Origin of the sequence: Pedobacter insulae (genome assembly GCF_900113525.1) — a bacterium.
GTDB classification, from domain to species: domain Bacteria; phylum Bacteroidota; class Bacteroidia; order Sphingobacteriales; family Sphingobacteriaceae; genus Pedobacter; species Pedobacter insulae.
In genome coordinates, this window is the sequence record NZ_FOPP01000007.1 from 115344 (window position 1) to 173014 (window position 57671).

Annotated in this window: 50 protein-coding genes and 2 tRNA genes (2 of these 52 cut by a window edge); 32 read left to right on the forward strand and 20 right to left on the reverse strand. The window is 40.1% G+C overall.

Translation table 11 applies throughout. The annotated features are described in order from the left end of the window. From BM207_RS12775 to BM207_RS12825, 11 genes are all read left to right on the forward strand, one after another. Nucleotides 1-1031, forward strand: the 3' portion of a protein-coding gene (locus BM207_RS12775) for a CaiB/BaiF CoA transferase family protein (RefSeq protein WP_090994653.1). It extends 121 nt beyond the left edge of the window; only the last 1031 of its 1152 coding nucleotides appear in the window; the start codon falls outside the window, past its left edge; it ends in the stop codon at nucleotides 1029-1031. A 4-nt stretch (nucleotides 1032-1035) separates the two neighbouring features. Beyond that, on the forward strand, nucleotides 1036-2199 hold the full coding sequence (locus BM207_RS12780) for a CaiB/BaiF CoA transferase family protein (protein WP_090994658.1): 1164 nt from the start codon (nucleotides 1036-1038) through the stop codon (nucleotides 2197-2199). Then, nucleotides 2192-3412 carry an extracellular solute-binding protein gene (locus BM207_RS12785; RefSeq protein ID WP_090994662.1) on the forward strand — a complete coding sequence of 407 codons (1221 nt, stop codon included), beginning with the start codon at nucleotides 2192-2194 and terminating at the stop codon, nucleotides 3410-3412. Before BM207_RS12780 ends, BM207_RS12785 begins: the two co-directional genes overlap by 8 nt. Then, nucleotides 3409-4479 carry a Gfo/Idh/MocA family protein gene (locus tag BM207_RS12790; protein ID WP_090994665.1) on the forward strand — a complete coding sequence of 357 codons (1071 nt, stop codon included), beginning with the start codon at nucleotides 3409-3411 and terminating at the stop codon, nucleotides 4477-4479. The genes BM207_RS12785 and BM207_RS12790 overlap by 4 nt, the downstream gene beginning before the upstream one ends. Nucleotides 4480-4631: 152 nt before the next feature. Further along, nucleotides 4632-5072, forward strand: a complete 441-nt coding sequence (locus tag BM207_RS12795; RefSeq protein WP_090994670.1) for a MaoC/PaaZ C-terminal domain-containing protein — start codon at nucleotides 4632-4634, stop codon at nucleotides 5070-5072. Between the two features lie 42 nt (nucleotides 5073-5114). Then, a complete protein-coding gene (fucP, locus tag BM207_RS12800) occupies nucleotides 5115-6410 on the forward strand; it encodes an L-fucose:H+ symporter permease (RefSeq protein WP_090994674.1) in 1296 nt (431 codons plus the stop codon). Then, nucleotides 6397-9795 (forward strand): glycosyl hydrolase, encoded by a 3399-nt coding sequence (locus BM207_RS12805; protein ID WP_090994677.1) that lies wholly within the window; start codon nucleotides 6397-6399, stop codon nucleotides 9793-9795. The genes fucP and BM207_RS12805 overlap by 14 nt, the downstream gene beginning before the upstream one ends. After that, nucleotides 9785-11824 carry an aceric acid hydrolase gene (locus BM207_RS12810; protein WP_090994680.1) on the forward strand — a complete coding sequence of 680 codons (2040 nt, stop codon included), beginning with the start codon at nucleotides 9785-9787 and terminating at the stop codon, nucleotides 11822-11824. Before BM207_RS12805 ends, BM207_RS12810 begins: the two co-directional genes overlap by 11 nt. Nucleotides 11825-11857: 33 nt before the next feature. Further along, nucleotides 11858-13282, forward strand: coding sequence for a sialate O-acetylesterase (locus BM207_RS12815; RefSeq protein WP_090994682.1), 1425 nt, complete (start codon nucleotides 11858-11860; stop codon nucleotides 13280-13282). Continuing rightward, on the forward strand, nucleotides 13242-15572 hold the full coding sequence (locus tag BM207_RS12820; RefSeq protein WP_245768107.1) for a DUF5703 domain-containing protein: 2331 nt from the start codon (nucleotides 13242-13244) through the stop codon (nucleotides 15570-15572). The genes BM207_RS12815 and BM207_RS12820 overlap by 41 nt, the downstream gene beginning before the upstream one ends. Nucleotides 15573-15604: 32 nt before the next feature. After that, entirely contained in the window at nucleotides 15605-16621 is a 1017-nt protein-coding gene (locus BM207_RS12825) for a zinc-binding alcohol dehydrogenase family protein (protein ID WP_090994689.1), read from the forward strand. 42 nt (nucleotides 16622-16663) lie between these two features. Here BM207_RS12825 and BM207_RS12830 read toward each other — a convergent pair whose 3' ends face one another. From BM207_RS12830 to BM207_RS12845, 4 genes are read right to left on the reverse strand one after another with little or no spacing between them, the layout of a single operon-like run. Next, nucleotides 16664-18364: a sodium/sugar symporter gene (locus tag BM207_RS12830; RefSeq protein WP_090995051.1), complete on the reverse strand. Its 1701-nt coding sequence runs from the start codon at nucleotides 18362-18364 to the stop codon at nucleotides 16664-16666. 28 nt (nucleotides 18365-18392) lie between these two features. Next, nucleotides 18393-19883: an L-arabinose isomerase gene (araA, locus tag BM207_RS12835; RefSeq protein ID WP_090994692.1), complete on the reverse strand. Its 1491-nt coding sequence runs from the start codon at nucleotides 19881-19883 to the stop codon at nucleotides 18393-18395. A gap of 51 nt (nucleotides 19884-19934) precedes the next feature. Beyond that, nucleotides 19935-20633, reverse strand: coding sequence for an L-ribulose-5-phosphate 4-epimerase (locus BM207_RS12840; RefSeq protein ID WP_090994695.1), 699 nt, complete (start codon nucleotides 20631-20633; stop codon nucleotides 19935-19937). Then, nucleotides 20630-22324 carry a ribulokinase gene (locus BM207_RS12845; protein WP_090994697.1) on the reverse strand — a complete coding sequence of 565 codons (1695 nt, stop codon included), beginning with the start codon at nucleotides 22322-22324 and terminating at the stop codon, nucleotides 20630-20632. The genes BM207_RS12840 and BM207_RS12845 overlap by 4 nt, the downstream gene beginning before the upstream one ends. Before the next feature lie 114 nt (nucleotides 22325-22438). On the opposite strand from BM207_RS12845, the gene BM207_RS12850 reads away from it, so the two are divergent. After that, complete coding sequence (locus tag BM207_RS12850) at nucleotides 22439-23236, forward strand: endonuclease/exonuclease/phosphatase family protein (RefSeq protein WP_090994702.1); 798 nt, start codon at nucleotides 22439-22441, stop codon at nucleotides 23234-23236. Here BM207_RS12850 and BM207_RS12855 read toward each other — a convergent pair. After that, nucleotides 23229-24215 carry a D-alanine--D-alanine ligase gene (locus BM207_RS12855; protein WP_090994705.1) on the reverse strand — a complete coding sequence of 329 codons (987 nt, stop codon included), beginning with the start codon at nucleotides 24213-24215 and terminating at the stop codon, nucleotides 23229-23231. The genes BM207_RS12850 and BM207_RS12855 overlap by 8 nt on opposite strands. Nucleotides 24216-24334: 119 nt before the next feature. Between BM207_RS12855 and BM207_RS12860 the strand changes: the two genes are divergently transcribed. The 10 genes from BM207_RS12860 (at nucleotide 24335) to BM207_RS12905 (ending at nucleotide 31036) form a co-directional block, all read left to right on the forward strand. Continuing rightward, a complete protein-coding gene (locus tag BM207_RS12860; protein ID WP_090994708.1) occupies nucleotides 24335-25105 on the forward strand; it encodes a PASTA domain-containing protein in 771 nt (256 codons plus the stop codon). 16 nt (nucleotides 25106-25121) lie between these two features. Further along, nucleotides 25122-26174, forward strand: a complete 1053-nt coding sequence (gene mltG, locus BM207_RS12865; RefSeq protein ID WP_090994712.1) for an endolytic transglycosylase MltG — start codon at nucleotides 25122-25124, stop codon at nucleotides 26172-26174. Beyond that, nucleotides 26174-26584, forward strand: coding sequence for an acyl-CoA thioesterase (locus tag BM207_RS12870; protein ID WP_090994714.1), 411 nt, complete (start codon nucleotides 26174-26176; stop codon nucleotides 26582-26584). The genes mltG and BM207_RS12870 overlap by 1 nt, the downstream gene beginning before the upstream one ends. Before the next feature lie 3 nt (nucleotides 26585-26587). After that, entirely contained in the window at nucleotides 26588-27580 is a 993-nt protein-coding gene (locus tag BM207_RS12875) for a YihY/virulence factor BrkB family protein (protein ID WP_090994718.1), read from the forward strand. Between the two features lie 94 nt (nucleotides 27581-27674). Then, a tRNA-Ser gene (locus tag BM207_RS12880) sits at nucleotides 27675-27761 on the forward strand. A 375-nt stretch (nucleotides 27762-28136) separates the two neighbouring features. Beyond that, a complete protein-coding gene (locus BM207_RS12885) occupies nucleotides 28137-28352 on the forward strand; it encodes a type II toxin-antitoxin system HicA family toxin (protein WP_218155057.1) in 216 nt (71 codons plus the stop codon). A gap of 57 nt (nucleotides 28353-28409) precedes the next feature. Further along, nucleotides 28410-28796 carry a hypothetical protein gene (locus BM207_RS12890; protein WP_090994724.1) on the forward strand — a complete coding sequence of 129 codons (387 nt, stop codon included), beginning with the start codon at nucleotides 28410-28412 and terminating at the stop codon, nucleotides 28794-28796. A gap of 195 nt (nucleotides 28797-28991) precedes the next feature. Continuing rightward, nucleotides 28992-29570, forward strand: a complete 579-nt coding sequence (locus BM207_RS12895) for a uracil-DNA glycosylase family protein (RefSeq protein WP_090994727.1) — start codon at nucleotides 28992-28994, stop codon at nucleotides 29568-29570. A gap of 36 nt (nucleotides 29571-29606) precedes the next feature. Continuing rightward, entirely contained in the window at nucleotides 29607-30659 is a 1053-nt protein-coding gene (locus BM207_RS12900; RefSeq protein WP_090994731.1) for a DUF5694 domain-containing protein, read from the forward strand. Between the two features lie 14 nt (nucleotides 30660-30673). Beyond that, the gene (locus BM207_RS12905; RefSeq protein WP_090994734.1) at nucleotides 30674-31036 is read left to right on the forward strand and encodes a VOC family protein; all 363 of its coding nucleotides are present in this window, start codon (nucleotides 30674-30676) and stop codon (nucleotides 31034-31036) included. On the opposite strand, the gene BM207_RS12910 is transcribed toward BM207_RS12905, so the two are convergent. Together BM207_RS12910 and BM207_RS12915 are read right to left on the reverse strand one after the other, a co-directional pair. Next, complete coding sequence (locus tag BM207_RS12910) at nucleotides 31029-31811, reverse strand: hypothetical protein (protein WP_090994736.1); 783 nt, start codon at nucleotides 31809-31811, stop codon at nucleotides 31029-31031. The two genes, BM207_RS12905 and BM207_RS12910, sit on opposite strands and share 8 nt — an antisense overlap. 223 nt (nucleotides 31812-32034) lie before the next feature. Then, nucleotides 32035-33459 carry an MATE family efflux transporter gene (locus BM207_RS12915; protein WP_090994738.1) on the reverse strand — a complete coding sequence of 475 codons (1425 nt, stop codon included), beginning with the start codon at nucleotides 33457-33459 and terminating at the stop codon, nucleotides 32035-32037. Nucleotides 33460-33570: 111 nt separating this feature from the next. Here BM207_RS12915 and BM207_RS12920 point away from each other — a divergent pair, with 111 nt between their 5' ends. The 7 genes from BM207_RS12920 to BM207_RS12950 all read left to right on the forward strand — a co-directional run bounded on the left by BM207_RS12920 (nucleotide 33571) and on the right by BM207_RS12950 (nucleotide 41242). Continuing rightward, nucleotides 33571-34449 (forward strand): AraC family transcriptional regulator, encoded by an 879-nt coding sequence (locus BM207_RS12920; protein ID WP_090994740.1) that lies wholly within the window; start codon nucleotides 33571-33573, stop codon nucleotides 34447-34449. Nucleotides 34450-34454: 5 nt separating this feature from the next. Next, nucleotides 34455-35924: an aldehyde dehydrogenase (NADP(+)) gene (locus BM207_RS12925; RefSeq protein WP_090994742.1), complete on the forward strand. Its 1470-nt coding sequence runs from the start codon at nucleotides 34455-34457 to the stop codon at nucleotides 35922-35924. A 72-nt stretch (nucleotides 35925-35996) separates the two neighbouring features. Continuing rightward, nucleotides 35997-37370 (forward strand): magnesium transporter, encoded by a 1374-nt coding sequence (gene mgtE / locus BM207_RS12930; protein ID WP_090994744.1) that lies wholly within the window; start codon nucleotides 35997-35999, stop codon nucleotides 37368-37370. 26 nt (nucleotides 37371-37396) lie between these two features. After that, nucleotides 37397-39085, forward strand: coding sequence for a DNA polymerase/3'-5' exonuclease PolX (locus BM207_RS12935; protein ID WP_090994746.1), 1689 nt, complete (start codon nucleotides 37397-37399; stop codon nucleotides 39083-39085). A gap of 12 nt (nucleotides 39086-39097) precedes the next feature. Further along, entirely contained in the window at nucleotides 39098-39700 is a 603-nt protein-coding gene (locus BM207_RS12940) for a DUF4254 domain-containing protein (protein ID WP_090994749.1), read from the forward strand. A 23-nt stretch (nucleotides 39701-39723) separates the two neighbouring features. Further along, nucleotides 39724-40755 (forward strand): glycosyltransferase family 9 protein, encoded by a 1032-nt coding sequence (locus BM207_RS12945; RefSeq protein WP_090994751.1) that lies wholly within the window; start codon nucleotides 39724-39726, stop codon nucleotides 40753-40755. Then, nucleotides 40748-41242 (forward strand): SixA phosphatase family protein, encoded by a 495-nt coding sequence (locus BM207_RS12950; RefSeq protein WP_090994755.1) that lies wholly within the window; start codon nucleotides 40748-40750, stop codon nucleotides 41240-41242. The genes BM207_RS12945 and BM207_RS12950 overlap by 8 nt, the downstream gene beginning before the upstream one ends. 2 nt (nucleotides 41243-41244) lie before the next feature. Here the strand turns inward: BM207_RS12950 and BM207_RS12955 are convergent, their stop codons facing one another. From BM207_RS12955 to BM207_RS12985, 7 genes are all read right to left on the reverse strand, one after another. Next, nucleotides 41245-42108, reverse strand: coding sequence for an AMP nucleosidase (locus tag BM207_RS12955; protein WP_177217118.1), 864 nt, complete (start codon nucleotides 42106-42108; stop codon nucleotides 41245-41247). An 84-nt stretch (nucleotides 42109-42192) separates the two neighbouring features. Beyond that, nucleotides 42193-43431 (reverse strand): ATP-dependent Clp protease ATP-binding subunit ClpX, encoded by a 1239-nt coding sequence (gene clpX / locus BM207_RS12960; RefSeq protein ID WP_090994757.1) that lies wholly within the window; start codon nucleotides 43429-43431, stop codon nucleotides 42193-42195. A 6-nt stretch (nucleotides 43432-43437) separates the two neighbouring features. After that, nucleotides 43438-44124 (reverse strand): ATP-dependent Clp endopeptidase proteolytic subunit ClpP, encoded by a 687-nt coding sequence (gene clpP, locus BM207_RS12965; RefSeq protein ID WP_090994761.1) that lies wholly within the window; start codon nucleotides 44122-44124, stop codon nucleotides 43438-43440. Between the two features lie 293 nt (nucleotides 44125-44417). Further along, entirely contained in the window at nucleotides 44418-45764 is a 1347-nt protein-coding gene (tig, locus tag BM207_RS12970; RefSeq protein ID WP_090994765.1) for a trigger factor, read from the reverse strand. Nucleotides 45765-45835: 71 nt separating this feature from the next. After that, a tRNA-Leu gene (locus BM207_RS12975) sits at nucleotides 45836-45917 on the reverse strand. 98 nt (nucleotides 45918-46015) lie between these two features. Continuing rightward, nucleotides 46016-46819 (reverse strand): ABC transporter substrate-binding protein, encoded by an 804-nt coding sequence (locus tag BM207_RS12980; protein WP_090994768.1) that lies wholly within the window; start codon nucleotides 46817-46819, stop codon nucleotides 46016-46018. Next, nucleotides 46819-47664 carry a CvfB family protein gene (locus tag BM207_RS12985; protein ID WP_090995060.1) on the reverse strand — a complete coding sequence of 282 codons (846 nt, stop codon included), beginning with the start codon at nucleotides 47662-47664 and terminating at the stop codon, nucleotides 46819-46821. The genes BM207_RS12980 and BM207_RS12985 overlap by 1 nt, the downstream gene beginning before the upstream one ends. A gap of 113 nt (nucleotides 47665-47777) precedes the next feature. On the opposite strand from BM207_RS12985, the gene BM207_RS12990 reads away from it, so the two are divergent. Then, nucleotides 47778-47993, forward strand: a complete 216-nt coding sequence (locus BM207_RS12990) for a hypothetical protein (protein WP_090994772.1) — start codon at nucleotides 47778-47780, stop codon at nucleotides 47991-47993. A 1-nt stretch (nucleotide 47994) separates the two neighbouring features. Here BM207_RS12990 and BM207_RS12995 read toward each other — a convergent pair whose 3' ends face one another. The 6 genes from BM207_RS12995 to BM207_RS13020 form a co-directional block, all read right to left on the reverse strand. Continuing rightward, nucleotides 47995-48291, reverse strand: coding sequence for a DUF983 domain-containing protein (locus BM207_RS12995; protein ID WP_317040306.1), 297 nt, complete (start codon nucleotides 48289-48291; stop codon nucleotides 47995-47997). Between the two features lie 106 nt (nucleotides 48292-48397). Beyond that, the gene (locus BM207_RS13000) at nucleotides 48398-49276 is read right to left on the reverse strand and encodes an AraC family transcriptional regulator (protein WP_090994782.1); all 879 of its coding nucleotides are present in this window, start codon (nucleotides 49274-49276) and stop codon (nucleotides 48398-48400) included. A gap of 107 nt (nucleotides 49277-49383) precedes the next feature. Beyond that, nucleotides 49384-50760 (reverse strand): exonuclease domain-containing protein, encoded by a 1377-nt coding sequence (locus tag BM207_RS13005; protein WP_090994786.1) that lies wholly within the window; start codon nucleotides 50758-50760, stop codon nucleotides 49384-49386. Nucleotides 50761-50906: 146 nt separating this feature from the next. Beyond that, the gene (locus tag BM207_RS13010; protein WP_177217119.1) at nucleotides 50907-51548 is read right to left on the reverse strand and encodes a phosphatase PAP2 family protein; all 642 of its coding nucleotides are present in this window, start codon (nucleotides 51546-51548) and stop codon (nucleotides 50907-50909) included. Continuing rightward, complete coding sequence (locus BM207_RS13015; RefSeq protein WP_090994793.1) at nucleotides 51538-52842, reverse strand: MFS transporter; 1305 nt, start codon at nucleotides 52840-52842, stop codon at nucleotides 51538-51540. The genes BM207_RS13010 and BM207_RS13015 overlap by 11 nt, the downstream gene beginning before the upstream one ends. 76 nt (nucleotides 52843-52918) lie before the next feature. Further along, entirely contained in the window at nucleotides 52919-54445 is a 1527-nt protein-coding gene (locus BM207_RS13020) for a hypothetical protein (protein WP_090994797.1), read from the reverse strand. Between the two features lie 429 nt (nucleotides 54446-54874). On the opposite strand from BM207_RS13020, the gene BM207_RS13025 reads away from it, so the two are divergent. Together BM207_RS13025 and BM207_RS13030 are read left to right on the forward strand one after the other, a co-directional pair. Beyond that, a complete protein-coding gene (locus BM207_RS13025) occupies nucleotides 54875-57202 on the forward strand; it encodes a PSD1 and planctomycete cytochrome C domain-containing protein (protein WP_090994800.1) in 2328 nt (775 codons plus the stop codon). Between the two features lie 162 nt (nucleotides 57203-57364). Then, nucleotides 57365-57671, forward strand: the start of a protein-coding gene (locus BM207_RS13030; RefSeq protein WP_090994803.1) for a DUF1501 domain-containing protein. The gene runs 1142 nt beyond the window's last position; the window shows 307 of its 1449 coding nt (coding positions 1-307); it begins with the start codon at nucleotides 57365-57367; its stop codon lies beyond the right edge, outside the window.

A 57671-nucleotide genomic window follows, 5' to 3' on the forward strand; every position in this document is an offset into this window, starting at 1 on the left:
ATGGTGATGCCTGCCGGCAACTTGCCATTAAAAACCTGTTCATCGACAACGATAGCTTACTTTTCCATACCATTAATCGTCATAAAGAATCGTATGCCGCAGACTTAAAAGATCCGGAAGATTTAAAGCGCTTGAACGTACTGATCAGTAAGGCAGATATCATGGTCCATAACTTCAGACCAGGGGTGATGGAGAAAATCGGTTTATCTTATCAAGCTGTCCAGTTAATTAACCCTAAGATAATTTATGGAGTTGTTACGGGTTATGGAAACGAAGGCCCATGGGCTAAAAAACCCGGACAAGATTTATTGATCCAATCAATTTCAGGCCTAACTTATTTATCAGGCACCAGCAATGATGGGCCAGTCCCTTTTGGCCTTTCCGTTTCTGATATTATGTGTGGTAACCATTTGGCGCAGGGATTAATGGCTGCCTTGATTAAAAGAGCAAAAACAGGCAAAAGTGTGCTGGTAGAGGTTAGTCTGCTAGAATCTATCTTAGATGTACAATTTGAAGTAATTACAACCTATTTAAATGATGGGGGGAAATTGCCAGAACGAAGTGCGATGGATGGGAGTGCCCATGCTTATCTGAGTGCGCCATACGGTATCTATGCAACAGCCAATGGCTATCTGGCATTGGCAATGGCCGATTTGGCATTAGTTAGTCAATTGATTAACTGTGATATTAGCGATCTGTATGGAGATAAGCACTCGGCATTTGAAAACAGAGATGCTTTGATTTCGCGATTGGGAGAAAAGTTCAAAACTGCTCATACGGGTAATTGGCTAACAATTTTAGAAGACGAAGGTGTTTGGTGTGCGGAAGTATTAGACTACAAAAGTGCGGTGAAGTTAAAGGCCTATCAAGATCTGGCAATTGAGCAGGAGCTGGTATTAAACGATGGTAGGATTTTAAAAACAACAGCAAGCCCTATCCGCCTAAACCGAGAAAAGCTTTTTTCTACCAAAGCCGCACCCGGATTAGGGCACAATAACAACGAAATTAATGAAGAATTTAAGTTAAACTGAACATATGCGTCCACTTGAAGATTATTTAGTCGTAGATTTTAGTCAATTCCTATCGGGGCCCTCGGCGAGTTTACGTCTGGCTGATATGGGTGCAAGAGTAATTAAGATAGAAAGAGTGGGAATGGGCGATATTTGTCGTTCACTATATACTTCGGATTTGATTATGAATGGCGAATCTTCCGTTTTCCATGCCATCAACAGAAACAAAGAAAGCTTTGAAGTAGACCTTAAAAAAGCAGAAGATTGCGAAATGGTTCGTGAACTATTGAAAAAGGCAGATGTAATGATCCATAATTTCCGCCCAGGGGTAATGGACAGACTTGGCTTCGATTATGATACAGTAGCAGCTCTTAATCCAATCATCGTGTATGGCGAAATCTCTGGATATGGTACAGAGGGAACCTGGAAAGGTAAACCAGGGCAAGATTTATTGTTGCAATCGTTAACAGGTTTAACTTCGCTGACGGGAAATGCAACAAAGGGGCCAGTAGCGATGGGCCTTTCTATTGTTGATATGTTGGCTGGTGCGCATTTGGCTCAAGGTATTTTAGCAAGTCTTTATCAAAAGGCAATTCATAACGAGGGTAGCTTAGTGCAGGTTAGCATGATGGAATCTGCCTATGATTTCCAATTTGAAACGATCACCACTTTTTTAAATGATGGAGGCCAGCTTCCGGAGCGATCGGTAAACAATAATGCAAATGCGTATTTAGGAGCTCCATATGGTATTTATAGAACCCAAAATGGTTATATTTCAATTGCCATGGCTGCTATCCCGGTGCTAGGCAATTTATTAAACTGTCCGGCATTATTAAAATACGAAACGCCTACAATAGCTTTTGAACAAAGGGATGAAATAAAGGCAATCTTAGCGGGGCACCTAATAACGGGAAGCACAGCCTATTGGCTTTCAAAACTGGAGCCTGCTGATATATGGTGTGCCGACGTGCTTAACTGGTCCGACTTAATGGAACATGATGGTTTTAAAGTATTAAACATGATCCAGAATGTCGCCATGATCGATGGTTATCAATATAAAACTACACGTTGCCCCATACGTATTGATGGAGAATTACTAACTTCATCAAAAGGCTCCCCAAAATTGGGCCAGGATAATGAAGCTATCATCAGAGAATTTGTTCAGTTAAAAAGTGTAATTAATGAATAATAGAACTGAAACATTTAAGATTGCCGTACGTAAGTTTGGTCCTTTTGAAACTGCAATGCAAAAGTTTTGGGACGACTATTGCCTTCTGTCGGGCTGTACACTAAAACTTGAATTGGTGATCATGGATTTGCATGAGCTACACGATCGCACCTTAACTCAGCATGGATTAGCAAATGGAGAATTTGATGTAGCACATATCAATACCGACTGGATCTATGAAGGATATGCCAACAACGCATTTGAAGTGCTAAATTCTTATATTAATCAGAGCCCGCCAATCGATTTTCCAGATGGTTGGAGTGCTTCTTTATTGGAACTGCAAAATTTTGGAGATGAAATCGTCGGCCTTCCCTTTCATGATGGGCCAGAATGTTTAATTTATCGTAAAGATTTATTTGAAAATGAGCGGGAGCAGACAAGGTACTTTGAACTATATAAACAACATTTAGGCGTTCCTAAAACCTGGCAGGAATTTCAGCAGGTTTCTCAGTTCTTTAACCGGCCAGACGAGGGCTTATTTGGCGCCATTTTAGCCTGCTACCCAGACGGGCATAATACGGTATTCGATTTCTGCCTCCAGTTATGGTCGCGCGGCGGAAATTTAATTGACCCACAAGGAAAAATTAATGTCAATACACCAGCTTCTTTAGAGAGTTTAGATTTTTACCGAAAACTAGTGAATGATCAATCGGCAGTCCACCAGGCCATTAGGGAGTTTGATTCAGTTGCAGCAGGAATGGCTTTTAGCCAAGGTCAAGCTGCCATGATGATCAATTGGTTTGGCTTTGCTGCCATGGCCGAAGTGGATGAGCACTCGAAAGTTAAAGGTAAAGTAAATGTCGATCTTATCATGTCCGCCTCTTTAAACGTATATTGGCTCTATACCATCGGAAAAGGAAGTATGCATAAAAACATAGCCTATGATTTTATCCGCTTTGCAACTAATACGGCTAATGATAGAGCGCTCACTTTGGGAGGTGGAATAGGATGTAGGAAATCTACCTGGAATGATGTGTCAATCAATCAGATAATTCCTTATTACCATAAACTAGAAGCATTACATACCGCGGCTAAAATGCTTCCCCAACATCAAAATTGGGCTAAAATTGCTGCCGTTATCGATCAAATGGTGCTAGCTGCGATAAATACAAATCAGCCTGCTGAAGAAATCTTAACCCATGCACAGCAACAAATAGCAGAAATAGAAAAATGAGTATCGACCTAAAATATAAACCCGAACTGCCACAAACCAAACAGCCCATTATAATTATTGGAGCCGGAGGAATTGTGACTGATGCACATTTACCTGCGTATAAATTAGCCAAATTTAATGTGCACGGAATTGTAAACAGAACCAGAGAAAGAGCCGAAAAATTAGCCAATGCCTTCGATATTCCAAATGTTTACCATACTGTGGAAGAGGCGGTTAGTTTGGCTCCGGAAAATGTTGTATACGATTTAACCATCATGCCCGAGCAATATTTGGAAACCCTGACAAAACTACCTGATGGTAGCACCGTGCTGATCCAAAAACCTATGGGCGATCATTTTGAACAAGCAAAAGAGATACTGCAGTTATGCAGGGATAAGAAGTTGAAAGCGGCCATTAATTTTCAATTGCGTTTTGCCCCGTTTGTGAGTGCTGCAAGAGATTTAATTGATCAGGGGTTAATTGGCGAATTGTACGATATGGAGGTGCGCGTAACACTTAAAACGCCTTGGGAATTGTTTCCTCACGTCATGATCCATCCTCGATTGGAGATCCAATATCATAGCATTCATTATGTTGATTTAATACGGTCTTTTTTAGGAGAACCGAACAGCATATTGGCAAAAACTTTAAAACATCCTGAGAAAAGTTTATCGTCGTCTAGATCTACAATTTTATTTGATTATGGCGATACTTTACACGCGGTGATTAATACCAATCATGATCATGATTTTGGCCCGCATAACCAGGAGAGTTTCATTAAATGGGAAGGGACTAACGGGGCTATCAAAGCGAAAATGGGTTTATTGATGGATTACCCGCATGGTGTGCCCGATCATTTTGAATATTGTATAGTAAAGGAAGGTGAATTTCCGCAATGGGAATCAGTTGCTTTGGAAGGTTCGTGGTTTCCCGAAGCATTTATTGGAACAATGGCTAACTTAATGCGCTATGCAGAAGGGTCTGATAAAGTTTTACATACCAGTGTAGAAGATGTTATAAAAACAATGGCTGTAGTGGAAGCTGCTTACCATTCGAGCGATAAAGGAGGAGAGAAAGTAACGAAATAAGCGTACCGGGTCCTAATGAAGAACGCTCGTCATTGCGAGGCAAATACGTCATAGCGAGGCACGAAGCAATCTCTAGCGAGGTCTTTAAGATTGCTTCGTGCCTCGCAATGACGGGAAATAAAAATAATGACAGGAAGTAAAAAATAAATTATATGTATTTTAAATCCACATTTTTTGAAGATTACCAGTTAAATGTTAAGCGTGTAACCTTAGGCAGAACCATTACGGAGACAGATTTTGTCGTGCATGCCGGTCACACAGGTGATTTCTTCCCGCATCACATGGATGCAGAATGGTGCAAAACACAACCGTTTAAGCAACGAATTGCGCATGGAACCATGATCTTTAGCATCGGCATAGGTTTAACAGCCTCAGAAATTAATCCAGAGGCTATGTCTAAAGGCTATGATCGATTGCGTTTTATTAAACCTGTTTTTATCGGCGATACCATTCACTCAGAAGTTACAATTTCTGAAAAAGCCGACGGTAAGAGACCAGAAATGGGTAATATTACCGAGCATGTAGAAATGATTAATCAACATGGCGAAATCGTACTAGCATGCGATCATTTACTTGTTGTGAAAAGAAGATGATAGTAATATTAACCATTGACTACTAACTATTAACCAAAACGTATGAACCACACCGAAAAAGCTGAATTAATTATTGAAGGAGATTCTTCCTCCCGCACAAAATACCTCCTGCCATTTATCTTAGTTGTAAGCTTATTTTTCCTTTGGGGAATGGCACACAACTTAGATTCAGTGCTTATACCACACTTAAAGAAAGCCTGTAATCTTAACAATGCGCAATCAACACTAATCGATACTTCTGTATTTTTTGCGTATTTCTTAATGGCTATCCCAGCAGGAATGATTTTAAAACGTTGGGGTTATAAAGCAAGTATGATAACAGGTTTATTGACCTTTGCAATCGGTGCATTCTTATTCGTTCCAGCAGCAAATGCACTTTCTTACAATACTTTTCTGCTCGCGCTATTTATTATCGGTTGTGGTTTAACCATCTTAGAAACTTCTGCCAATCCTTATGCAGCTGTACTGGGTGATCCCGAAAAAGCAACATTTAGATTAAACTTAGCAGCTACATTTAATGGATTAGCTGCTCCAGTAGCTGCATTGGTAGGTGGTTTTATCCTTTCTGGCAAATCACATACCCAAGATGAACTAGCTGCAATGACAGACATCGCACGTAATAATTACTTTTTGGCAGAAGCTTCGACGGTAAAAATGCCTTATATTATTTTAGGCTCAGTATTAGTGCTGGTAGCATTGCTATTTTATTTCATGAAGCTTCCAGAGATTAAAACGAAAAGTACTGATGGAGTGGAAGCGACTGGTAGCTTCTTCGGAGCTTTAAAACATAAGCACCTTAGATGGGCCGTATGTGCTCAGTTCTTTTATGTGGGGGCACAGGTGTGTGTAACCAGCTTCTTTATCAGAGCGGCCCAGCAGGGTGGTGGCTTTGATGAGCTAACCGCACTTAAATTCTTGGGAATGTACGGTACCTTATTCCTGGTTGGCCGATTTGTTGGAACATTTTTATTAAGGTATATCTCGTCTCATAAGTTGCTTACTATTTATGCGGTAATTTCTATCATACTTTGCCTGATAGCCATTTTTGGTCAGGGTTCATTTGTGGTTTACGCTTTAGGCGGATTAGGCTTTTTTATGTCAATCATGTTCCCTACTATATTTGGATTGGGTATTGAAGGTATCGGTAATGACACGAAACCAGGTTCTTCGTGGTTGATTATGTCGATTGTAGGTGGGGCTATTTTGCCTTACTCGATGGGCACACTGATCGATAAGTATGGAGATCAGATCCAAATTGGATACAGCATTCCTTTGGTATGCTTTCTGGTGATTTTATATTTTGGATTAGTAGGGCATAAGGTTAATGAAACTAAATAAAACCATATTATTCATTCTTTTAATTGCTGCTTGCATTAACTCCCGTGCCCAGGAAAAGGATTCGGCCAAGCCCTGGGTTTTTTGGTATTGGGTGCAAGCTGGAGTTTCTAAGGCAGGCATTACGGCCGACTTAGAAGCGATGAAGCATAACGGAATTGGGGGCGCTTACCTGATGTCTATTAAAGGCGAAAATTCATCCAGTCCACCTTTATACCTGCCCGCAAGTCAGCAACTTACCCCGCAATGGTGGGAGATGGTAAAATTTGCATTCAACGAAGCCAAACGCTTAGATTTAAAATTGGGAATGCATATTAGCGACGGATTTGCACTTGCCGGTGGACCTTGGATTACGCCCGAACTTTCTATGCAAAAAGTAGTTTGGTCTAAAATAACGATAAAAGGTGGGAGTAAAGCGAATAGGAAGTTGCCTAAACCAGCTGGAAACGAGGGTTATTATAAAGATATTGCTGTATACGCCTACCCATCTCCAGCAGGAAGTAATATCTCCACGCAAACGGTAATTCCAAAGGTTACTACCAGTAACGGAATGGATGCCAGTGGGTTGATCAAGGCTGATAATAAACAGAATTTTAGTGCTGGTGATTCATGTTGGATCCAATACGAATTTAAACAGCCTTTTACCTGCCGCAGTATCAATATCAAAACTAGTGGCAACAATTACCAGAGCAACCGCTTGAAGATAGAAATAAGTACTGATGGGAAGAACTTTAAAAACTTAACCCGTTTGGAAGCCCCTCGGCATGGCTGGCAAGATACAAATGAGGATTTTACCCACGCCATTGTACCTACCACAGCCAAGTATTTCCGTTTTGTCTATAGCAAAGCTGGCTCTGAGCCTGGATCTGAAGATTTAGACGCCGCTAAATGGAAACAATCTCTTAAGATTTTAAAATTAGAACTATCTGCAGAGGCTAGCATAGGACAGTATGAAGGTAAGAATGGGTCGATTTGGAGGGTAAGTAAGCGAACAACATCTGCTGAGGTGAAAAGTAACTTAGCGATACCCTTGAGTAAAATGCTAAACTTAACTAGTAAATTAAAGGCTGATGGAAGCCTAGATTGGTCAGCTCCCCCAGGAAATTGGACCATCTTAAGGATAGGTCATACTTCTACAGGACAAAAAAATGCTACTGGCGGTGGCGGAATAGGCTTAGAATGCGACAAGTTTAACCCACAAGCAATTAGCTTACAATTTAATAGCTGGTATGGAGAGGCGCTAAAACACGCCGGACCAGATATTGCCGCCAAAGTACTTAATACCTTTCATGTAGATAGCTGGGAATGCGGCAGTCAAAATTGGTCGCCCGTATTTAAAGCAGAATTTTTAAAGCGAAGAGGTTACGATTTAACACCTTACTTGCCTATTTTCACTGGGCTTCCTGTTCAAAGTATCGAAGTCTCAGAAAATTTCTTGTACGATGTTCGAAAAACGATAGCCGAGCTCGTAGTAGATCAGTTCTATGGAACTTTAGCCAATCTGGCTAGAGAAAAAGGAGTTGAATTTACCGCAGAAAGCGTAGCGCCAACCATGCTGAGTGACGGTCTCATGCATTACAAAAAGGTCAACATCCCAATGGGAGAATTTTGGCTGAATAGCCCGACGCACGATAAACCAAATGATATGTTAGATGCCATATCAGGTGCACATATTTATGGCAAGAACATTATTCAAGCCGAGGCTTTTACCACCGTGAGGATGGATTGGAATGAAAGTCCCGGTAATATGAAAACTTTACAGGATCGAAATTATGCTTTAGGTATCAATAAGCTATCGTATCACGTCTTTACGCATAATCCGTGGACAGACAGAAAACCAGGTATGACACTCGATGGGGTAGGTTTATACTTTCAACGTGATCAAACTTGGTGGAAACAGGGAAAAGCATGGGTTGATTATGCTACACGCACGCAAAGCCTGTTGCAAGAAGGTAAGCCAGTGATAGATATCGCTGTGTTTACGGGCGAGGAACTGCCAAGAAGAGCGGTATTGCCAGATCGGTTGGTGAATACCTTACCCGGGCTCTTTGGAGAGGAGGTTGTGGAAGCAGAACGCAAAAGACTTGCCAATATCGGCCAGCCCTTGCGCCAAATTCCAGCTGGGGTATCGCATGCTGCAAACATGGCCGATCCAGAAGATTGGGTAAATCCACTAAGAGGCTATACTTACGATTCTTTTAATCCAGATGTATTGCGCACAGCAACCGTTAAAAATAAGGAGGTTGTTTTTGCGAGTGGTGCCAGTTATAAATTGCTGGTCATTACCGGCAAGCTTACTTTAAATCCAAATTACCAGTACATGAGCTATGCAACAGTAAAAAAGTTGGTAGACTTGGTGAAAGCTGGAGCAAATATTATTGTTGGTGATAAGCCATTGTATCAAGCTGGTTTAAAACAACAAAGCAAAACAGCATTCGATCAGCTCGTTGCACAGCTCTGGGGTTTTGGAAATAGTAAAAGTAAGAAGCTTGGCTTAGGGAAGATTTATAAAGCCCCATTTACACAAAGTGATTTTAGTGAAATTGGTATTGAGCGCGATTTGAATATTGAGGAGAAATTGCCGCAAGTAACAAATTTAGCTTATGCGAAAGGAGTAGGCTATGCCCATAGAAAGGCGATCGATAAAGATATTTACTTTTTGTCAAATCAGCAGGATAAGGAACGTTTCCTAGATTTTGAATTTCGAGTAAAAGATAAAATACCAATCTTATATAATGCTGTAAGTGATGAATTTACAAATGTTATCTCTCATAAAACTAGTAATGGAACAAGCGTTAGTTTAAAATTTGCACCGAATGAAGCCGTGTTTATCATCTTTCAGGACAAGGCAAAGGTTACCGAAAAAGCAAGCGGACAAAATTGGCTTAAATTTAAGTCTATAACCGATCTTTCAACAGATTGGAAAGTGAAATTTGATCCGGCTTTTGGCGGCCCAGCAGAAGCTCAAGTATTTAAATCACTTGTTGATTGGACGGAACATCCTGATACCAACATTAACTATTATTCGGGTACAGCAAGCTATACGAAAACCATTACCCTTGACAAAGCGCCAACAACCAAAACTTGGATCAACCTTGGTGGTTTTGCTAACATAGCCGAAGTCACCATAAATGGGGTTGCCTGTGGTGTTGTATGGACAGCCCCTTATCAGCTAGAAATTAGCAAAGCCTTAAAAAGTGGGGAAAATAATATCGCAATCACAGTAACCAATACCTGGGCTAATCGTTTAATTGGCGATAATAAACTACCTGAAAATAAGCGATTAACAAAAACAACTGCGCCGTTTAGATTGGTTGGAAAACCTTTAAACCCTGCTGGTTTGTTTGGCCCTGTAACCCTTGAAATAGAAGATCATAATGAAAAGTAAAACACTTCCGTCTTTCTCGATATCGGTATTCGGCATATTGCTCGTTTTAAGCTTTTTTGTAAAAGCGCAAGAAAAAGCCTTAACGAATAATTCAAAAAGCCCCTATGCTAAACTACATGGGGTAGATATGGGTAGTGTTAGCTGGACAAATGGGTTTTGGGCAGATCGCTTTAAAGTAGCTACGGAGACTATTGTTCCCAATATGTGGGATATTTATAATGATCCAAACATCAGTCATGCTTTCAAGAACTTTGAAATCGCCGCCGGACTGGACACCGGCACACACAAAGGCCCATCCTTTCATGATGGCGATTATTATAAAACTTTAGAAGCCATGGCAAGCTTATACGCCTCCACTCGCAACCCGAAGTTAATTGAACAGATGGACAAAGCGATTGCTGTAATTGCTAAATCTCAACGTGCTGATGGCTACATCTATACGAAAGCGATGATAGAGCAGCGCAAAACAGGCTCAAATAATCAATTTCAAGATCGCTTAAGCTTTGAAGCGTATAACATCGGACATTTAATGACGGCTGGTTGCATTCATTATCGGGCCACAGGGAAAACCAATTTATTAACCATTGCAAAAAAGGCAACAGATTATCTCTATGGATTTTATAAAACCGCATCCCCAACACTTGCCCGAAACGCTATTTGCCCTTCCCATTACATGGGCGTGGTAGAAATGTATCGCACCACAAGGGATCCAAGGTATTTAGCATTGGCCAAGCACCTCATTGCCATAAAAGGCAAAATCACAGACGGAACGGATGATAACCAGGATAGAGTGCCTTTCCTAACACAGACAAAAGCTATTGGACATGCCGTGCGGGCAAACTACCTCTATGCAGGTGTGGCAGATCTATATGCCGAAACAGGGAATGACTCGCTTATAAAGACGTTAAACTTAATGTGGAAAGACATCAATAGCCATAAAATGTATATTACAGGGGGCAATGGTTCGCTCTACGATGGTACTTCACCTGATGGCACATCCTACAATCCCGCCGACGTTCAGAAAATACACCAGGCTTTCGGAAGAGATTTTCAACTGCCTAACTTTACGGCGCACAACGAAACTTGCGCAAATATTGGTCATGTACTATTTAACTGGCGGATGCTGCAGCTTACCGGAGATGCAAAATATGCCGACGTGATGGAACTTGGTTTGCATAATAGTGTATTATCAGGGATTAGCCTGGATGGCAAAAATTTTTTATACACCAATCCTTTAGCGCAAGCAGATAATTTACCTTTTAAGCAACGATGGTCTAAAGATCGGGTGCCATATATTGCTTTGTCCAATTGTTGCCCGCCCAATCTGGTTCGTACCATAGCGGAAGTAAGCGATTATGTTTACAGTACCTCAGCTAAAGGAATATGGTTTAACCTTTATGGTGGCAATAATGCGACTGTTAAACTCGCTGATGGCACTACAGTTGGGCTGAAACAGGAAACTAATTATCCATGGGACGGGAATATCAAGGTAACAATTACCGAAACAAATGCTAAAGCTTATGCTTTATTTTTCCGCATCCCGGGGTGGACAAAAAACGCAACAATTAGCGTCAATGGAAAACCCGAACAGCTACAGCTAGAGAGTGGTACTTACGCAGCGTTGAACAGAACATGGAAAAAAGGCGATCAAATCGAACTTATTTTACCCATGGAAGCCACTTTGATGGAAGCCAACCCTTTAGTAGAAGAAAATAGAAACCAGGTAGCCATAAAGCGAGGTCCAATTGTTTATTGCCTTGAGTCTGTCGACTTCCCCGGGAAAAGCATCTTCAATGCATTTATCCCGGCCTCCATTCGTTTGGCCGCGAAACCGATCACGATTGATGGGGTAAACATGATGAGTTTAGAAGGCGATGCAAAAATGCTTGAACCGAACACATGGGCCAATACCCTTTATAGGCCAGTTTCAACCAGCACAACTACAACACCTATTAAATTAATTCCTTATTTTGCTTGGGGTAACAGAGGACATACAGAAATGTCGGTTTGGTTGCCAGTAAGCCGTTAGGTAATTTGTATCGTTAAAAAGAATAGAAACTACATGAAAAAATTTAAGATCGTCATCACAGTCCTGTTTGTGTGCTTGTTTTGTGAAGCAAGTGCCAAAGTTAAGTTGGTTTCCATATTTACCGACCACATGGTTTTACAACAACAAAGTAACATCGCTTTATGGGGTTGGGCTAAATCCGGTTCTACAGTAAAAATTGTCACCTCCTGGAACAAAGCTGGCTATACCGCAAAAGCGGATAAGTTGGGAAAATGGAAAGTTAAGGTGATAACACCTAAAGCTGGTGGACCTTACCAAATTACGTTTGACGACGGAGAGCTATTCACCTTAAAAGACGTGCTGATTGGTGAGGTTTGGTTTTGTGGAGGGCAGTCGAACATGGAGATGCCTATGAAAGGTTTTAAAGGTCAACCCATTTTGGGTTCGAATGAGGCGATATTAAAATCGGCAAATAAGCATATCAGATTGTATACAGTTCCGAGGTCTTCTGTTACAGAACGTCAAGAAAATAGCAAGCCCTCTGAATGGAAAGTGGCAGGACCAGAATCCGTTGCTAATTTCAGTGCAACGGGTTATTACTTTGGATCGCTTTTAGCTGAAATGCTCAATGTTCCAATCGGATTAATCAACGACAGCTATGGCGGCTCGAGTGTGGAGGCGTGGATGTCGCCAGAAATCTTGACCTCCTTTCCCGAGGTTAAAGTTCCGGCAAAAACAGACAGCATCAAATCGGTTAATCAAACACCTACTACTTTATATAACGGGATGGCCTATCCGGTAATCGGCTACGGCATTCGTGGTGCAATATGGTATCAGGGGGAATCCAATTATAGCCGGGCAGATCGCTATTTAGATTTATTTCCGGCAATGGTAAGCAGTTGGCGACAAGAATGGGGATTAGGGGAATTTCCTTTTTACTACGCCCAGATTGCGCCTTTTGTCTATAATTTTGGGGGCGATGCAAATGATCCCAAGTTAAATTCTGCCTATCTCAGAGATGCGCAGCGTAAAGCATTAGCGAAGATACCGAATTCGGGCATGGCAGTGCTGATGGATATTGGCGACGAAAAGAACATTCACCCTGCCAACAAGAAAGATGTTGGGATGAGGTTAGCGTTCTTAGCACTCGCAAAAACATACGGAATTAAAGGATTTGGCGCAGAGAGCCCGTCCTATGAATCGACTACCTTCGAAGGTGGAAATGCCATCGTGAAATTTGACAATGCACCCAATGGTTTAACTTCCTTTGGAAAGGATTTAAGCCTTTTTGAGATAGCAGGTGCCGATCGTAAATTTTATCCTGCAAAAGCAGCCATTAAAGGAAGTAGTATTACTGTTTCCTCAATAGAGGTAAAAGAGCCGGTAGCAGTTCGTTACGCTTTTAGGAATTTTGTAGTCGGAGATTTATTTGGCAACGATGGATTGCCTGTGTCCTCATTTAGAAGCGATGAATGGTAAGAAAATAACAACCCTAACGATAGTGCTCGTCTTGTTCTTGTTTTCAGGTACGGAAGCCCGGGCACAAGAGGGTAAGGTAGTGTGGACCAGCCAGAGTAAGAACTCAAGCGAATCGATGCCTTGTGGTGGGGGCGATATAGGCCTAAATGTATGGGTAGAAAAAGGAGTAATTTATGCCTACCTATCGCGAAGTGGTACTTTCGATGAGCATAATACCTTGTTAAAATTAGGGAGGGTAAAACTAAAGTTGAGCCCCAATCCATTTGAAGGGGGAGAATTTAAGCAAGAACTGATTTTGAAAGATGGTTATGTACTTATTTCAGGTACTAAAGGAAGATTGCAAACCCAAGTAAAGGTTTGGGTAGATGTATTTAAACCTATTGTAAACTTTGAAGTTAAATCAAACTTGCCGTTACTTACCGAGGCGAGTTATGAAAGCTGGCGTTTCGAAGACCGCATTACAAAAGGAAAGGAAAATAACCAGAACTCTTACAAGTGGGCTCCCCAGGGCGAGATCAAAACCCTAAAGGATGAGGTTCGTTTCAATGGTGCGAGCGTCGAATTTTATCATCAAAATAAAGCAAAAACTGTATTCGATGTTGTTGTAAAGCAACAAGGCTTAGCTGATTATGCAAACCAGTTCTACCAGCCGCTTAAAAATTTAATTTTTGGAGGTATGATGCAAGGTGAAGGGATGGTACCGGCCGGCAATTATGCAGGAAAATACTTGAGTACTCCTTTTAAAGGCTGGACGCTGAAAAGTAAAAATCCGAAGAAGTCGCAAACCGTTACCGTTAGTTTTAATACCGCCCATACGGAGTCAGTTACCAATTATCTGGACGATTTAAAAAGGGTACCTTACAGCTCCAAAGCCCATTATTTAAGAGCACAGCAGACCACCAAACAATGGTGGAATGCCTATTGGAATAGAAGCTTTATTGAGATTACTTCAAAAGATTCATTGGCTAACCAGGTAGGGAAGAATTATCAACTGTTTAGGTATATGTTGGGTTGTAACGCTTTTGGAACATCGCCGACAAAATTTAACGGTGGTTTATTTACTTTCGATCCGCAGTTAACAGATACCACTTTAAAGTATACGCCTGATTTTAGAAATTGGGGAGGGGGAACCCATACGGCCCAAAACCAGCGATTGGTTTATTGGCCCATGCTAAAAAGTGGTGATTTTGAAATGATGGAACCCCAGTTCGATTTTTACCAAAAGATTTTAAAAACAGCAGAGCTAAGAACAGAAGAAGCCTGGGGACATAAAGGCGCTAGCTTTACAGAACAAATGGAGAACTTTGGTTTGCCAAACCCGGCCGAATATGGTTGGAAACGTCCAGAGGGCTTTAACAAAGGAATGGAATATAATGCTTGGCTAGAGTATCAATGGGATACGGTACTGGAATTCTGTTTCATGATTCTTGAAAGAGAAAGATATACCGGAAAGAAAAACGATACATATATGCCGTTGATAGAAAGCTGTTTAACCTTTTTTAAAGAACATTACCTTTATTTGGCAAAACAAAGGGGGAGCAAGGCTTTAGACGCCAATGGACACTTGGTTTTGTATCCGGGCTCTGCCGCAGAAACTTATAAAATGGCTAACAATGCAACCTCTACCATAGCAGGTTTGCAGGTTATATTAACAAGACTGTTGGAACGTGAGGGAATTACGGAAGCTCAGAGAAACGATTGGAAAAACATGTTGAAAATGATTCCTCCCTTAAGCTTTCGCACTTTTAATGGCCATCCTACTATTTCTCCAGCTAAAACATGGGAACGGATCAACAATGTAGAAAGTCCTCAGCTTTACCCCGTGTTTCCATGGGGAATCTATGGCATTGGTAAAGCTGGGCTGGATACAGCATTGAATACTTTCAAATACGATACCGACGTTTTGAAATTTAGAAGTCACATAGGCTGGAAACAGGATAATATTTTTGCCGCTAGATTAGGTTTAACGGAAGCGGCAGCCGCACTCACATTGCAAAAGATGAAGAATGCTGGACGCAGATTTCCCGCATTCTGGGGGCCAGGATTTGATTGGACACCCGACCACAATTGGGGAGGGGCTGGCATGATCGGATTACAGGAAATGTTGGTACAATATGATGACAGGAAAATTTATCTGTTACCAGCTTGGCCTAAAGAATGGGACGTACATTTTAAACTTCACGCACCTTATCAAACTACGATTGAAGGCGTTGTTAAAGACGGAAAAATGGAAGTATTGAAAGTGCTACCGCAAGAAAGAGCCAAGGATATTATTGATTGGAAAAAATAGCCTTAGGTACAAAATTTAAAAGAAAATAACTAATGAAAACATTAACCTGTACCACACCAGGGCAATTACAATATGCTGAAGCCGAAAAACCGGTCTTAGCAAAAAATCATGCACTCCTTAAAATTAAACGAATAGGGATTTGTGGAACAGATCTGCATGCTTTTGAAAGTACACAACCTTTTTTTAGCTATCCACGTATTTTAGGACACGAACTTGCAGCTAAAATAGTGGAAATTGATGGAAGTACGGAATTTGCATTAGGGGAGGCGGTAACATTTATTCCTTATTTTAATTGTGGAGAATGCATTGCATGTCGCTCCAACAAGCCAAACTGCTGTGTTAAAATGCAAGTGTGTGGGGTACATGTTGATGGAGGGATGCGGGAATTTCTACAAGTCCCTGTCAGCACCCTGCTTCATGGCGAAGGATTGAGTTATGATGAGCTGGCGCTCGTGGAGCCATTGGCCATTGGTGCGCATGGGGTGCGAAGGGCAGCTGTGCAAAAGGACGAGTTTGTATTGGTTATTGGCGCAGGCCCCATTGGTTTAGGAACAATGGAATTTGCACGTATTGCAGGAGCCAATGTAATAGCATTAGATATAAACGATTCGAGGTTGGAGTTTTGTAAGGATAGGTTAAACGTAGCGCATGCGGTTAATGCGCTTGATGGCGACGTTAGCGCTCAGTTGGCTGCAATAACTGATGGAAATATGCCAACAGTGGTGATCGACGCTACAGGAAGCCAGAAAGCCATCAATAATGCCTTTCAATACATGGCCCACGGAGCGAGGTTTGTTTTAATTGGACTGCAAAAAGGGGATATTTCTTTTAGTCACCCCGAATTCCATAAAAGAGAGGCAACCTTAATGAGTAGTCGTAACGCTACAACCGAAGATTTTGAGCATGTTATCCGCTCGATGAAGCAAGGCTTGGTGAAGCCAACAACTTATATTACACATCAGGTAGCGTTTGATCAGGTAGCAGGAGAATTTGCAAATTGGCTAGATCCAAAGAATGGCGTGATCAAAGCGATGGTAAGCATGGATTAAACAAACGCGGGTTAATTTTTAACCCGCGTTTGTAAAAAATTATTACCAGAATTTCACATAAAGCATAGCTAAAATCATTAAAGTCACTACGATCATCACCATGGTAGAAGGAGTTACTCTAAACATTTTGCTATCAATTTCAAAGGCTTTAGGATTAACTTTCGGTCCGGCCAAACTTAATACAATCATCACCAGCATGGTAAATGCGAATGAAAGACCCATACAAATTAAGAACGGAATTTCATAAGCCCCTTTGCCGTTAGGATAAGCTGTATAAAGCAGCGTTTCATTACCAAACCATGCTGGAGCATAGTTGTTAAACACAACAGATAAGGCAAAACCGGTTAATAAACCTGCAATCGCTGCCGTACCGGTGGTCCGTTTCCAGAACATACCCAAAATGAACATGGCAAATACTCCCGGACTAATAAAACCGGTATATTTCTGAATAAAAGTGAAACCACCTTCACCGCCAATACCCAATAAATCATTCCAGGTAAGTAAAACTGATAAAACAATCGCCATCAAAATGGTAATTCTTCCAACGCTTACTAGTTTTTTGTCTTCCGCATTTCTGTTGATGTATTTTTTATAGATATCCAAAGTAAAAATGGTAGAAATACTATTTGCTTTACCTGCTAAAGATGCCACAATAGCAGCCGTTAAAGCAGCAACAGATAAACCCTTTAGTCCAGTAGGTAAGAAACCTAGGATAGCCGAATAAGCGTTATCTGCGTTAAAATGCCCTCCTGGAGCCATTTCTGCTTGTAAGGCACCATTTTTATGCAATACATAAGCTGCAATACCTGGTAGCATTACAATAATCGGCATTCCAAGCTTTAAAAATCCGGCAAATAAAATACCTGTTCTCGCCGTCTTTAAATCAGCACCCAAAGCACGTTGGGTGATATATTGGTTACAGCCCCAGTAATTTAGGTTTACAATCCATTGCCCCGCAAAATACATGGCAATACCTGGTAACATTAAATACTTGTTTATATCTGCTTGAGAACTATTTGGCCCTGGTTTATCCAAAATCATATGGAAGTGATCAGGAGCATCTTTTAAGAGCATTTTAAATCCGGCAATGGCATCTTTGCCCAAGCCAAACTGCTCACTTACAAGTGTTAATGCGATATAAGTGGTAGCTAATCCGCCAATAATCAAAACAACTACCTGAATTACATCAGTAAAGCCAATTACCTTCATTCCGCCAAGGGTAATGACCAATGCGAAAACAGCCAATCCAATCATTACTATACCAAAGTAATCGGGACTAATCATACTGCTGATGGCAATCGCACCCAAGTATAAAATAGAGGTCAGGTTAACGAAGATATACAGGAACAGCCAAAAAATAGCCATAATTAAGCTTACCGTTTCGTTATACCGGGTTTGCAAAAATTGCGGCATCGTAAAGATCTTATTCTTTAGGTAGATTGGAATAAACCAAACTGCCACAATAATTAAGGCAATTGCAGCAACCCATTCATAGGCAGCTACCGCAATCCCTACCACAAATCCGTTTCCACTCATTCCAATAAACTGCTCGGCCGAAATATTGGAAGCAATTAGCGAAGCGCCAATAGCCCACCAGGTTAAAGATCCTTCGGCCAGGAAAAAATCGTGGCTTCCCGAAACTTCCTTGCTCTTTTTACGGCTATAAATCCAATAGCCATATCCAGAGATAAGGATAAAATAAAAGATAAAGACGGCAATATCTACCGCTGAAAAATTGTTCATCATAATGGTTTAATATTTGGTTTAGGTTTTATTTATAGTAAACTTCGTTCCAGTGTAGCTCATTTCTAAGCTGATCCAATTTAGTGTCTGCACCTATATTAATATATTCTAGACCCGCAATATTAGCAAAATCTAATAAATGTTGCGTGGTTAAATTTTGGCTATAGGCAGTATGGTGTGCGCCACCAGCATAAATCCAAGCTGCGCAACCTGTTTTCATATCCGGTAAGGGTTTCCAAAGTACCCGTGCAACAGGTAAATTAGGTAGATCATTTTCCACCTCAACCGCTTTCACTTCGTTAACCAATAAACGGAAACGATTCCCCATGTCTATTAAGGAAGCATTCAATGCATCACCACCTGCAACGTTAAATACCAAGCGGGCAGGATCGGCTTTTCCGCCTATTCCTAAGGGATGAACCTCTAAATTAGCTTTTCCGCTAGCCAAAGAGGCATCTATCTCCAGCATATGGGAACCTAATACCATAGAGTTGGTAGGGTCAAAATGGTAGGTATAATCTTCCATAAAAGCATTTCCACCCGGTAAACCTGCACCCATTACCTTACACGCACGAACCAAAGCCGCTGTTTTCCAATCTCCTTCTCCTGCAAAACCAAAGCCATCGGCCATTAAGCGTTGAGCAGCGATACCAGGCAATTGTACCATCCCATGTAAGTCTTCAAAGGTATCAGAAAAACCTTTAAAACCTCCTTCGGTTAAAAATTTCCTTAACCCAATCTCAATTTTTGCGGCTTCATATACTGATGCATGTCTCGCACCACCCGTTCTCAAATCGGCACTCATTTGATAGCTGTCTTCATATTCAGTGAGTAATGCTTTGATCGACTGCTCACTGCTGCTATTAATGATCTCCACTAAATCGCCAATTCCATAAGTGTTTACCGAGAAGCCAAACTTCAGCTCGGCTTCCACTTTATCACCGTCTGTTACCGCAACATAGCGCATGTTATCACCGAAGCGGGCAAATTTTGCGCCTTGCCAGTCATTCCAGCCAGCTGCAGCTCTGCACCACATATCAATCTCACCAACTACCTCTTCATCTTGCCAGTGTCCAACAACTACTTTACGATCTTTGCGCATTCTGGAAACCATAAAGCCAAATTCACGATCGCCGTGTGCACTTTGGTTCAGGTTCATAAAATCCATGTCAATCGAATTCCATGGAATATCTCGGTTAAATTGCGTGTGTAAATGCAATAAAGGCTTTTGCAGGATATTTAAACCCCTGATCCACATTTTGGCAGGAGAGAAGGTGTGCATCCAGGTAATTACACCGATACAGTTTGCTTCAATATTTGCTTGCTGTAAAGTTTCAAATATCTCTTCAGGTGTTTTAACAATGGGTTTATAAACAACGCGCACAGGTATTTTGCTTTGTTTGTTTAATGAATCTGCAACTTGTTGTGCATGTTCAGCAACTTGCTTAAGTGTTTCTTCTCCGTACAAATGTTGTGTGCCTGTAATGAACCAGACTTCGAATTTTTTTAAATCAATCATATTTATGCGTTTAGCGATAAGCGTTCTGAGTGCTTACCATTTAGTTTTTGGTTATTCCTGTCCATAGTAAGCTCCGGTTCCGTGCTTCCTATCAAAGTGTTTTTTTATCAGTGAATCTTTAAGTTTTGGTGCCTGTGGGTTAATTTGCTCAGTAAATAATGCCATTTGCGCAACACTTTCCAATACTGCACTATTGTAAACTGCCTTTTGGGCTGTTTTTGCCCAAGTAAAGGGCGCATGGTTACCAACCAAAATCATTTCCACTTCCTCATAACTCAATCCCAATGCTTCAAAGTGCTTAATGATCTGAAATCCCGTTTCATATTCATAGTTTCCTTTGATCATTTCATCACTCATGGGTGGGGCACAAGGAACATCAACCGTAAGGTGGTCTGCGTGGGTTGTACCGTAAATAGGGATGGCGCGCTGTGCCTGAGCCCATGCAGTTGCATAGGTAGAGTGCGTATGGACAATCCCTTCTATGGCCGACCAGTTTTTATAGAGGACAGCATGCGTTTGGGTGTCGGATGATGGGCGTAGATTACCTTCAATGGTTTTCCCATCAAAATCTACTACAACCATCTTTTCAACCGTTAACGCTTCATACGGAACCCCGCTTGGTTTAATAGCAAATACACCTTGTTGTTGGTCGGCCGCACTTACATTACCGAAGGTAAATAACACTAAATTTAGTGCAGGCAATTGCATATTTGCCTCGTAAGCTTGTTCTTTTATGCTTTTGTAACTCATGACAAGTAAGGTTTGATATCTTTCTTATGATATTTTTCTAAGTATCGGCCCAAAGTCTGATATCGTTGATAATGTTCACGATACATTTTTTGTTTACGCTTGTTTGGTTTATATTCTTTTTCAAAACCTGTTCCCATGGCATCCATAGCTGCTTCTACCGTAGGGTAAATACCAGCTGCCGTTGCTGCGAACATGGCAGCCCCTAAAGCACAGGTGTGCTCAAAACGGTGAATGCGTATCGGCATCTCTAAAATATCAGCCATCATCTGCATAATATAAGGAGATTTTTTAGCTACTCCACCAATTCCAATAATTCCCTTTACAGGTACTTGCTGATCTTTAAAACATTCTACAATGCTTTTTGCGCCAAAACAGGTTGCTTCGGCTAGCGACCTGAAAACCCTAGGTGCATCCGTGCCTAAGCTTAAGCCTGTAATCGCACCCTTTAATTCCTGATTTGCATTAGGCGTTCTGCGTCCGTTTAGCCAATCTATTGCTAGTTCTTCGTAATCATCGTCGCCCAATGCCTCAGCTTGCGCACTTAAAGTGGCTATCATTTTTCCTTCCAGCTCTATTCGTAACGCTTCCGCTGTCGCCGGCTCAATAACGGTCGATTCTGCTAAAAGGCTATTCAAAGGCCAGCTTATCAGGTTTTTAAACCAGGCGTATACATCCCCAAAAGCCGATTGCCCCGCTTCTAAACCAGCCATATTAGGAATTACTGAGCCATTTACCTGTCCACATATCCCTTTTATTAAGTTGCCGTCCATGTCCTGGTTGGGTGCAACCAAAATATCACAAGTGCTCGTGCCCATTACCTTGCTTAAAAAATAAGGTTCAATTTGTCCACCTACAGCACCCATATGGGCATCGAAAGCGCCAACTCCAACGATCACATCCGTGCTTAAACCTAATTTATCAGCCCATGCTGTACTTAACTTACCTGCAGGAACGTCTGATGTGTAGGTGTCGGTAAATAAGCGATCTCTAAATCCTTTAAGCAATGGATCGAGGCTTGCCAGAAAATCCTCGCTCGGAAGTCCGCCAAATTCTTCGGCCCATAATGCTTTATGTCCGGCAGCGCAGCGACTTCTCTTCATCTTTTTGATATCAGTTTCACCACATAATAGAAAAGGAATCCAGTCGCAATGCTCTACCCATGAAACCATCTGTGACCTAACTTTTTTATCAGCTCTTAAAATGTGCAGTAATTTAGACCAAAACCATTCCGATGAGTAAATACCACCCGCATATTTGAGGTAGTTTACAGCAAATTTTTGTGCGTGCTCATTAATTTCGTTAGCTTCTTTAATAGCAGTATGGTCTTTCCAAAGCACAAACATCGCATTTGGATTCTCCTCAAAACCACTTGTCAGACATAACGGAATGCCCTGCTCGTTCACCGCAATAGGGGTCGACCCGGTTGTATCAACTGCAATTCCTTTCACTTGCGCGGCAATTTGGTCGCCACCTGCTTTAGCGATACATTCTTTGATGGTATGCGTTAAACCCTCAATATAATCTAAGGGGTGTTGCCTGAATTGATTTAATGTTGGATTGCAGTATAACCCCTTTTGCCATCGTGGATAAAGGAATACAGCTGATGAAATTTCACTGCCATTGCTGGCATCTACTAAAACAGATCGGACCGAGTCGGTACCGTAATCTACACCAATTACATAGTTCTTCACTTCGTCTTTAAAATTAATAAGTGTCTAATTAACGTTTATTTTTTTGAAATGCAAAATATTCATAAGAATATTGCTGATTAATTTAATTAAAATTGGAATTTATATATTCGCATCATGAGAATATTAGGACTAGCAACACTGTTTACCTTGTTTTGGGCATGTTCCCCTAAAATAAATACGAATGCCAAAGAGCAAGAAGGAAATTCATTAAAAGTAATGAGCTACAATATTCATCATGCAAATCCACCTTCGAAAGCGGGAATAATTGATCTTGACGCAGTTGCTGCAGTCATTAACAAAGAAAATCCAGATATCGTTGGTTTACAGGAAGTCGACAAGTTGACCAAGCGTTGCGGTAATGTTGACCAAGCAAAAGTGCTGGCAGAAAAAACTGGTTTACATTACCAGTTTTTTAAAGCGATTGATCATGACGGTGGCGAATATGGTGTAGCCATTTTAAGTAGGTACCCAATCATAAGTTCATCAAAAGTGGCTTTACCTCAGGTAATGGAAGGGGAGGCCAGGGTGATGGCGGTTGCAGAGATTATTTTGCCTAATAAAATGAAGGTTACTTTCGTAAACACCCATTTGGATGCGCAAAGACCCGATAGTAACCGTGTTGTGCAGATGAAAGCAATATTAACCAATCTAGCAAGGGTAAAAGGTGCCATACTATTGGTGGGTGACTTAAATTGTGAAGCCAGCAAAGAACCAATTGCCTTATTAGATAAGACTTTTAAACGAAGCTGTGTGCTTAATTGTGCACCAACAATTCCCCAGGATAAACCTGTTAAAACAATAGATTATATTGCATTAAGTAAGGCAAATTGGCAGTTAAAGTCACATCACGTTATCCCAGAGACTTATGCTTCAGACCACCGTCCGGTTATGGCGGTTTATCAGCTTAAGTAAAGGCTTCCTCAATTACTTGCGTGTAAAATTCTTTAAGCCCCATGTTCATGGCCGCCACTTGCTGTGGAATAAAACTGGTAGCTGTTTGCCCCGGAATAGTATTGATTTCGATGAAATAAAAGTCGCTCGTTCCGTGTTCGAGGAAATAGTCTATCCGAACAATTCCTTTACAACTAAGTTTTTGGTAAATAGCAGTAACTACGCGCTCCACTTTGTTTTTTTCTTCTTCTGTCATGCGGCCTGGCGTAATTTCTTCGGTAGCGCCCGGTGTATATTTTGCTTCGAAATCGAAAAACTCATTAGCGGGAATAACCTCTGTTGCCGGTAAAACAACAATATTTCCTTTTGTTTTAAAAACGCCCACAGAAAATTCTCTTCCTTCAACAAATTCTTCTACCAAAACCTGGTTATCTTCCTTAAATGCTTTGTCCAGTGCTTCTTTTAAGTCGTTATGCTCTTTCACCTTCGACATGCCGATGCTACTGCCACCATTATTGGGTTTTACGAAGTAAGGAAGCTTTAGGGTATTTATTATTTCATTTAAATTGCTTTCGTCATTATTAAAAAGCTGAATTGACTTAGCGATCTTTAAATCTTTTATTCCGTCTACAATGGCTTTGGTATAGCCTTTGTTCATAGTAATTGCGGAAGTTAACGCATTACAAGTAGTGTATGGCATACCAATCATATCAAAATAACCCTGAAGTTTTCCATCTTCACCGGGCGAACCATGAATGGCAATAAAAACACCATCAAACTTGATTTTTCTCCCATTTAAGTTTAAGGAAAAATCGTTGCGGTCCACTTCTATTTTAACTGAATCAGCAGGCTCATAGAACCAATGCTGATCAGTAAGCATAATTTTATATACATCATATTTATCAGTGTCGATATGCTGTGCAATGGTTGCTGCGCTTTTTACTGATACCACCCACTCTCCGGTGGTTCCGCCAGTTAATAATGCAATTGTTTTCTTCATGTACTTTTTGCTTAGATTAATCAAAAATATAAATTAGTTCATGCAGATTTGATTTTAATTGAGATAAAATATTTTTTTAAGCTAAATTTGAACAACATTTACACCCAAATGAAACTTAAATGAGCAACTTTTTTGCCTACCTTAAAACCAGATCGTTCCGAAATAATTTAATTGCTGCCCTTTGTACCGTGGCAGCCATCTTATTGATTGCATTTTTTAGTCTACGTTATTATACCAAACATGGTGAGGGGATGGACGTGCCAACTGTTAAAGGATTAACGATAAGTCAGGCCATTAGCAAACTAGAGGAAATGGGCCTACGTTACGAAATTGATTCGGTTTACATTATGGATAAGCCACCAGGTGTAGTAACCGATCAAGATCCTGATGCTGGAACTTTCGTGAAACAAAACCGGACTATTTACCTAACCATCAACGCTACACAGGCTCCAAATGTAAAGTTCCCCGATATAGAGTTTAAATCATTACGTGAGGCACAGGCCATGCTGGAAAGTTATCGACTCAAAGTGGGAGATACTACCTACAAACCAGATGTGAGTAGGGATGTAGTGTTGGAAGCGTTTTTTGGAGGACAACCTATCAAAGCCGGGGAGGTTTTGCCGACTGGTTCGAGAATTAACCTTACCTTGGGTGATGGGAGAGGGAATGAAGAGGTAGAACTTCCGAATTTAATTGGTATAACGCTTGATGAGGCAAGGTTCTCTTTAAAAGGATCGATGCTAAATTTAGGGGCCATATCATCAGATGGCATAATTACAGACACGGCAACAGCAGTCATCATCGCTCAATTCCCTTCAACTGCCGATTCTTTAATCAAAGTAAAAATAGGCTCGCCTGTAAGTGTGACGATATCCAACAAAAAACAATAATTCTGAATAATATAAAATGAGCACTGAGAAAAAAGAAATAAAAAATAGTACTAAGCTTATCATAGGTGTGGCCCTGGCTATCTTGCTGGTAGGAGGCTTTTATGGACTGAACTTGTATAAGACCTATTTCGCTCCGAATGTGAATGCCGATGAAACCTATTTATATATTAAAACCGGATCGGGTTATGAAGATTTATTAACCACACTCCAAAGCAAGAATATCGTTAAAGATGTGGCTACGTTTAAGAAAGCGGCCGACAAAATGAATCTCCAGGCAAGCTTAAAATCTGGACGTTATCGCTTAAAAGAAGGTTTAAATAATAGAACTTTAATCAACACAATTAAAGCAGGTAATCAGGAACCTGTAAAGCTTAAGTTTCAGAATATCCGTAAAAAGGAGAATTTCGCTGCTTACATGGCTAAAAACATGGAGGCAGACTCAATGGCTTTTATCCGTGTACTCGATTCAGTGCCATTATTAGAAAAATATGGCTTCAATAAAGAAAACAGCTATACCATGTTTATTCCAAACACCTACGAACTGTATTGGAACATTAAGCCTATTGAATTTTTTGAAAGAATGCAAAAGGAGTATGATAAGTTTTGGAATGCTGAACGCAAGCAAAAGGCAGCAAAACTAAAGCTTACACCGATAGAAGTGGGTGTTTTAGCTTCCATCGTTGATTATGAAGCCCTATATGATAAGGAAATGCCCACTATTGCGGGTTTGTATCTAAACCGCTTAAATAGAGGTATCCTATTGCAGGCAGATCCGACGGTTATATTTGCAAATAACGATTTCACCGTTAAACGTGTTACCAGCTCATTGTTAGCGGTTGATTCCAAGTACAATACCTATAAGTATAAAGGCTTACCTCCAGGACCAATTATGATGCCGAGTATTAAGGCCATTGATGCGGTTCTAAATAGGGAAGCAAATAATTATATTTATATGTGCGCTAAAGAGGATTTTTCGGGATACCATAATTTTGCCGAAACCCGGGAGCAACATGAAGTGAATGCCCGAAAGTACAGAGCAGCGCTAAACAAACGCAAAATTTTTAGATAATGTTTGAATACGAAAGCAAAGTAAGGGTTCGCTATATCGAAACAGACCAGATGGGTATTGTACACCATGCCAACTATGCACAATATTATGAGTTGGCCAGGACAGAATGTTTCGAGGCCTGCTCTGGAATGAGCTATGCAACTATGGAGGAAGAAGGGGTGATGTTACCTATTTTAGAACTTCAGTCCAAATATTTGAAACCAGCTTATTACAATCAGGTGCTAACTATTAAATCTATCGTTAAAACGTTACCCTCGGTTCGGTTAAACGTGGAATATGAGATTTATAATGAGGCTAACGAGTTAATTAATACAGGCAAAACAACCTTGGTATTTGTAAATAAGGAAACCCGTCGTCCTTGTCAGCCCCCAGAAAGCTTCATGAAAAACGTAAGACAGTATTTTGAATAGCAAATGAATTGGATACACAAGCAGTTACTAAGATTGAAACTTTACTCCATGTTTATTGCGTGGACAAAAGTTTGTGTATTGCCTGGGTTTAGTCCGCTGCCAATTTATACGGTGGCCACCTTCTTTTTTAAAGAGATAGGAAAGGAAACCTTGGTGAACAAGGCTTCTTCACTTGCCTATAATTTTATGTTGGCTATATTTCCTGCGATTATATTTCTTTTTACCTTAATTCCTTACATACCAGCAAGCCTGGGGTTTCAAGAGCAATTGATGTCGTTGCTTGCCTTAATATTGCCTACCGACGCTTATATTGCGTTTGAGGGAACGATTAATGAGATTGTGAATATTCAAAATGGTAACCTGCTTTCCATAGGTTTTATTTTGTCATTGTTTTTTGCCACCAATGGGGTGCATAAATTAATGGCGGCTTTTAACAAATCATCTTTAATTGTCGAAACACGTACCTGGCTAAAGCAGCGTTTGGTAGCGATTATCCTCACCGTCATCATTTCATTTTCTGTCATTATTTGTATAGTAGCGATGGCTATAAGTGAGATTTTACTAAAGTATCTTAAAAATGAGTTGCATTATGAGGGTAATCTAACATCCTATGCTATTCAATTAACAAGTTGGGCTTTGCTAGGCGCACTGTACTTTATTACCGTCTCAATTTTATACCGTTATGGTCCCGCCCATGCCAAGAAATGGAAATTTTTTAGTGCAGGTTCTTGGTTGGCCACAATTCTGGCTTTTCTAACCATTTGGGGATTTTCTTATTACATCAATAACTTTAATTCCTACAATAAACTGTATGGTTCAATCGGAACACTGATTGTGATGATGATCTGGTTGTATTTAAATTCTTTGATCCTATTAGTTGGGTTTGAACTTAACGCAAGTGTAGATTTATCGAAAAGAAGTGTGAAAATTATACGTCCAAACTTTAACATCTTCAAAAAACCTTTGCCAGTCGAGAATAAACTAGAGAAATCTTAATTTTTTCTGCCTCTGTTTGAAGCGTTTAAGCATTTTCTGAAAAAAATATCATTCCATTGTTTGCAGATTTAACAAGAGTTTGTACTTTTGCGGCGGAGAGTTGGCAGAGTGGTCGATTGCGGCAGTCTTGAAAACTGTTGACTTGTCAAAGGGTCCGCGGGTTCGAATCCCCCACTCTCCGCAGTAAGTGCAAAAGCGCGTGGTTTTAGAACACGCGCTTTTATTTTTATATAGCACCAATAAACAGCTATTTAGGGATCAATGCCAAAATTTGGGATCAACCAACTGTGATAGGTATTAACGATTTAAATTGAAAATCACTTTATTCTTCTAAAAATTGATCATAAAACTTCAAGAACTTTAGGGGATTCGAACACCCTCGATTTACATCCTCCGCGGCCAAAAGATACTACACCTAGGTTATTTTTGAAAAGTTTATTTGGTATAATCACTTGAGATTAGAATCTCGCAGGACGTAATGAAAAGATTATCCAGAAAACTTGAAAGTATAAAATAGTTTACTTTTTATTGTTTTTTGGTAAACTATTGTTTACCTTTGGTTATAAATCAAGAGAAGGGGATGAAATGGAATGAACTCATTAGAAAATTAAAAAAAGCTGGTTATGTTTATCTCCGAGACGCAAAGGGAAGCCATGAGTACTGGCATCACCCCGATAAAAAAGGGAGTGAAATTGTAATAGCAAAACATGGGGCTAAAGAAATTGGTACTGGATTAGCGAACAAGATTTTAAAAGAGGCAGGACTAAAATAGTCCTCTTTTTTATTTATATATACTGTTAATTATTCTTTACATCAACACACTGACAAGATGAAAAAGATCGTATTTATTGTTGAAAAAACCTCAGATGGTTTTTCAGCTTACGCAGAGGATGATAATATCCAAGCTGCAACAAGTGCAGATACAATGGCTGAATTAAGAATCAATATTGTAGATGCATATAATTCAGTCGCAGAATTAAAGGGATGGCCAGAAGTGACTATTGATGAGATCAATGTTCAGCTAGACTTACCTCAATTTTTTGATTACTATAAAATTATAAATGCAAGTGCATTAGGTTCTCGAATAGGTATGGATAAGACTTTGTTGTCACAATATGTAAACGGACACAAGAAAGCTGGGCCTAAACAAATACAAAAGATACTGAATGGCATAAAACAACTTGGAAGTGAATTGTCTTCTTTAGAGTTTGCTTAAATCTATTTAGAGGATAGAACCGTTACTAATAATTTAAAGATTTGAACTACTAGTGAAAATGTAAATATGGCTAGTAGGTGTTGCATTACAAGCAGAGGTTCTCCGCCATAATTGGTGTCAAAACAAGCAATAAAGCCTGCAGATCATAAGATCGCAGGCTTTATTTGTTATATTCGTATTTTATGTATTTATCCAATGGACAAATTACTTTCGGAAATTCGAAGCTGCACCGTTTGCCAAGAATCTTTACCTTATGCTCCAAAACCGATAATTCAAGTCAGTAAGTCGTCAAAGATTGTGGTGATAGGGCAGGCACCCGGACAAAAAGTCCAGGATAGCGGGATTCCTTGGGATGATGCAAGTGGTAACAATTTAAGAGAATGGCTAGGTGTTAGTAAGCAAGAATTTTATGATGATGCACTATTTGCACTCATGCCAATGGGTTTTTGTTTTCCAGGTACAGGTAAATCAGGCGATTTGCCTCCCAAACTTGCCTGTGCGCCTTTATGGCATCAACGGGTTTTTGAATCACTGCAAGAAGTAAAATTGGTACTACTGATCGGGCAATATGCTCAGCATTATTATTTGCCAAACAGCCCAAAAAGTACTTTGACCGAAACAGTAAGAAATTACAGGGAATACCTGCCAAACTATTTCCCATTACCACATCCATCACCTCGCAACAATATTTGGCAAAAGAAAAATCAGTGGTTTAAGGAGGACGTATTAACTGTTTTAAAAGAAAAAGTAGCAATGATCTTGAGTTCTTGCTAACTTCACGTCAAACTTATCGCCCTAATAAACTATCTTATGAAATATTCTTTTTTTCTTTTGCTCTTCCTATCAATTCATGTTTATGCCCAAAAAGTAGAGGTGTTGCTGATCGGTGTTTCACATAACTATAGTACTTACGCTCCGCAAGATTTTTCAGGTATCCATGATAAGATCAGGAAATTTAAGCCGACTGCTTTTTTTGGAGAATTCCTGAGTAAGGAAGATGAGCCCCTGCTAATGGATTATTGGTGTAAATCCGATAATATTAAACGGTTAGAGTTTCTTAAAAAGAATCGAAATATTGCAACAGCTAAATTGCCAGGAACCATCGACAGTTTAACAGAACTCTCGTTAAAGAATCCAAAAGATTATCGGATAAAAACGGATCTGGCACATGCCTATTACCTTAACCAAGATGTTTCCAATGGCCATTTTCAATTTTGGCAAGTATATGATCATTTACGACAAACCCCTGATGTTGAACTTGAGAATTATGTAAATAAAATACTTAGTCCGCGATTGGACGTAACAGGACGAAGCATGAAAAGGCTAAAAACTTCCGAGTACGCCTATATCGCCTTCCCCATGATGTTGGAAATGAAAATTCGAGAATTACTGCCAATGGACTGCCAAGATTATGACCTTAACTGGATCGCAGCATCCATTGCTTTTCATACTAAATTCAAAACTTACCGAGCAGATACAGCTGCAACTTATGCTAAAGAACTCATCGCCTTAATGATTAAAAGAGATCAAGGATTTGGAAAAAGCGCTGAGGTAGAAAAAAACTCGAGAAAGGTGACGGAATGGTTAAACACGGATGAAGCATCTGGCATTTTTGCCTCCGGAGATTTTTACTTCCCAGCCATGTATGACTTAATCAATTTTCCAAAAGAAGAAATGCTTTCGCAAATCCATTGGTGGCTCATGAGAAACAAGGTGATGTGTGAGAATGTGGTAAATAGAGCTAGAGCTTCTGGAGCGACAAAAGTAGTGGTCATTGCTGGGGCCAACCACAGAAAGTATATGCAAGATATATTTAAAACAATGCCAAGCGTAACCGTAAAGAATATTAATGAGGTTCAATAAAAAAAATAGAATATATGGAACATAAAGCAATCTCCATCCGGCCTTTTATTGGGGCAATTGATTTTGAAATATCAAGGAGCTTTTACCGCGACCTAGGCTTTGAAGAAACCGTACTTGCGCACAATTTGTCTGTTTTTAAGACTGGAAACAATGGTTTTTATCTACAAGATGCCTACGTAAAGGATTGGGTAGATAATACCATGCTCTTTTTAGAGGTGGAAGATGTTGAACGTTTTTGGAGCGAATTGATAACTTTAAACCTTACTGCAAAATATAAAAACGTCAAGCTTGGGCCCATACGGACTGAACCTTGGGGCAAAGAGTGCTTTATACATGATCCATCTGGTAATTTATGGCATGTAGGTCAATTTAATTAAACTTGTGCCAGTTCTTGGTCATTGCCGGGTCGACTGTCCCTTCTGCAATGGTGGCATGTAAAATGGCTGCTGGATTAAAGGATTTATTGTTTAGGATAGACTCACCTGCAAAATGTTTTTCAACATATTTAAGGGAAATAGCCGTAACGCATAAACATCCAGGTAAAATTGGGAATTCAAAAGTCTGCTCGGGTACCAATGTAGGTTTAAAGGAGTAGGGGATTACCATTAATTGAGGCTCTTCCAAGTCGCTATGGCTATGTGTAAGATCGACCATCGCAACGGCAATAATCAATCTACACTCATTGAGACGTTCTATTGGCGATTTTAACTCTAAAGGAATTTTTAGTTCAGGTATGGTAACTTTTAAAACTAACCCATCTATCGTAATCTTAGGTTGCACAAAAAAATTATTCTTTACCATAGAGTTTACATTAAACTCAAAGCCAGCAAGGGTCTGGAAGCTGTCGGCCGCGAAGTTCAATTCCCCTGTTTCCGGGTCTTTAACGCTATTAAGGCAACGCAGTATTTCGGCATTTAATCGATAGATCATTGTCCCATCATAAAGCTTAAAACAGACATACGCAAGCGCCCGACGCAGGCCAGCTGCTAGCCGACTCGATTTCCCGAAAATATCTGCCGCTTTTTTTGTACCTTCGGTTAAGTGGCTTTTTCGGACGTGAGGTTTACCCTGTACAATCTGCTTGCCACGATAATCGCGATAAACAAGGTTCGCTACTTGGCCCTTGATGAATTTCCCACTAATATTTGCCATATAAGTTTGATTAAGCTAACAGGTTCGGAACGTGTTCGAGACAGGTTCGTACTTGCTTGCAGATAAATGTTATATAAATATAATAAAAATCTAGTGTAAGTCCAAGTTTTTACGGCATAAGTTGGACTTATATTGGACTCATACTGGACTCATATTGGACTCATCTCTAAGAAAGTACGAAGGAATCCAGAAGCATAGGCGAAGCTGTCCCGAAGCAAATTCCTTAAACTTTCGTTGTTTTCCACTTGCCTTTTTTAAACAGCAAGTAGGCGGCTATGGTAATGCCCACTTCGGCTACGGGTATAGCCCAAAATACGCCTGTCGGACCCATCTCTAAATACTTAGCTAAAAAGTAAGCTAAAGGGATCTGGAATAGCCAGAAGGCAATGACATTAATTTTTGTAGGTGTCCAGGTATCTCCTGCACCGTTAAAGGCGCTAATGAGTACCATACCGATGCCATAGAGTACAAAACCATAACTAAGGGTCCTGAGCGCTTCAACGGCAACCGTTTTAATTAGCGGATCTGTGGTAAAGAACGAAGCAAAATAAGGCCCGCAACTTAAAAACAGGATGGTCACTACTGCCATAAAGATAATGGTAAATTTCATGGTTTCAAAGACCGATTTTTCGGCCCTATCTACATGTTTTGCACCTAAATTTTGTCCAACCAGGGTTGCTGCAGCATTGCTGAGGCCCCAAGCAGGTAACATAAAGAACATCATTAGGCGCAGCGCAGTTTGATAACCTGCAGAACCATGGTCCCCACCGGTAGTAGCTACCAATTGCGCAAGGAAAATCCAGCTGCAGGAAGCAATTACGAATTGTAAGATACCCGGAGCGGCGATCTTAACAATGGCTTTGATTTGCTCCCAATGTGGTTTAAAGTAGGCTAATTTAATTTTTAACGCACCATTTCCCTTTACCAAGTGATATACCTGATAACTCACCCCCAAGCCGCGGCCCAGGGTTGTGGCAATAGCAGCGCCAGTTAAACCAAATGCGGGAATGGGTCCGAAACCCCTGATAAACAAGGGACAAAATATGATATTGGCAATGTTGGCGATCCACAGGCTCTTCATGGCAATTGCCGCGTTACCAGCACCTCTAAAAATACCATTGATTAGGAAGAGGAGCATGATGATCATGCTGCCACCCATCATAATGCGGACAAAGTTTGTCCCCTGTACCGCCGTTTCTTCGGTGGCGCCCATTATTAACAGGATTTCTTTAGCGAAAAATACTCCTATAAGGCTGATAATAATATTGATGAACATCGAGATAACGATGGTTTGCATTCCAGCCTTTGCGGCAGCTTTAGGGTCTTTTTCGCCAATACGGCGGGCAACGACAGCGGTAGCAGCCATGCTCATGCCAATGGCCAATGAATAGATGATGGTAAGTACCGATTCGGTAAGGCCGACTGTTTGGATGGCATTACTGCTATTGGGTAAATGACCTACAAAATAGAGATCTACGAGGGCGAAAACCGATTCCATCATCATTTCTAACATCATCGGGATCGCTAATAAAACGATGGCCTTTCGGATGCTGATGGCGGTATAATCGGTTTCTTCGCCTTTTAAGGCCTGGGTAATTAATTGAATGTAAGAAGTTAGACTATGTTTAGTCTTAAGAGATTGGGACATTTAAAGAAAAATTAAGCAGGTATGAAGATAGAGATTTTCGGCAGGAAGATTTTAACCATATTTTACCTTAAAATTTGTAAATCAACAGAATTTAAGGTAATATTGTGATACATGAAGGTTTTACAATTTACAATTCCGGTAGCAGATGATAGGGCAGTAATTGTGCAAGAAGACATCATGCCGCAGTTTTATCCTCATCTGCATCGACATAAAGAAGCCCAGCTTATTTGGATTAAGCAGGGGGAGGGTACGTTATTGATTGATAATCAAATGCATCCTTTTAAAAAGGATGATATCTTTTTAATAGGCGTTAATCAGCCACATCTTTTTAAAAGTAACCCCGAGTATTTTGTGGAAGAAAACGGATTGGAGATTAATGCTTTAATGATCTTCTTTGATCCAGCCGGGAAGCTCCAGTCTTTTTTAGACTTACCTGAAATGCAACTGATCAAGGCTTATTTGAATTTTGCGAAAGGAGGTTTGAAGCTTCCAGCAGATCAAGCCAGCTTAATCGCTCAGCAAATGACTAGTGTCCAACTAGCTAAAAATCAATACGTCATGATCCATTTTCTGGGCTTATTGGATCTAATGGCGCAGTTCCAGCACAGTTCGCAGGTGTTGGTTGCCAATGGACCATCCTTGTTCTCGGAAAGCGAAGGGATTAGAATCGGACATATTTATAACTTCCTCATGCAACATTATGATCGGAACATAACTTTGGTTGAAATTGCCGAGGAAGCGCATATGACACCTCAGGCATTTTGCAGGTATTTTAAAAAACATACCAGACAAACGCTGGTTTCGTTTCTAAATGAGATCAGGGTTAACGAGGCATGTAAAAAATTAACAAGCGGTAATTACGAAAATATATCAATTGTAGCCTACAACTGTGGTTTTAACAGTTTAACGAATTTCAATAGGGTATTTAAAACAATTATGAAAATAGCCCCGAAAACCTATCTGGAAAGCTACAATAAGCGTTTAAATTAAGAAAGATGGTAGATTCGACGACTCAGGAAATTGATGAAATTTTGGACAAAGCAGTTGATGCATTTCATCAATATAAAACATACAGCTTAAAACAGCGGGCAGATTTTATGCGTACCATTGCTTTGGAAATCACTGCATTGGGAGATGAACTGATCAATACCGCAGCAAGTGAAACAAATTTACCTGCGCCTAGGTTAATTGGGGAGCGCGCTAGAACGATCTTCCAGTTAAACAGCTATGCTGAAGCTACAGAGGCCGGAAACTGGATGAATGTAAGTATTGATACGGCAGATCCGGCACGTACCCCTCCAAAACCAGATACGCGTAAAACCTGCGTGCCATTAGGACCCGTGGTGGTTTTTGGAGCCAGTAATTTCCCTTTTGCCTATTCCACGGCAGGTGGAGATACAGCTTGCGCATTTGGTGCTGGTTGTCCGGTTATCGCAAAGGCGCATCCTGCACATTTCAAAACATCCTCTTTAATGGCCGAAGCGATTTTTAAGGCTGCTAGGAAATGCAATATGCCAAACGGTGTTTTTGCACATGTTCGGGGAGCAAGCTTTGAAGTGGGAAGTTATTTAGCCGGGCATCCACAGGTAAAAGCTATTGGATTTACAGGGTCATTTAGTGGAGGTAAGGCATTATTTGATCTCGCTAATCGAAGATCTGTTCCCATTCCCGTGTTCGCAGAAATGGGCAGTATTAATCCAGTTTTCCTGTTGCCAGAGAAATTGATGAATGAAGCAGACAGCTTAGCGAAACAATTGGCTAGTTCTGTCACATTAGGAATGGGTCAGTTTTGCACAAATCCAGGGTTAATTATTGCGGTCGACAGTGAGCCTTTAGACAGGTTCCTCTATCAATTAAAGAAGGAAATTGAAGTGCTGGCACCTTCCAAAATGCTTCACGAAGGAATTGAAAGCAATTATGAGCAAAAATTAGCGCAAGCACTAAATCAGAAAGGTGTACAAATAATTGCTTCGTCAGCAGGTTTAAGCAAGCTCATGATTGCCACTGCCACAGCCCAGACTTTTTTAAAGAACCCCATTTTGCACCAAGAAGTTTTTGGACCTTATGCTCTCGTTATTCAATGTACTAACAAGGAGGAAATGCTTTCGATTGCAAAGGCGCTCGAAGGACAGTTAACGACAACCTTGATGGCTACGGTAGCCGATATTAAAACACATGGTGAGCTATTGAATGCCATTCAAGAAATTTGTGGAAGATTAATTTTCAACAATGTGCCAACGGGCGTTGAAGTTAGCTTATCGATGCACCATGGCGGTCCGTTTCCGGCAAGTACCGATAGTCGTTTCGGTGCAGTGGGAGCAGATGGTATTAAACGTTTTGCCAGGCCGATATGTTACCAGAATTGTGAGGATGAACTGCTGCCAGACGAACTCAAAAACCACAATCCGCTGCAAATATTCAGAACGGTTAATAATGTGCTAACAAAGGACGTTATCTTGAATTAACTTTCATTTTAATTGGCTTTTTAAAAAAGAAAAGGCAATTTGCAAAAAAATTGAGGAGCTAATTTAAGTTATATGGAAGAACTGCTGGCAGACGAAGTATTACAATTATTAGAAAATGATAATGATAAGCAGTTAAAAGCCTATTTGAATGAGCTTAATATCTCAGATGTAGAGCATTTAATAGACGAACTTCCTCAGCATGCCGTGAAGTTCATGGAGACTTTATCCATTAAAAGAGCGGTAAATGTTTTCAGAATTCTCGATTTTCCTACCCAGGAAAGAATCATCAAAAAACTACAGAGCAATAAACTTACCGAACTCATTAGGCAATTGCCTCCTGATGATAGGACTGCCCTGTTAAGTGAGCTCAAAGGTGATGCCGTAAAGCGACTGCTGATTCTTTTAAATGATAATGACAGGATTGAAGCACTCCACCTTTTAGGTTACCAAGAAAACAGTGTGGGCAGGTTGATGACCCCTGATTTTATCGCCGTTAAAATAGACTGGACAGTAAATCGCGTGTTGTCACACATTCGCAGATACGGCAAGAACTCTGAAACGATCGATGTGATTTATGTGATTGATAAAGATGGGGTTTTGCTGGACGATATTCGGATCAGGGAAATCTTATTGGCCGATCCGGAGGTAAAGATTGGAGCCTTAACAGATAATCGCCTCATCGCCTTAAAAGTAGATGACCCACAAGAAGAAGCGATTAACGTATTTAGAATGAACAACCGCGTAGCATTGCCGGTAATCGATAACCAAAATATACTACTGGGAATCGTAACGGTAGATGATATTTTATGGATTGCACATGAAGAGTACACAGAAGATATTCATAAAATAGGTGGAACGCAGGCGTTAGATGAACCGTATTTAGATGTTCCGGTTTTTCAACTGTATAAAAAAAGGATCGTATGGTTAATTGTGCTGTTCTTTGGCGAATTATTAACCATTACTGCCATGTCCAATTTCCAGCATGAAATTGATAAAGTGGTTATTCTGGCGCTATTTATTCCTTTAATTATTTCGAGTGGGGGTAACAGCGGTTCGCAGGCAGCAACCCTAATTATACAGGCCATGGCTTTAGGCGAAGTGACCGTGAAAGACTGGTGGAATGTGATGAACAGAGAGATTTTTTCAGGTATTTTCTTGGGGACGACTCTTTGCTTATTAAGTTTTATAGTGTTGAGTATCTGGCAGTTTTTTTCTCCAGAATTTGGTACTCATTTTATACTGATCGGGCTCGTGGTAGGCTGTTCGCTCATAGGCGTTGTGCTCTGGGGAACCCTGATGGGCTCGATGCTTCCTTTGTTATTGAAGAAGTTGGGTGCCGATCCGGCGGCTTCATCAACCCCCTTTGTGGCTACACTGGTAGACGTAACTGGTTTGATTATTTATTTTTCGTTTGCTTTGTTATTTCTTAAGGGAGTTTTACTCTAAATTAAAAGCTAAAAATTATCCTACATATGGACAATAAAACTATCGCAAGAACTTTTCGACTATTAGCGCAATTGATGGAATTGCATGAGGAAAACCCATTTAAAATAAAATCGATTGCCAATGCTTCGTTTAAACTAGATAAGCTACCATTTAAGTTAGTGGGCAAAACTGCTGAAGAAATTGCGCAGGTAGATGGCATAGGTAAGAGTATTTCCGCTAAAGTGGTAGAATTATTGGATACCGGAAGTATTAAAGAACTAACCGATCTATTAGCACTTACCCCACAGGGGATTGTAGAAATGCTTGGGATTAAAGGAATTGGTCCGAAAAAGATCTTTGTGATATGGCACGAGCTTAAGATTGATACGGTTGGAGAGTTGTACTATGCTTGTAACGAAAATCGCTTGATCGAAGCGAAGGGATTTGGTCTGAAAACTCAGGAAGAAATCAAAAAAGTGATCGAGTTTAAAATGGCTGCTAACGGAAGGTTCTTATATGCCCATGTTGAACCGTTGGTTAATAATATTTTCGCAAGTTTATCGGTATGGCTAAATCAGGTAGAACACGATGCTTTGTTAGGTGTTGCTGGTCAGTTTAGACGTTGCTGTGAGATTATTGATGAAGTGAAATTAGTGGTTGGCACCGATAATACCATTGTGTTAAACAATAAAATAGCCGAATTTGAAGGTTTAATTTTTGAGCAGACTGTTGACGATACTTTTACTGCCATTACGGAAACTGGCTTGAGCGTACAGTTAAAAGTTGTTAATAAAGCCTATTTTTATGTAGAGTGGTTTAAGCAGACCGGAAATGATGCTCATGTTGAGGAAGTATTAAAGCGCTTGCCTGAGGGTTCATATCACAATGAAGAAGCGATTTATCAGGCGGCCGGATTGTCCTATGTTGAGCCGGAGTTGCGAGAGGGGTTGGGTGAAATCGAACTCGCCTTAACCAATAATCTGCCTAAATTAATTACTTTCGATGATTTGAAAGGAACGCTTCATAACCATTCTACTTGGAGTGACGGGGTAAATACCTTGGAAGAAATGGCGCTGTTCTGTAAAGATACGCTCAATTTGGAGTATCTGGGAATTTGCGACCATAGCAGGTCGGCTTTTTATGCCAAGGGGCTGGATGAACAACGTGTTTATGGTCAGCACCAAGAAATAGATGCACTGAATAAAAAACTGGCTCCTTTTAAAATTTTTAAGGGCATAGAAAGTGATATCTTAAACGATGGATCCTTAGATTACAGTGAAGAAATCTTGAAAACCTTCGATTTCGTCGTGGCTTCCATCCACAGTCCGCTGCGAATGGATGAAGAAAAGGCAACAGCCAGATTGATCAAGGCAATTGAAAACCCTTATACTACTATTTTGGGGCACCCGACCGGAAGATTGTTGCTGAGTAGGGCAGGTTATCCTATTGATTATAAAAAAGTGATCGACGCCTGCGCAGCGAATGGCGTGGTGATTGAAGTGAATGCCAATCCGCTAAGATTGGATTTAGATTGGCGTTGGCATCGTTATGCGTTAGCAAAGGGGGTTATGCTTTCTATCAATCCAGATGCCCATAGAACGGAAGGTTTTTATGATATGCATTTTGGCGTGTTAACTGCCAGAAAGGGCGGATTAACTTCTGATAAGAATTTAAATTCCTTTAGTCTCGATGAAATTACCAGGTATTTTGATAGCCGTAAGTTTTCAAGAATTTAATACCTTTGGGTCATGATAAGTGAACTAGCTAATACCATTTTCAACCAGGCTATTAATGACTATCATCAATTTGATGATATAGACCATCCCATTGTTAATCCTTATGAAAAGGACAGCCTGTCGCATCTCTTTTACTTAAAAAACTGGATAGATACGGCGCAGTGGCATATGGAAGATGTGGTTAGGAATCCGGATATTACACCAGTAGAAGGTTTAAGCTGGAAACGGAGAATAGATGCTCAAAATCAGGTGCGTACGGATATGGTAGAGTTTATTGATGGTTATTTTTTAGCGCAATATCAACAGGTTACTCCCTCGGCTAACGCTACGGTAAACACGGAAAGTCCGGCTTGGGCTATTGATAGACTTTCCATTCTAGCTTTGAAAATTTACCATATGCAGGAAGAAGCTGATCGTGTAACAGCGAGCGAAGCGCATAGAGCGCAATGTAAGGCTAAATTGGAGGTGCTGTTGATGCAGAGAAATGACTTATCGAAGAGCATCGATGAACTTTTAGCGGACATTGCGGCAGGGAAGAAATATATGAAAGTTTATAAGCAGATGAAAATGTACAACGATCCGAGTTTAAATCCAGTGCTATATAAGAAAGCTTAAAGCGGAAATATAGCAAATAAAAGATGCCAGCTAAAAATAAGATTATTGTTTTACGTTTTTCGGCCATGGGCGATGTTGCGATGGTTGCCGCTGTATTGCGCGAATTTTCGATGCAAAACGAGGTGGAGTTGGTGATGGTGAGCAGACCTGCATTTAAGCCTTTTTTCGACGATATACCTAACTTGACTTTTCATGCCATCCATCCTCAAGAAGGACATAAGGGTGTCTTGGGCTTATATAGGCTGTATAAAGAATTAAGGGCTTACCGGCCGATTGCTATTGCAGACCTTCATGATAATTTACGGAGCAGGTTAATTTCTTCGTTTTTTAGGCTGGGGTTTTATAAGATTAGGAGGATAGATAAAGGAAGATCAGCAAAAAAAGCCCTTACCCGCACGCATAATAAGGTTTTGAAACCATTAAAATCCACCGTAGAGCGTTATGCTGAGGTATTCAGAGACCTGGGTTTTAATTTGCAATTAAGTCACCAATTGGTTCGTGTTAGAAAAGAACTTCCTGCGGGTGCTATTAATTTGATTCAAGGTCACCAACGACAAATTATTGGGATTTCTCCATTTGCTCAACACCATTACAAGCTTTATCCATTGGCTAAAATGGAAATTGTGTTGAGGGAGTTGGCGGAATTCGATTGCCAAGTTTTCATCTTCGGAGGAGGAAATAGCGAGCGTAATGTGGCAGAGAAATGGCAAGATCAATTTAGTCATGTAAAGAGCTTAATTGGTAGATTTACCTTAAAGGAAGAATTGGCCATTATCAGTCATTTAGATTTGATGGTTAGTATGGACTCATCTGGTATGCATATGGCTTCCCTTATGGGCGTTCCCGTGGTTTCAATTTGGGGCCCTACGCATCCTTATGCGGGTTTTTTAGGTTACGGCCAGCAATTGGAAGATTGTATTCAGATAACGCATCCGGCGAGGCCGAGTTCTATTTATGGCAATAAACCTTGCTTGTGCGGTTCTGAACCCTGCATCGAACAAATCGAACCTAAGGTTGTTGTAAACAAAATAAAGGAAAAATTAAGTCATGGCTAAACGATTACTATTAATCAGACACGCAAAATCCGATTGGGCAGATCCTGCCTTGAAAGATTTTGATAGACCCTTAAATAAAAGAGGGAATGCAAATGCTCCGGAGATGGCACAAAGGCTGGTGGATTGCAAGATATTCCCAGAATTGATTGTTGCCAGTCCGGCGCTAAGAGCCCTTACTACTGCCCGGTATTTTGCGGAAGCTTGGGGACTACCTACCATTCATACGAATAAAAGCATTTACGAAGCCAGCTTAAAAACACTTCTTGATATGGTAAATGAGTTCGATGATAGTTTGGAAACTATTGCCATGTTTGGTCACAATCCAGGTTTTACGGATTTTGCAAACTATTTAAGCGACGCAGCAATTTATAATATGCCTACCTGTAGTGTTGTAATGCTCGAGTTCCCTGTTGATAATTGGGAAATGGTGAGTGCACAAACTGCAAAGGTCTTGTTATTTGATTACCCCAAAAGCTTAGCTGATTAACCTTAGAACTTCAAGTGTTTAACCGTTAATCCACCATTAATAAGTTGCTTTAGCGAATCTATTCCTATTTTTAAATGGCTTTCTACATAGTTGGTGGTTACAGAACTATCACTCTCAGCTGTTTTTACGCCTTCAGGGATCATCGGTTGATCTGATACCAATAATAAGGCGCCTGTTGGGATTTTATTCGCAAATCCAGTGGTAAATATCGTTGCCGTTTCCATATCAACAGCCATCGCCCTTAAAGTTTTCAGGTATTTTTTAAATTCCTTGTCGTGCTCCCAAACCCTTCTGTTAGTTGTATAGCAGGTTCCCGTCCAATAATCTCTGGAGTGGTCTCTAATTGTTGTCGAAATAGCCTTCTGCAGGGCAAATGCCGGTAATGCAGGAACTTCGGCTGGGAGATAGTCGTTAGAAGTTCCCTCACCCCTGATAGCAGCGATTGGCAGGATGAGATCACCCAACTGATTTTTCTTCTTTAGGCCTCCGCATTTTCCCAAAAACAACACGGCTTTAGGGCTTATGGCCGTCAATAGGTCCATCATTGTTGCCGCTAGCGGACTACCCATTCCGAAGTTGATGATGGTAATGCCATTGGCCGAGCAGCTCTGCATCGGTTTATCCAAGCCTAAGATAGGTGCATTATCATTCCACTCTGAAAACATGCTTAGGTATTTACTGAAATTTGTTAGTAAGATGTATTTTCCAAAGTCTTCTAAAGGTCTGCCCGTATAACGTGGAAGCCAGTTTTTTACGATCTCGTCTTTAGATTTTAATCCTGATTTAACCGGACTTTCAACTTCTTTTACTTTTTTAGCTTTTGCTACAATTTTTTCGTCTTTTTTGACATCCATTTCTTCATTCATAGTCGTTAATTTTTAGCGCTTTAGTCGCTGTGGTAATTATTAGTAAGTTAAAAAAAATCCCCTAGTTTTGCTAGGGGATTAACGTTATGCTGCTTTTAATTTTTTAAAGTCTGCTTTTTCGAATTTTTCTATTGCATAAGCTAAATTGATATGCAGCTCCTTGACATTCTCGTCGGAAGGTGTGTCGTACATCGCATCGAGCATAATGGCTTCACAGATCGATCTTAGTCCGCGAGCACCAAGTTTATATTCCATCGCTTTGTCTACGATGAAATCCAATACTTCGTCCTCAAAAACCAGTTTAACATCTTCGTACTCGAATAGTTTCGTGTACTGTCGCATTAACGAATTTTTCGGCTCTGTTAAAATATTTCGCAGTGCATTTAAATCTAGCGGGTTAAGGTGGGTAAGAACAGGCACACGTCCAATCAATTCCGGTATTAAGCCAAATGCTTTAAGATCTTGCGGAGTAATGTATTTATATAGATTTTTTAAGTCTAGGTCCACATCATCTTTCTTCACCTTGTAGCCTACAGCCTGAGTACGTAATCTATTCGCAATTTTACGCTCAATCCCGTCAAATGCACCACCGCAAATAAATAAAATATTGTTGGTGTTTACGGCGATCATTTTTTGGTCTGGGTGTTTCCTGCCACCTTGAGGTGGAACATTTACAATGGTCCCTTCTAAAATTTTTAAAAGTGCCTGTTGTACGCCCTCGCCGCTAACATCTCTTGTAATGGAAGGGTTATCGCTTTTGCGAGCTACTTTATCTACTTCATCAATATAAACGATACCTCTTTCAGCAGACGCTACATCGTAATCTGCCGCTTGCAATAAGCGGGTTAAAATACTTTCAACATCTTCGCCAACGTAACCTGCTTCCGTTAAGACAGTTGCATCTACAATGCAAAATGGTACATGAAGAATTTTGGCAATTGTTTTCGCTAACAATGTTTTTCCCGTACCGGTTTCGCCCACCAACATGATATTTGATTTTTCAATCTCCACTTCGTCTCTGTCTATTTGCTGACTTAAACGTTTATAGTGGTTGTAAACGGCTACCGAAAGCACCTTTTTTGCATCATCCTGACCAATGACATATTGATCTATGTGCGCTTTAATCTCTGCTGGTTTTAAGAGGGTAAATGAGTCATCAAATACTTTACTTTTTTTATTGCCTATTTCTTGGGCAAGTAAAACATTCGCTTGAGTTACACATTTATCGCAAATGTATGCGTCCATTCCTTCAATAAGCATGAGTGTTTCATGCTTAGGGGAGTTACAGAACGAGCAACGAGATTCTTTACTTTGTCTAGCCATCTTTTTCTATTTATTACCGCCTAACACCTCATCAATCATACCAAATTCTTTCGCTTCATCAGCTTTCATCCAGTAATCTCTATCCGAGGCTTTCTCTACCCATTCGTAACTTTGACCTGAATGTGTAGAAATGATGTCGTATAGCTCTTTTTTTAATTTAAGCATCTCTCTTAAATTGATCTCCATATCTGAAGCAACACCTTGTGCACCGCCAGATGGTTGGTGGATCATAACACGAGAGTGGGTGAGGGCAGCACGTTTGCCCTTAGCGCCTGCTACCAATAATACTGCACCCATTGATGCTGCCATTCCGGTACAAATTGTTGCCACATCTGGTGTGATGTATTGCATTGTGTCATAGATGCCTAGGCCTGCGTAAACAGATCCTCCTGGCGAGTTAATATAGATTTGAATATCACGATTGGCATCTGTTGATTGTAAGAATAACAATTGCGCCTGGATAATATTTGCATTCTGATCATAGATCGCATCTCCCAAAAAGATAATTCTATCCATCATCAATCGAGAGAAAACATCCATTTGAGCCACATTTAGTTGACGTTCCTCAATGATATATGGCGTCATTGATTTAGGAGAATTATTTGTAGCGGCAATGAACCTGTCTACGTTTAAACCATTAATTCTGTGATGCTTAACAGCGTATTTTCTGAATTCGTCTTTGTTTATGTTCATGAGTATAACGTTTTGGTCTAATAAATATTCCTAAGATTAGTTAATTTCCGTGCCAATTTATCTATTTCTTTGAGATAATAGCTTAATTATGCATTTGAAATTATATTTCTTCTTTCCAATACTACTAAATTATTTGCATTTCAAAGATAAATCGATGCGCAATATTCAGATAATGAGGGTATTGTAAATGCTAAGAGCAGCCCAATTGAGCTGCTCTGCAAATTTTATTTCTTAGGTACTGACAATTGGTCTGTTAGCGCGATTGACACTGCCAAACTGCGTTCCCTTACTAGCTATTTCATTTCTACAAACTTTGCGTATCCGATCTCTTTTTGATCAAGCGTAGCAACAGATTTGATATAGTCGAATACCTTTAATGCTTTTACTTCATCGAAAATACGGTTGGCATTTTCTTTTTCCTGTAAGAAAGTTGTGGTGTATTGCGCCAATTGATCTTCTGGCATTGGTTGCGGGCTGTACATTCTAAACTGGGCATCTAAGCGTTGCTTTGCAGTTTCGAAAACATCTTTATAATCGATTTTAATTTCGTTGTCTGTGATGATTTTATTCTCGATTAACGTCCATTTTAAGTTCTTGGCAAAATCATCATATCCTTGTGCCAACTCTTCGTCTGTTAATTTCTCGTTGGTTGCTTTTAACCATTTACGCAAGAACTCATCCGGCAATTGCATTTTAGTTTGCGATGTTAACTGTGTGTAAATATCGTTTTGCAATTTACGATCAGCATCTTGCTGGAACATGCTTTCGATTTCTTCGGTTATTTTTGCTCTGAAACCAGCTTCATCTGTTACTACACCAGGGCCAAATATCTTATCAAAGAACTCTTGATTTAAATCTGATTCTTCTAAGCGGTTTACATTTTTAACAGTAACCTGGAATTTTGACTTCAATTCTTTAGCGTCTACCTCTTCGATGTTTAATAATTTTGCAATAACGGTTTCATTGCCGTCAAAAGCCTTCTGTACATCTAGTTCGATCACATCGTCTTTTTTAAGACCCACTAAAGATTTTAAGATCTTTTTATCGGTTACGAGATCGGTACGGATAGATCCAGTACTGGTAATCCCGCCTTCGAAAACTGTTCCATCTGGGGAAAGTTGCACTAAGTCGGCATAAATTACATCACCTTCAGCCGCAACTTCAGGATTGGTCATTTTGCCGTAACTTTTACGGATGTTCGTGATACGGGCAGCGAGTGTTTCTTCATCTGCCTTTACATCATAATAAGTAAATTTATCTTTTGAAGTAATTTCAACGTCAACAGCTGGCGCCAAGCCTAACTCATAGTTGAATACGAATTCATCTGTGTTATCCCATTTAAATTCGATAGTATCGTCCAAAACAGGCAATGGTTGACCAAGCACTTCAACTTTATTGTCTGTTAAATGTTTAGTTAATGTTTCACTTAATAAGGTGTTGATTTCTTCCACTAAAATGCTTTTGCCGTACATTTTTTTAATGTGGCCAACTGGAACCATTCCTTTGCGGAAGCCCGGTAGGTTTGCTTTTTTAGCTTGTTCTTTAAGCGATTTCTCTACTCTCGAAGCATAATCTTCAGGTGCAATAGTGATTTTTACAATTGCATTTAAATCGTCAACTTTTTCCTGTGTGATATTCATTTCAATTCTTATTAATGTCTTTTAAAAATAAAGCCGTTCCGATAATTAATCGAAACGGCTTCAGGTATTAGTGCGGATGAAGGGACTCGAACCCCCACGCCGTGAAGCGCCAGATCCTAAGTCTGGTGCGGCTACCAATTACGCCACATCCGCAATTAGGATTTATTTTGGATTGCAAAGATAGCGTTTTGTGTCAATTTTCAAAAAGGAAAAGAAAATATTTTTAATTAGCAAATTGATCAATTAGCTAATTAGCTAATTACCAGTTTGTCCTGTAAATAAAATAAATACTCAACCGCTTTAACCAGTCGACTCCCATACCAGGAAAACATCTCTCCATCTACCAACATTACTTTTGAATGAGGGAAGGCAGCCTCAATTTCTTCGATATGTTTTTCTTTAAAAGGGTAGGGTTCTGAAGAAAGCAAAATCAGTTCACAGTTTTCGGCTTTTAATTCTTCAAGGTCCATGGAAGGATATCTGGATTGCTTAACCACATTGGTAAGTCCAATTTTTCTCAAGATATCATCAATAAAAGTATGTTGACCGGCGAACATATAGGGGTCTTTCCAAATAAGGTAAGCGGCTCGTTTATTGATGTTTTTGCTGAGCGCCAATGTTTGTAGGTCTGTAAACCCCGTATTAATCAGGTGATTTAAATAAGCGGCTTCGGGACTTCTATCTACAAGCTCTCCAATTTGATGGATTGTATGCAGAGCATCTTCGAGATTGGTAATATCGCTCATCCAGACTGGAAAATCCTGCATTAAAGCTTCAATCTCGCTTTGTGTATTCTCTTCTTTGTTGCCGATAATAAGATCAGGTTGTAGCTCCCTAATGAGGTTTAATTTAAGTTTTTTGGTGCCTCCAACTTTCGTGCAGCCTGCAAATTTCTCGATAGGGTGGATACAAAATTTGGTGATACCGATAATTTCGTTAGTTAGACCTAAATCGAATAAAAGCTCGCTTTGAGAGGGAACTAAGGAGACGATTTTTTTGGGAGGATAATTTATGGTTATTGTCCTGCCCATTTGGTCTGTAAACGATTTTCTCATCAGTCTGCTAAGCTATCAACCACTATGCTAATTTCGTGATCGCCAATGGTAATAATCCGTTCCTTATATAGCCCACCAATTGCTTTTTTGAAGGCGCTTTTGCTGATCTGGAAACGCTCATAAATTTCTTCTGGCGTACTTTTGTCGCCCAGCGCAATTTTGCCGCCACGTTCTCTCAACTCTTTCAATAGTACATCTTTGGTGTCCAGGATATGACTATAGCCCAATGGCTGTAAGCTAAGATCTATCTTGCCTTCAATACGGATCTTTTTGATCCACCCTTTACGCTGTTCGCCGACTTTTAGATTAGCAAATAGCTCATTGTGGTAGAGAAGGCCAATGTACCGGTTGTTAATAATGGCATTAAAACCAAGGTCTGTTTTCTCGCTAATTAGCAGACTCACTTCATCACCTTCATCAATTTCAAAGTCTTCTTCTTCAATAAAGCGGTCTAAACGTGAGGAAGCTAGCATTCTTTGATTACTCTCATCCAGGTAAAGATACACCACATAACTTTCGTCCAGCTGCATTGGGCGTTTTTGATCCCGGGTAGGAACATACACGTCTTTTCCGATGCCCAGATCTAAGTATGCACCGTCCTCTGTTACATCAACAACTGTTAAACAAGCAAAATCAGCTACCTGTGCCAGCGCTTTCTTGGTAGTGGCAATCGTTTGTCCATCCTTATTTACAAATACGAATACGGTAATGTTGTCGCCAATTTCCACATTAGCGGGTACGTCGCTATATGGCAATAAGATTTCTCTGTGCCCGTCAGACAGACTTAAGCCATCGCTATTTTTTGCTGCTATTTGTAGATCGTTAAATTTTCCTATCGTTATCATGTTATGCTTTGAAAAAGCAAAGTTACTATTAAATATTCTTAATGGTTTTAGGAAATTGAAAACCATAATTATCCATCCTTGTTATTAGGATGTACAGCATAAAATTCATAGTCATGCAAGAAGATCAAAAATTTACTGAAAATGGAATTAGCACGCCACATAATTCACCTCAGCGATCTGATGAGCCGAATAGCGCGCATGCAACCGGCACCACGGAAAATTATGTAAAGGACCGTAAAGAGAAAGCGGAAAAGCAAATGGAAGCAGAACACAAAATGGAATCCAAATCTCTTTGGGATTGGGGGTCTATTAAATATGTGATTCTTTGAGTTAGTTTCTTTTAAGTTTACGGCCAGGTTCATAATGCAGCCCTGGGGAGAGCCAGTATAATAATATCATTCTAGCGTAACGGTAATTAAAGGGAGAAAATATCACCGAAGCTCCTATTAAAATTGCCACGAAATACCAGAGATTTTCATACTCCAAGGTGAGGCCGAATACGTAGGCTGCGACAGAGATGGTGATCATTTCCGCGACATTCATTGCGTAACTCACAAACATTGCTACGTAGAAATAACCTGGCTCTCTTTCGAATTTTAGTCCACAATGTGGGCAGTATTCGTTCATCTGTTGCGCCTTTAAGCTATATACCGGGCCGTTAAAAACTTTCCCAACTCTACACCGGGGGCATTTGGAGTTTGAAAGTCCATGCCATTGTCCTATTATTTTTTGTTCAGTTTCCATGTATAATTGATTTTCTAAATTTCTCTGGGGTCATTTTCTCGTATTTCTTAAAGAATTTAATAAAATACGATTGGTCTGTGAAATTAAGCTGATCTGCTATTTCACTAATTCTTAAGTCTACATTGACTAATAATCTTTTGGCTTCTAGCAAAACCCGGTCACGAATTAAAGAGCCGGCAGAAACTCCCAAAAAGTCATTGCATAAAGCGTTTAGATGATTGGGTGTAATATATAATAAAGCGGCATATTGCTTTGGCAGCTTTAGGTCGGTGTAGTTACTTTCTATAAGTGCCATAAAATTAGCTAAGAGTGTATGGTTATAAGTTTCCTTATTAAAAGGTTCAAGCGTAGCTTGAAACCTGGCTATTTCTATAAACACTCTCAGGAGTAAGATTTTAACTAAATCGTCGTTTACAGGTGCTTCGTGTAGGCCTTCCTTTAAGATGTCTTCAAATATAGCGGTGATCTTTTGCTGGATTTCTGGTGGGAGTGCTAGTACTTGAGCATTTGGTTGTCCGCTAAAAAAATGAAAACGGCTCAAATAATCTGTTGCTAGTAGCAACGAACTAAAATAGGTTCTGGCAAAATTAATAAGGTATCCAGAGGGCTTTGTGCTAAAATTCCAATGGTGTACCTGACCGGGAATCATAAAATAAATGAGGCCGGGTTTGATGTCAAACTTTTTAAAATCAATTTGCTGTTCTCCTTCACCTTCCGTAAAAAATACCAAATGGTAAAATGTGTGCTTATGGGGTTTTAATAGCTGTTCATTCTGACTGAGGTAGTGGCCAAATTCACTCACTAGAATCCCTTCATTTTTGTATGATTTTAGTGTTTCAATCGCATAAATGGGGATCTTTGAACTCATATTCAAAGGTAAGGTTTTAATTTCCTTTAGAAAGGTATAATTTAAACGAAAAAAGGTATTTTTTACTTAGCTTGCTTCGCCATGCTCGCAATGACAGGCGAGTAAGACTAAGGATTGATCAGGATTTTTTTATGGGGAAATTGGCTGCTATGGGATAAAATCATATTCATGATATAGTCGTTAGAAGGATAGGGTGTGATCACTGATTTAAGCGTTTCCAAATCATTTATATCGACGTGATTGGAAATATATCCCATACCATAGAACTTCCCTCTTTCAACCCATAAGCAACTTTTTTCATCTTCAGCTCTTCCATTATCAATTAAAGCAAATGAAGGCAACAGGTTTTGTAATTCTTCGATAGCCTGTTTAGCGCGATGATTATAATCGTCTACGCTTTCTGCCCCAATACACGCACCTAGGCAGGTTCCGTTTGCGTGGCCTGTACATGCGGCTTTTTGTTTTTGAATAAAACAGAGTTTTTCACATAACAGATGCTCACCGGCAATTGTTCGTAGTAGTTGATGGCCTTCCAATAAATGGTTAAAGCTATATAGCACGGTGCCATTGTTTCGATACTTATCTATTCCTAAGCGGATGTATCCATTTTGATCTTCGAAATGATAAAGCGAATACTTTTGTTCGAAGCGTTTCATAGCCCTGTTATTTTCCGGCCATAACTTCTTGATTTCTGCGGCTTCTAATATAAATGCCATCAATTCAGTTCCACATTCTTGGTAATCGATTGTATGGATATCTTTTAAGAAATTTTGCCGCTGTTGTGTAATGCTATGCCCGGTGAAATGCGTACATACCCGCTTTTTAATTTGTTTAGCCTTCCCTACGTAAATTACTTTTCCTTTATGATCTTTAAAATAATAAACCCCTGGAGTATTGGGTAAATTATCAATTTGCGATTTTTGGAGATTTGCAGGTAGTACTTGTTCTTTTGAAGTTTTTTTCAGGGTATCTGCAATTAAGCCACCGGTATCTTTTTCGATAAGCATTGCCAGCAGTATGGCCGTGGCACTTGCATCCCCTTCGGCACGATGCCTATTGGTTAAAGGTATGGATAAGGAAGTGCATAACTTTCCTAAACTGTAGGAAGGGAGGCCGGGGAATAATCTTCGGCTCAGTCTAACAGTGCACAATTTCTTGCTATTTAACAGATAGCCACAGGCTTCTAAATGATGCTTAATAAAGGAGTAATCAAAATTTACATTATGGGCTACGAAAATTTTATCGTGTAATAAGTGATAAATTTCGTCTGCTACCGTTCTAAAATCGGGCGCATTCGAGACCATTTCATCATTTATTCCTGTTAATGCCTGTATATAAACCGGAATGTTTTGGTGCGGATTAACTAAGGTGTCGTATTGTTTAATAATCTTTTCACCATCGTGAATTAAGATGGCAATTTCTGTAATTCCATGATGAGCGGCATAACCACCTGTTGTTTCAATATCTACAACTGCGTATAACATAAATTGGGAATGGGAAACAAATATACTAAAAATATTAGTAATTAGCGGTAAAGTTAAAATTTTTACACCTTATACAATAAACCTTGGAAAATGTCGTCTTATATAGGAGAGCGTTAATTTAGATATCGGGGATAGGACTTTATGTTTTATCCCCGGTTCTTTTTTAGGGGCCGTAAATAGAGGTAGCTCAAGATGATTAGGCAAATCAATCCCAATATAAATCCTGCCAAGGTATCACTAAACCAATGCGCACCTAAATATACCCGGGAAAAAGGGATCGTAATGATAAAGAACATGGAAATGTAAGTGATTAGGTTTCTTGTTAAAGTGGACAGGTCTGTTAGTTGTTTCATTAAAATGATCATAAATCCGAAGAACAAAATGTAGGAGAGTACGTGTCCGCTGGGGTAGCTTTGAAACCGGTTAATTTCTACCAGCCTGACATAAAATTCAGTAGGGCGTGGCCGGTCGATTATATTCTTAATGCCCAAGATGATCAATCCGGATAGGAGTATAGATAGGACAAATAGCGATTCTCTTTTGTATTTGAGTCGGTAAAAGCCGATTGAAACAAGGAATATCATCACAAAAGAATAGGGTAATTCGCCAAAAAGACTGATAGCTATCATAATTTTATCCAACACATCTGAGTGGTATTTTTGAAGAAGGAGGGATATTTTGTGGTCGAATGACGGAATTGGATTTGCGCTTATATAAAAAGTGAGCAGGGTAAAGGCAAGCGTTAATGTGAGGACAGCTAGCTGTATTAAATGGCGTTTACTTTTCATCAGCATCTAATTTTGAGTCAATTTTGGTATCTTTCATTGATACATATACTATGAGGGAAATAAAAATACAGCCTGTGATGTACCAATAATAATAATGCTCATGTTGTCTATCTTTTAGCCAAAGGGCGATGTATTCAGCAGTTCCTCCAAAAATAGCTACGGTGAGAGCATATGGTAGTCCGACTCCCAAAGCCCTTATTTGTGCTGGAAATAACTCTGCTTTTACGATTGCATTAATGCTCGTGTAACCACTTACAATAACTAAAGCTAACATTAATAATAAGAACGCTTGGAGTTGGGAAGTTGTTTGACTTAATAAAGTAAGTAATGGAACAGTACCACAGGTTCCGGCAATGCCGAAGCCGATTAGCAAGGGCCTGCGACCAATTTTATCAGAAAGTGCGCCAAATACGGGTTGCAGACAAGCAAAAATAAATAACGTTGTAAAAGACATTAAGGTAGACTGCTCTTTGCTCATGTGAACGGTGTTGACCAAGAATTTTTGCATATAAGTGGTGTAGGTATAGAACGCTAACGTGCCCCCTAAAGTTAAACCGATTACCGTGAGCACCGCTTTTGGATGTTTTAATAGCTCTTGTAGTGTTCCTTTTTTATTGGAGGTATGATTTTTCTGACTTTCAAAAGCCTGGGTTTCTTCCAGATTTTTCCGGAGATAAAGCGCTACGACGGCCAATATGGCTCCGAAAATAAAAGGTATCCGCCAACCCCATTCATGTAATTGCGAGTCGGTTAGGAATACCTTTTGTAATGCCAGCTGGATGGCAAGTGCTAATAGTTGTCCGCCGATTAACGTTACATATTGAAAGCTTGAGTAAAAGCCCCTTCTGTTTTTTGTGGCCATTTCACTCAGATAGGTTGCTGATACTCCATATTCGCCACCAACACTTAACCCTTGTAATAACCTTGCGGTTAGGAGCAAGATTGGTGCACCTATTCCAATGGTTTGATAGGTAGGGGTTGCGGCGATTAACAAGGAGCCAAACGACATTAAAAGCACAGAGAGTGTCATTGATTTTTTACGGCCCATACGATCTGCTAAACGGCCGAAAATATAACCACCTAATGGGCGCATTAAAAAGCCCAGTGCAAAGATGCCTGCTGTGTTGAGCAATTGAACGGTGGCATCTTCTTTAGGAAAGAAAGCAGCAGAAAAATAGATTGCAAAAGCTGCGTAAGCGTACCAATCATACCATTCTACCAGGTTTCCGATTGAACCTCCGAAAATAGCCTTTAGGCGCGAGGAGGATATTTTATGGTGGTCAGCTGATTTCATTGCAACTAAGATAGTGCAAAAAAACAAGAGGTGTTGCAGTATTGAACACCTCTTATCTGTAAAAAGCTAATTTCTATTAGTAGTAATTAAAGACCGTTTTAGTAGTGAATATCGTCGTTGCGGTTCCGGGGATGCGGTATTTTGTATAAAGTTCTGTTGGGTAACCTTCTGAGTCATACACATAGCTGTACTCGTAAGCGTCATGTTGTGGGATTGTAACGCTGTAAGTGGCAACACGTTGAGTTACATTGTTTTTAGAGAGGGTATTCAGCCCTAATTCTGGTAGGTGTAAATGGATATATGGATTGATTTGGAAATCGTAATCTATCAACGTACTTTCTGAATCGCCATGTGAGGTTGCATAATTGTATTTACGTACATTTCCCCCTAAGATTTCATAGCTGATATATTGTTTGTAATAGAATTTAGAGGATTCGCGATCAGTTCCAACGCCATAGTTATCGGTGACCCCTGTTCTACCAGGTAATGCTACATAGTTTATCATGCCGGAAGTTTGCCCATCGCGATCTGTGTAAGCAATACGGTCTAATTTACCATCACTCTTATAGGTATAGGAGGCGATATAGTCATCTTTAGATTTTTTGATTTTGCTTATGCGGTTGTTCTCATAAATGATTTCTTCTTTCATTTCGAGCAGGTTTGAATTATCGGCGGCTTTTCTGTAATGATTGATGAGGTTAAGCTTTTCATTTTCGTATAAATATTCTTCTCTGGTATCGGGTAGCCAGCTGTTTCCCGACGGGCGGTAAACAGATACATATTTCAGTTTTTTCGCTGCCTTGCTTCCTGCTAGTGAGTAGGTGATGCCGTCTTTCATATCGTTCGGTAGGATAGTTGCCGAAGCGTTCATTCCCCATTTCGTAATGCTGAGGGTGTACTTTGTAGCCTGTTTAGAAAGTGTAAGTTTTTTTTCACCCGCTCCTAAAGCCTGTATGGTTGTAAGTGGTTCGCCTGTAATTGGGTAGGTTGTGAGTTTTAAGGAAACAGGTATGCTGTCATACACTACATTTCCGATAGTAAATAACGGTTTGATGGTGATTGTGAATTCTGTGGCGGGGTTTTCCGTTGGTTTTTCATTAAATGTACCGTCAATATACCCAAAATCCTGAGGCCTCTCTGTTGTTGTTACTGGTAGAACTTCCACATCAAGTGTTGTTTTGGCTGTAGTAATGTTAGCGTTGAGCGCCAGGGATTTGCTTACATGATTAGCTTTTAATGAGCCGGTGATCGGGCTTGCATAGATGACTGAACCGTCCGCTTTTTTAACTATCAGTTTAACGAGCTTGTAGTTACCTTTGGTAACTGGAATTTCTGGGGTATTGTACTTTCCATTGTGGGTAAGTTCAAGGACTTTGTCGGTTAATACCGTTTCTCCATTTTCTTTAGTTAGGGAAATAACTGCAGAGAGATCATTTAAATCGCTGTGTGTGCCAGAAGGTGGGGCAATGCTGATTTTTAAGGTGTAACTTGATGGCTCATCCTTGTCTGGATCTACATGGATGTCTGGCTCAACTTTGCAGGAGCTCAAAAATAGGGCGATACTCCCTAAGAGGACGGCTGTTAGTCTAAAATAATTCTTCATTTGTGTGTGTGTTTAATAATATGTAAGTACTTACCTATATTTTAACAAAACTCATGCCAAATTAATTATTTGCCTATTTATTTGCGCTGAAACATACAAATGAAGTATTTTGAAAAACCAGTGTAGTAAATTATTTATGTAAGTACTTACATAAATAGTATATTTTGCTGATCAATGGGTTAATTTTCTTGATTAATCTACCTGCATGGGCGTTCTCTAACATTTTGTTTAATTGTGATCAATCCAAATTCGGGTAGGATTGGCTATTGCCTGATACGTCTCTTCTATTTTTCATAACTAGCAACTATATGCATGCTAATATGATTGCAAGTACTTACTTGCGCAAATAAAATTGGATTTTGTTATTAATATGGGTAGACATTGCCTATATTTAGGTTACAAAAACCATTTAGTAAGCGCCGTAGCGGTATGAATAAGAAGAAACTCTTCGTGGGACTGGCTATCATGCTATTCGTGATGACGGCTGTCTATTTTTTTGATAGTGGCTCACGAGCGGGTGGATCTACTGCTTTACCTGAAAGCGTAAGTTATAATTTTCACATCCGTCCCATTCTTTCCGATAAATGCTTTAACTGTCACGGTCCAGATGGAAGTCACCGCCAAGCGGGTTTGCGCTTAGATCTTGCTGATAGTGCTTATGCACCATTGAAGGAGACTAAGGGTGCTTTCGCACTTGTGCCAGGCAAACCTGAGTTGTCGGAGCTTTTTAGGAGAATATCTTCAAAGGATACTTCGTATGTAATGCCCACTCCAGAATCTCATTTAGGTACTTTAACGGACTATCAGATTGCATTATTTAAGAAGTGGATTAAGCAGGGCGCAAAATATGAGACGCATTGGGCCTTTACCGCGCCTAAAAAAAAATCAATTCCTCTAGTTGACGATAAAAGCTGGCCAAAGAATGAAATTGATTATTTTGTGCTTAATAAAATGGAGGAAATGGGTTTGCGGCACAATGAGCAGGCTGATAAGGAGCGTTTGTTGAAGAGAGTTTCAATGGACATTACGGGCTTGCCTCCAACTATTGCGATGATGGATAGTTTTATGGCAGATCCTTCGGATAGGGCATTGGAGCGCATGGTTGATCAGTTGTTAAAAATGCCACAATATGGGGAAAAAATGGCTGTTCATTGGATGGATGTTGCCCGTTATGCTGATAGTTATGGTTATCAAGATGATAATGTGCGCACACAATGGCCGTGGAGAGATTGGGTCATACATGCTTTCAATAACAATATGCCTTACAATAAGTTTCTAACCTGGCAAATTGCGGGCGATATGCTACCAAATGCCTCTAAGGAACAGGTTCTTGCAACTGCTTTTTTAAGAAATCATAAATACACAGAAGAAGGTGGGGTGATTCCCGAAGAATATCGTGTACAGTACGCCATTGATAAGACCAAGACTTTTAGTAAGGGTATATTGGGAGTTACAATGGAATGCGCACAATGCCATGATCATAAATATGATCCATTTTCTCAAAAGGACTATTATTCATTATTGGCCTTTTTTAACAATACGAAGGAGCTTGGATATGAAGGTTCGGTAGAGGTATCGAAGCCTGCAAAAAATCCCATATTAACTATTACACATAGCGAAAGACGCAAGTTATTAACTTTCATTAATGAGCAAGATACCGCTGCGATGACGGTTTCGGTGATGGGTGAATTAGACACCTTGCGTAAAACCTTTTTACTTAATAGGGGCGAGTACAATCAGCCAGGTGAAGCGGTAAAACCAACAGCTATTAAAGCGGTAATGAAATTCGATCCTGCTAAATACACCCCTGACAGGGTCGGTTTAGCTAAGTGGACCGTAGACAAAAGTAATCCTTTAACGGCACGTGTGTTTGTGAATTTGATGTGGCAAGAGTTTTTTGGAAGAGGTTTGGTTAAAACCTCCGGAGATTTTGGAATGCAAGGGGAGTTGCCTTCGCATCCGGAGCTATTGGATTGGCTAGCGGTCGATTTTATGGAACATGGATGGGACATGAAACGTTTGGTCAAAAAAATTGCCCTGTCGGCCACCTACCAACAATCGGCTAAAATAACTAAGGAACACCTCAAAAGAGACCCTGAGAATGTTTATTTGTCGCGGCGCTCAAGAATTCGCTTAAAGGCAGAGTTTGTTCGTGACCTTTATTTATCAAGTAGTGGGATGCTAGTTAAAAAGATTGGTGGACCTAGTGTAAAGCCGTATCAACCAAAGGGTTTATGGGAAGCGGCCACATCGGGTAGGGGCGCTCTGGCGACCTACAAACAAGATCATGGCGACGATTTGTATAGAAGAGGGCTTTATACTTTCATTAAGCTCACGGTCCCTCCACCAGGCATGGCTATGTTTGATGCGAGCAATAGGGATCAATGTGAAACCAGCCGATTGAAAACTAATACCCCTTTACAGGCTTTGATTATGATGAATGATCCGGGTGTAATGGAGTGCAGTCGCGTGCTGGCACAAAACTTATTAACTGAAAGATCTACTGTTCCAGAAAAGATAGCCAAAGCTTTTAAAAGGATAATTTGTAGAAAGATAACGGCGAAGGAAAGCCAAATTCTGGAAAGCTATTACCGTGAGCAATTTGAATTGTTTCAGCAAAATAAGTTAAATGCGAAGCTTACCTTAAAACAGGGGGAGTTTCCTTTAAATAACAAGGTTGATTTGAAGCAATCGGCAGCGTTGATGAAGGTAATCAGTACGATTTATAATATGGAAGAAGCGATTATGAAGAGTTAGTTGTTTGGTTGCATCATTGCGAGGTACGCAGCAATCTTAGGATGGAAGTTATGCTGTGAGATTGCTTCGTACCTCGCAATGACGGGATACTTCGCAATGGCGGGCGGGGTGACGATTTAATTTAAATGAGCACTAAATAATAACGTTATAAAAAACAGGGATATGGAAAAGGGTATTTTAGAACACGGGTTAAATGTTAACCGTCGTCGCTTTCTGTATAGTATGGGAATGGGATTGGGTGGGGTGGCATTGGGCTCGTTGATAACGCCCGACCTTTTCAATAATCCTGAAAAGCAGGAAGCGCTATTGTCTAATTTACCCCACTTTGCGCCTAAAGCTAAGCGGATTATTTATCTATTCCAAAATGGGGCTCCTTCGCAACTGGATCTGTTCGACTATAAGCCATTATTGGAAACAATGCATGGTCAAGATTTACCTGAATCCATTCGGAATGGGCAACGCTTAACGG

Bases quoted from the DNA above. Each gene is read 5' to 3' on its own strand.
- BM207_RS12780 (WP_090994658.1), top strand. From the start codon at position 1,036: ATGCGTCCACTTGAAGATTATTTAGTCGTAGATTTTAGTCAATTCCTA.
- BM207_RS12785 (WP_090994662.1), top strand. From the start codon at position 2,192: ATGAATAATAGAACTGAAACATTTAAGATTGCCGTACGTAAGTTTGGT.
- BM207_RS12790 (WP_090994665.1), top strand. From the start codon at position 3,409: ATGAGTATCGACCTAAAATATAAACCCGAACTGCCACAAACCAAACAG.
- BM207_RS12795 (WP_090994670.1), top strand. From the start codon at position 4,632: ATGTATTTTAAATCCACATTTTTTGAAGATTACCAGTTAAATGTTAAG.
- fucP (WP_090994674.1), top strand. From the start codon at position 5,115: ATGAACCACACCGAAAAAGCTGAATTAATTATTGAAGGAGATTCTTCC.
- BM207_RS12805 (WP_090994677.1), top strand. From the start codon at position 6,397: ATGAAACTAAATAAAACCATATTATTCATTCTTTTAATTGCTGCTTGC.
- BM207_RS12810 (WP_090994680.1), top strand. From the start codon at position 9,785: ATGAAAAGTAAAACACTTCCGTCTTTCTCGATATCGGTATTCGGCATA.
- BM207_RS12815 (WP_090994682.1), top strand. From the start codon at position 11,858: ATGAAAAAATTTAAGATCGTCATCACAGTCCTGTTTGTGTGCTTGTTT.
- BM207_RS12820 (WP_245768107.1), top strand. From the start codon at position 13,242: ATGGATTGCCTGTGTCCTCATTTAGAAGCGATGAATGGTAAGAAAATA.
- BM207_RS12825 (WP_090994689.1), top strand. From the start codon at position 15,605: ATGAAAACATTAACCTGTACCACACCAGGGCAATTACAATATGCTGAA.
- BM207_RS12830 (WP_090995051.1), bottom strand. From the start codon at position 18,364: ATGAACAATTTTTCAGCGGTAGATATTGCCGTCTTTATCTTTTATTTT.
- araA (WP_090994692.1), bottom strand. From the start codon at position 19,883: ATGATTGATTTAAAAAAATTCGAAGTCTGGTTCATTACAGGCACACAA.
- BM207_RS12840 (WP_090994695.1), bottom strand. From the start codon at position 20,633: ATGAGTTACAAAAGCATAAAAGAACAAGCTTACGAGGCAAATATGCAA.
- BM207_RS12850 (WP_090994702.1), top strand. From the start codon at position 22,439: ATGAGAATATTAGGACTAGCAACACTGTTTACCTTGTTTTGGGCATGT.
- BM207_RS12855 (WP_090994705.1), bottom strand. From the start codon at position 24,215: ATGAAGAAAACAATTGCATTATTAACTGGCGGAACCACCGGAGAGTGG.
- BM207_RS12860 (WP_090994708.1), top strand. From the start codon at position 24,335: ATGAGCAACTTTTTTGCCTACCTTAAAACCAGATCGTTCCGAAATAAT.
- mltG (WP_090994712.1), top strand. From the start codon at position 25,122: ATGAGCACTGAGAAAAAAGAAATAAAAAATAGTACTAAGCTTATCATA.
- BM207_RS12870 (WP_090994714.1), top strand. From the start codon at position 26,174: ATGTTTGAATACGAAAGCAAAGTAAGGGTTCGCTATATCGAAACAGAC.
- BM207_RS12875 (WP_090994718.1), top strand. From the start codon at position 26,588: ATGAATTGGATACACAAGCAGTTACTAAGATTGAAACTTTACTCCATG.
- BM207_RS12890 (WP_090994724.1), top strand. From the start codon at position 28,410: ATGAAAAAGATCGTATTTATTGTTGAAAAAACCTCAGATGGTTTTTCA.
- BM207_RS12895 (WP_090994727.1), top strand. From the start codon at position 28,992: ATGGACAAATTACTTTCGGAAATTCGAAGCTGCACCGTTTGCCAAGAA.
- BM207_RS12900 (WP_090994731.1), top strand. From the start codon at position 29,607: ATGAAATATTCTTTTTTTCTTTTGCTCTTCCTATCAATTCATGTTTAT.
- BM207_RS12905 (WP_090994734.1), top strand. From the start codon at position 30,674: ATGGAACATAAAGCAATCTCCATCCGGCCTTTTATTGGGGCAATTGAT.
- BM207_RS12910 (WP_090994736.1), bottom strand. From the start codon at position 31,811: ATGGCAAATATTAGTGGGAAATTCATCAAGGGCCAAGTAGCGAACCTT.
- BM207_RS12915 (WP_090994738.1), bottom strand. From the start codon at position 33,459: ATGTCCCAATCTCTTAAGACTAAACATAGTCTAACTTCTTACATTCAA.
- BM207_RS12920 (WP_090994740.1), top strand. From the start codon at position 33,571: ATGAAGGTTTTACAATTTACAATTCCGGTAGCAGATGATAGGGCAGTA.
- BM207_RS12925 (WP_090994742.1), top strand. From the start codon at position 34,455: ATGGTAGATTCGACGACTCAGGAAATTGATGAAATTTTGGACAAAGCA.
- mgtE (WP_090994744.1), top strand. From the start codon at position 35,997: ATGGAAGAACTGCTGGCAGACGAAGTATTACAATTATTAGAAAATGAT.
- BM207_RS12935 (WP_090994746.1), top strand. From the start codon at position 37,397: ATGGACAATAAAACTATCGCAAGAACTTTTCGACTATTAGCGCAATTG.
- BM207_RS12940 (WP_090994749.1), top strand. From the start codon at position 39,098: ATGATAAGTGAACTAGCTAATACCATTTTCAACCAGGCTATTAATGAC.
- BM207_RS12945 (WP_090994751.1), top strand. From the start codon at position 39,724: ATGCCAGCTAAAAATAAGATTATTGTTTTACGTTTTTCGGCCATGGGC.
- BM207_RS12950 (WP_090994755.1), top strand. From the start codon at position 40,748: ATGGCTAAACGATTACTATTAATCAGACACGCAAAATCCGATTGGGCA.
- BM207_RS12955 (WP_177217118.1), bottom strand. From the start codon at position 42,108: ATGAATGAAGAAATGGATGTCAAAAAAGACGAAAAAATTGTAGCAAAA.
- clpX (WP_090994757.1), bottom strand. From the start codon at position 43,431: ATGGCTAGACAAAGTAAAGAATCTCGTTGCTCGTTCTGTAACTCCCCT.
- clpP (WP_090994761.1), bottom strand. From the start codon at position 44,124: ATGAACATAAACAAAGACGAATTCAGAAAATACGCTGTTAAGCATCAC.
- tig (WP_090994765.1), bottom strand. From the start codon at position 45,764: ATGAATATCACACAGGAAAAAGTTGACGATTTAAATGCAATTGTAAAA.
- BM207_RS12980 (WP_090994768.1), bottom strand. From the start codon at position 46,819: ATGAGAAAATCGTTTACAGACCAAATGGGCAGGACAATAACCATAAAT.
- BM207_RS12985 (WP_090995060.1), bottom strand. From the start codon at position 47,664: ATGATAACGATAGGAAAATTTAACGATCTACAAATAGCAGCAAAAAAT.
- BM207_RS12990 (WP_090994772.1), top strand. From the start codon at position 47,778: ATGCAAGAAGATCAAAAATTTACTGAAAATGGAATTAGCACGCCACAT.
- BM207_RS12995 (WP_317040306.1), bottom strand. From the start codon at position 48,291: ATGAACGAATACTGCCCACATTGTGGACTAAAATTCGAAAGAGAGCCA.
- BM207_RS13000 (WP_090994782.1), bottom strand. From the start codon at position 49,276: ATGAGTTCAAAGATCCCCATTTATGCGATTGAAACACTAAAATCATAC.
- BM207_RS13005 (WP_090994786.1), bottom strand. From the start codon at position 50,760: ATGTTATACGCAGTTGTAGATATTGAAACAACAGGTGGTTATGCCGCT.
- BM207_RS13010 (WP_177217119.1), bottom strand. From the start codon at position 51,548: ATGAAAAGTAAACGCCATTTAATACAGCTAGCTGTCCTCACATTAACG.
- BM207_RS13015 (WP_090994793.1), bottom strand. From the start codon at position 52,842: ATGAAATCAGCTGACCACCATAAAATATCCTCCTCGCGCCTAAAGGCT.
- BM207_RS13020 (WP_090994797.1), bottom strand. From the start codon at position 54,445: ATGAAGAATTATTTTAGACTAACAGCCGTCCTCTTAGGGAGTATCGCC.
- BM207_RS13025 (WP_090994800.1), top strand. From the start codon at position 54,875: ATGAATAAGAAGAAACTCTTCGTGGGACTGGCTATCATGCTATTCGTG.